This window comes from Streptomyces sp. R35 (genome assembly GCF_041053035.1).
GTDB lineage: Bacteria > Actinomycetota > Actinomycetes > Streptomycetales > Streptomycetaceae > Streptomyces > Streptomyces lutosisoli.
In genome coordinates this window covers 957,327-1,012,654 of sequence record NZ_CP163440.1, presented here as the reverse complement: position 1 = coordinate 1,012,654, position 55,328 = coordinate 957,327, and the positions used below count along the sequence as shown (strand labels likewise).

The following is a 55,328-nucleotide window of genomic DNA, read 5'->3' as shown; positions in this document are numbered from 1 at the left end:
TCTTCGACGGCGTCTCCGGCTTCCGGCGGACCGACGAGGAGACCCCCGACGGCCTGCCCCGCTGGGTGGCGGAGTCCCTGCCGAAGGCCAACGGCCCGCTGCTGGCCGACTGGGCCGGCCGGCTCGCCGAGCTGACGGTGATCGCCCCCAAGGCGTCTCTGCCGTCCCCGGCCTACCTGGCCGCCACCACCTTCGAGCCCGAGCTGGCGGCGTCGGGCGGCCCCGCCTCGGCCCGCGAACTCGGCGAGGCCCTGGCGGAGATCATCCACGCGGAGATCGAACTGCTGGTCTCCCGGGGCGTGCGCCTGATCCAGCTGAACAACCCGCTGCTCCTCGGCCACATCGCCGCGGACCCGGCCGCACCCGGCGCGCTGTCCTTCGAGGACGCGCTGGCCGTGGAGGCTTTGGCGGTACGCCTGGACGAGCGCCCCGAGGGTGTCCGGATCGGCGTCTCTCCCGGCTGGCAGGCGCCCGCCGCGGTGGACCGGGCCCGGGCCGAGCGCCTGTACGGCGAGGTAGCGGCGGACCGCTGGATCCTGCCGTACGACAAGGGAACCGAGGCTGAACTCGACCTGCTCAGGGCGCTGCCGGAGGACCGGGACGCGTGCCTGGGCGTCGTGGACGCGACCGCGCCCGAACTCGAGGACCTCGACACGGTGATGGCCCGTATCGACGCCGGCGCCGAGATCAAGGACATCGAGGACATGGCCCTCGCGCCGTCCCGCGGCTTCGCCGACTCGGCCGCCCGGCCGCTGCTCGGCGCCGAGGACCAGCGGCGCAAGCTGGTCCTGGTCGAGACCCTCGCCCGCTACTGCTGGGGCAACGAGTTCTGACCCCTGGTCAGCGAGGGGCCGGGAAGCGCATCCGCGCTTCCCGGCGGGGCCTCAGAGGACCTCTGCGAAGGTCACGGTCCGCTCCGTCAGGATCGGCAGCACGCACCCCAGGATGAGCTCGGCGAAGTGGTCCGCAGCCTTGTGCGCCTCGAAGCCGGCACGGTCGGTGTACTGCTCGTAGAGCATGAACGAGCCCGGCTGGTCGACCTCCGCGTGCACCTCGTAGGCGAGGTTCGCGCGCTCGGTCGGCGTGAGGTCGCGCATCTTCAGCAGCGCGGCGCGTACGGTCGCCTCGTCGGCGGGTGCGCACCGGTAGTGGGCGACGACAGCGAATGCCATGTGTTTCCTCCGGATGAGTGTGCGGTGATACCCGCCGATTCCAGCATGAATCCCCTGATGGGCGACCTGCGCGGAGCGAAAGCTATGTCTGCCGCCGCGGGGCTGGTCGCCTGGCCCCCCTGTCGTGTGTTGTCGTTCCGACCCCTGGCCGTCCCGTCCGATCCGGTCCGATCCGGCCCACGGCCGTCCATCTGGTTCACCGCGGCCCCGCACCGCGGCAGACGAGAGAAGTGATCTTCATGCGAACCCTGGAAACGCTCTCCGGCGGAGAGTGGGTGGCGACCGGCGAGTGGATCGACGTCCACGACCCCTCCGACCTGCGCATTCCCGTCGCCCGAGTCCCCGCGCTGAGCGCCGCCGACGTCACCCGCGCCTACGACCACGCCGAGCAGGGCTTCGCCGTCTGGAAGCGCACCAGCCCCTTCGAGCGTGCCCGGATCATGACCGAAGCGGCCCGGCTGCTGCGCGAGCGCGTCGAGCAGATCGCCGAGGACGTGGCCACCGAGATGGGCAAGACCCGCGCCGAGGCGACGGGCGAGACCATCAAGGCCGCCGACTTCCTGGAGTACTACGCGGGCATCGCCCGCCAGGGCTACGGCACGCTCGTGCACGACGTACGCCCGGACACCCGCACCCACCACCAGCGCGAACCCCTCGGTATCGTCCTCGCGATCACCCCGTGGAACGACCCGCTGATCACCCCGGCCCGCAAGCTGGCGCCCTGCCTCGCGGCCGGCAACGCGGCCATACTCAAGCCGGCCACCGACACCCCGCAGGCCGCCCTGCACTTCGCCCGCGCCCTGCACGACGCGGGCCTGCCGGCCGGCGTCCTCAACGTGGTCACCGGCCGCGGCTCACAGATCTCCGAGCCACTGCTCTCCGACCCGCGCCTGGCCGCGCTCACCTTCACCGGCAGCAACGAGGTCGGCGAGAGCCTGCGCGCCCGACTCGCCCACAGCAACGTCCGCTTCCAGGGCGAACTCGGCGGCAAGAACGCCACCGTCGTCCTCGCCGACGCCGACCTGGGCGCCGCCGCCAAGGCCGTCGTCGCCGCGGGCTTCGCGCAGGCCGGGCAGCGCTGCACCGCCACCAGCCGGGTCATCGTCGAACGGTCCGTGTACGAGGAGTTCACCGCTCTGCTGCTCGCCGAGGCCGCCGCGCTGCGCGTCGGTCCGGGCCTCGCCGAGGGCACCACGATGGGGCCACTGGTCAGCGCCAAGCAGCGCGACAGCGTCGTGTCCGACATCGAGCGCGCCGTCAAGCAGGGTGCGACGGTCCTCGCCGGCGGCGACCAGCCGGCGGACGAGGCCCTCAGCCACGGCTGTTACGTCAATCCCACGGTGCTCGGTGACGTGACCCCGGATCTGGACATCTGGCGCGAGGAGGTGTTCGGACCGGTCGTGGCCCTGCGCCCGGTGGACTCCTTCGAGGAGGCGGTCGAGGCGGTCAACGACTCCGTCTTCGGTCTCGCCGCCGCCGTGTTCACCCAGAACCTGGGCGCCGCGTACCGCTTCGCCGACGAGGCCGAGTGCGGCCAGATCGCCGTGAACACCACCACCTCCGGCTGGGACGTCCACCACCCCTTCGGTGGCTTCCGCGACTCCGGGTCGCCGTTCAAGGAGCAGGGCGAGGAGGCCCTGCGCTTTTATACCCGCGTCAAGACTGTCGCCATCCACTTCGGTGCCTGACGCTCTTGAGATCTGACGTCAGGAAGCAAAGGAGGAAGCCGATGGCTGACGAGACGATCGGCATCGTCGGGGCCGGCATCGTGGGTCTGGCCACGGCCCGCGAGATCGCCCTGCGCCGCCCCGGCACCCGTGTCGTGGTGCTGGAGAAGGAGCAGGAGGTCGCCGTCCACCAGACCGGGCACAACTCGGGCGTGGTGCACGCCGGGATCTACTACGCGCCGGGCAGCCTCAAGGCCGACCTGTGCGTACGGGGCGTATCCGTCCTGCGCGAGTACTGCCAGGACCGGGGACTGCCGTACGAGGAGATCGGCAAGCTCGTCGTGGCGGTGCGCCAGGACGAACTGGGCCGGATGGAGAGCCTCTACGAGCGGGCCCGGAACAACCACGTACCCGATCTGCGGAAGATCTCCAAGGAGGAGATCAAGGAGCTCGAACCCCACGCCGGCGGCATCGCGGCCCTGCACTCCCCGCGCACCGCGATCACCGACTACCCGGCGATCGCCCGGGAGTTCGCCAAGGACATAGAGGCCTCGGGCGGCGAGGTGAGACTCGGCTTTCCGGTCACCTCCATCACCAATGTCCCGGGCGGCATCGAGGTGGGCTCAGGGCAGGAGAGGGTCCGGGTCGACCGGCTGATCCTCTGCGCGGGCCTCCACTCGGACTCCGTCGCCAAGCTTGCCCAGGACAAGAAGGAGCCGAAGATCATCCCCTTCCGGGGTGAGTACATGCTCCTCAGGCCGGAGCGGACGGACCTGGTGCGCGGGCTCATCTACCCGGTCCCGGACCCGCGTTACCCCTTCCTCGGTGTGCACTTCACCCCGCGCGTCGACGGCTCGGTGGAGGTCGGCCCCAACGCCGTCCTGGCACTCGCCAGGGAGGGCTACAGACTCGGCAGCGTCTCGCTCAAGGACCTCGCCGGGCTCGCCGCCTACCCCGGCGTGTGGAAGATGGCCGCCCAGCACTGGAAAACGGGCATCAAGGAATACCGCGGCTCACTGTCCAGGGCGGCCTTCATGAAGGACGCCAAGCTGTACGTCCCTGGCGTCGGTGTCGCGGACGTGGTCCGCGGCGGGGCCGGTGTACGCGCCCAGGCGCTGGACCCGGACGGCACGCTCGTGGACGACTTCCGCATCCACCGGACGGGCCGGATCACCGCCGTCCGCAACGCGCCCTCGCCGGCCGCCACGGCCTCCATGGCGATCGCCGAGCACATCGTCGACGCCGTCTTCGGCGACGCCCGCGCAACCTGAAAATGCCCTGCGTGCAGCGCACTTCCGCGCAAGTACTGCTTGCATCCCCAGGACTCGGCAAGGCCTCACGACCCGCCTAGCGTTCCTTCCGCACCACCTCACCACCCCCTTCGGCAGAAAGAGTTGAAGACATGTTCGTTGTCGACACCCAGATCCACATCTGGAAGGAAGAGACCCCGGACCGCCCCTGGGTCCCGGGCGCGCGGGAGCGCATCCGCCTCAACGGTCACCGCGAGGAGGCGTTCTCCTACGAGGAGGCCCTGGAGCTGATGGACGAGGCCGGCATCAACCGGGCGCTGATCCTGCCCCCCTCCTGGGAGGGCAACCGCATCGACTACGCGCTGGAGGCGTGCGAGGCGCACCCGGACCGCTTCGGCATCATGGCCCGCGTCCCGCAGGACAACGAGGTCGAGGGCACCGCGATGCTCAAGGACTTCGCGCAGAACCCCTACATCAAGGGAACCCGGCTGACCTTCCACCGGCCGCAGGACCGCAACTGGATGATCGACGGCACCAACGACTGGTACTGGCCGGTCGCCGAGGAGCTCGCCGTCCCGACCATGGTGCACGCCCCGATCTGGAAGCGTGAGCTCGGCCAGATCGCCGCCAAGCACCCCGGCCTGAAGATCATCATCGACCACATGGGCATCATGGCCCGCTGCGTCGACGACGCGATCGGCTACTGGGTCGCGGAGACCGCCGACCTGGCCAAGCACCCCAACATCTACGTCAAGGTCTCGGCCCTCCCCGGCTACTCGACGCAGCCCTTCCCGAACAAGAACATCGAGCAGTACGTGCGCGAGATGGTCGACAAGATGGGCCCGGAGCGCTGCTTCTACGGCACCGACATCACCCGCCTGCTCGGCCACGGCATCACGTACACCGACACCGTCGAGCAGTTCACCAAGCACTACGACTTCACGCCCGAAGAGCTTGAGTGGATCATGGGCCGCGGCATCAGCGAGGTCCTCGACTGGCCGATCGAGGGCTGAGGAAGCAAGAGAGATGACGGACACCAAGAACACTCCAGGCGTCGACGGCGGTGACGCCGTCGTCTCCGCCTTCAACGCCGTCGGCGCCGACTACATCTTCTGCTCATCGGGGTCCGAATGGGCCCCGGTCTGGGAGTCCCTGGCCCGGCGCCACCGTGACGGTGAGCCCGCGCCGGAGTACCTGGACCTCACCCACGAGACGGTGGCGGTCGGCATGGCCACCGGCTACGGGCTCGTCACCCGCCGCCCGCAGGGCGTGCTCCTGCACGCGGCCCCCGGCCTGCTCCAGGGTTCGATGGCGGTGCACGGCGCGCTCCTGGCCGGCGTTCCGATGGTGGTCACCTCCTCGGAGTCGACCACGTACGGCGACGGTCCGGGGCAGGACCCGGGCGGCCAGTGGTACCGCAACCTGTCGATCGTGGGCGGCCCGCACCAGATCGCCCAGCCGTTCACCAAGTGGTCCACCGAGGCCGCCAGCGTCCACACCCTGCCCACGATGATCACGCGGGCGGCGGAACTGGCCTGGCGGGCGCCCGCGGGCCCGGCGTACCTGAACATCCCGCTGGAGATCCTCCTGGAGGAGTGGGACGGCCGCCAGGCCAAGCCCATCGTGCCGCCGGGCTCCACGCACAGCTCGCCCGAAGAGGTCGACCCGGTCGCCCAGATGATCCGCGAGGCGAAGAACCCCGTGATCGTCACGGAGACGGCCGGCCGTGAGGCAGGCGGCTTCGAGGCTCTCGTCGCCTTCGCCGAGGCGTGGAACATCCCGGTCGTCGAGCCCGACTCGGCGGTGTGCGGCAACTTCCCGCGCACCCACCCGCTGCACGCGGGCAGCGACATCGGCCCGTGGATGGACGAGGCGGACCTCATCCTCCTCGTCAACTGCCGCGCGCCGTTCTACCCGCCGTCGCGCCGCCCGTCGAAGGCACAGATCGTCGTCATCGACGAGGTGCCGCAGCGCCCGCATGTCGTCTATCAAGTTCTGTTCGCGGACAGGTACTTGGAGGGCAACGTCGCCAACACCCTGCGCCAGCTCGCCAAGCGTGCCAAGGATCTCGACGTGGCCGCCGTCACTGCGCGGCGCGCGGCGCAGGAGGAGCGGCACGCCGACGAGCAGGCCGCGATCGCCGCGGCCGAGGCGAAGGCGGCGCAGGCCGAGGGCATCGACCCGGTGCTCGTCGCCGCGACGCTGCGCAAGCTGCTCGACGGGCAGGACGCGATCGTCGTCGACGAGACCATCACGCACAGCCGTGTCGTCAAGCGCCATGCGCTGACCTCCGACCCCGACTCGTACTTCTATGTGCAGGGCGGGCTCGGGCAGGGCATCGCGGTCGCGCTCGGCGTCAAACTCGCCGCCGGGGACCGGCCCGTGGTGCTCACGATCGGCGACGGCGCGTTCACGTACAACCCGGTGATCCAGTCGTACGACGCCGCCAACGCGTACGGGCTGCCGGTGCTGATCGTGGTCTTCAACAACCGCGTCTACAAGTCGATGAACCTCAACCACCGCAGGTTCTACCCCAACGGCGCGGCGGCCGACACCGGCGAGTGGCTCGGCACCGACCTGCACCGGCTGCCCCGACTCGCGCAGTTCGCCGAGCCGTTCGGCATGCACACCGAGACCGTCGACGCGCCGGACGCGCTCGCCCCCGCCCTGGAGCGCGCGCTCAAGGCTGTGGCGGAGGGCACCACCGCCGTCGTCGACGTTCTCGTCACCCGCTGACCCAGGAGGCTCCCGCCACCATGTCCGACACCCCAACCCCCAAGCCGGGCAAGGTCCTTGTCCCCGCCGAGGACCTGCGCACCTTTGCCGCCGCTCTCCTGGAGAAGGGCGGTCTCAGCCCCGAGCACGCGGCCACCACCGCCGATGTGTTCGTCTGGGCCGCGCTGCGCGGCGTCGACTCCCACGGCATCGCGCGCGTTCCCGCCTACCTGGAGCTGCTCGCCAAGGGCGTGGCCAACGCCAAGCCCGAGATCAAGGTCGAGTCGGGCGCGTCCGCGGTCGCCGTCCTCGACGCCGACCGCGCGCCCGGCCCGGTCGCCCTCAGCGCCGCCGCCGCAGAGGCGGTGACCCGGGCCAAGGCGGCCGGTATCGCCGCCGTGGGGGTGCGCCGCACCGTCCACACCGGCGCCATCGGCTACTACGTGTCGAAGATCGCCGAGCAGGGTCTGGTCGGCATCGCCTTCGTCGCCGGGATGCCCAACATGGGCTACACCGGAGTCAAGGGCGCCGCCGTGGCCACCAGCCCGCTCGCCATCGCCGTACCCGCCGAGGCGCACGCCCCGCTGCTCCTCGACATGGCCACCGCCACCATCGCCCTGGGCAAGATCCGCCAGGCCAAGGCGAGCGGCACCCCGCTGCCCGAGGGCGCCGCCGCCACCGAGGACGGCACCCCCACCACCGACCCGGAGAAGGCGGTCATGCCGCTGCCGCTGGGCGGCGCCAAGGGGTCCGGCATGTCGCTCGCCTTCGAGCTGCTCACCAGCGTGCTGGTCGGAGCACCGATCTTCGCGGGCTTCCACTCCGACGATCCCCAGGGCCGCAAGCACCGCCAGAACGCCCTGCTCATCGCGATCGACCCGGCGGCCTTCGGCGACGCGGACGGCTTCACCGCGGCCGTCGACGGCACGCTGAGCACCCTCAAGGGACTTACGCCGGCGGACGGCGCGGAGGGCGTGTTCTACCCCGGTGAGCGCAGCGCCTCCGTGGCCGTGCAGCGGTCCGAGAAGGGGGTGCCCGTGGCGCCGAAGGTGTGGCGTGAACTGACGGAGAGCGCGGGCAGGTTCGGCATCACGCCGCCCGAAGCCCAGTAGGGGGACCGGCACAGACTCCACGAAGGGGGATGGAGGGGCAGACGGCCGGGGCGTCCGATGTGCGGCGGGCGCCCAGGCCGCCTCGTCCGTTCCGGCAGGCCCAGCCGCTGCGGCGGCCTTGAGGGAGCCCGTACGCTCAACCGGCGTCGGGCTCCTAGGAGTTGACGGCCTGCCGCACATGCCGCGCGATCAGGGCGTAGACCTCCCGGGCCTTCACGTCGTCCTTGCCGTCGTAGCCGTGATCGGCCTGGGGCACGTCGTGGTGTTCGACGAGGGCCCCGGCCCGCTGAAGGCGCTCGGAGTACCGCTCGCCCTCCGCCTTGAGGAGGTCGAACTCCGCCGTGATCACCAGGGCCGGGGCGATGCCCTTGAGATCGGCGGTGTCCGACGGATGGGCGGGCGACACCAGCCGGTCGGCGCGCTCGCGCGGGTCCGGCACGTACGAGGTGTCGAAGACCTCCGCCATCCATGGGCGCAGCAGCGGCTTGGCGATGGCGGCGTGCTTGTCCTTGGCGCTCGTCACTAGGTCGAGCGGCGGGTAATGGAGAACCTGGAGCGCGATCGAGGGCCCGCCCTCCTCAAGAGCCTGACGGGCCACGGCCGCGGCGAGACCGCCGCCGGCGCTCTGTCCGCCCATCGAGAGCCGGCTGCCGTCCCAGCCGTGCTCGCCGCCGTGCCCGGCGATCCACCGGACGACCTCGAACGCCTGTCGCGGCGGGGCGGGAAACGGGTGTTGCGGGGCAACGACGTAGTCCACGTTGAGCACGGCCACCCCCGCCTCCGCGGCGAGGCAACGGCACAGCGGGTCGTCGAGCTCCGTCAGGGGCAGGACGTAGCCGCCGCCGTGGAAGTTGACGTGCACCGGCGGAGGCGGACCCTCGCTCTTGGGCAGGTACACCACGACACGCGCCGGTCCGAACGAGGTCGGCACCGTCAACTCGCGTACGGTGCGCGGGAATTCGGGGAGACGGTCATGCGAAGCGGCCGCGGAACCACGGCCGCTCGGGCGCCGGTCAGCCATCAGGGCAAGACGCTGCATCGATTTGGCGGCGAAGGAGGCCACCGCGGGCCGGGCGAGGAGAGACATACGGTTCCGTTCGTCGAGCCGCGTCCGTCAATCAACAGGATTCCTGGCAATTGGTTGGCCGATGCTAGCACGGGCGGTCGAATCTTCTTAGGTGCGTAGGGAGTCGCCTTGAATACCGTGACCGAGGACGGCGCTGCCGCCACTCCGGACACCAGGCCGGTGTCGATCCGGACAAGGTCCCTTCAGTGCGGCTTCGGAGGACTTCTCGTCCGCCGCGTATGCGATCGCTCCACTGGGTCTCCTCGAACACTGGCGCCGCGAGCACGACGTCAAGGCGGACTTCGCCCGACCTCCTTTGAAGGCCCTGTCGCCCGAGCAGCGCGCCTCCTGGGGTGGCCCCGACTCACGCGAGTTCTTCCCCGCGGCCAAGGACACCCACCTCGCGGTGGAGCGGGAGAACGGCAACCTGCTCTACATCCTCGTCAGGCCCGGTGGCACGCTGATCCGGCACCGAGTACGAGCCGCACAAGGCACCCGCGGCCCGCGGCCCGCCGCCCGGCGCACCCTCACCGAGGCGGGCCTCGCCGACCTGGTAGACCTCCGGGTCGGCGACGCCCCAGACACGCTGAGCCGCGACCCCGCCTCGCCCCGGTCGGCTACTGGAAATCGCAGCCGGGATTGGCCGCGTCCTCGGAGAAGGGCGCGCCGTGGGGCAGGACGTAGAGGACGTCCAGGACCAGCGGGGTGGTGCCGAGGTTGCGTCCGATGTGGACGTGATCGGGACCGGGAGGCTCGGTGAGGGAGTCGCCGGCCTGGTAGCGGCCGTCGAGTGCACAGGTCGAGTCGAAGTGGCTCAGGGTGCCCTGCTTGACGTACGCGTACAGGGTTCCGTCGTGGTAGTGCCAGCCGGTCGCCTGGCCGGGCGGGACGGTGATCTCCCGGAGCGTGTAGTCGGTGCCGCCGACGGTGGTCTGCGCGATGATCCTGCCGCTGACCCCCGGTCCGGGAGGAGTCGCGTGGGCGGGGACGGCGACGAGCGACAGGCAGAGGGCCGCGGTGGTGGCCAGCCCGGAGCGGAGCAGCGCGCGCATACGTGAAGTCCCTTCAGCGGACGACGAGTCGGCGTTCTCCGTGGAGTGTGACGTAACCGAACCCAGGGATTCCCGGACTTGGTCACATCGACACCATCGGCGCCAGTGGAACATGGGGCCGTATCGGTGTGGCGGATGAAGCATGTCGGCAACATGCCGAACAAAATTGTTGACAATCTTGTTGGTCTAGATTTACGTTCGACAGGCACTCACTCAGGGAGGGCGCAATGCAGAAGGAAGCCCGTCCAGGCACCGGAGAGCAGGCCAAGCAGCACGCACTGGTGCGGCTTCGGCAGGCGATCCTGCAAGGCGAGATGGCACCGGCCCAGCGGCTGGTGGAGAACGAACTCGCCGAGCAGTTCGATGTCACTCGGGCCAGCGTCCGGGCGGCGCTGATCGAGCTGGAATCGGAGGGACTGGTCGAGCGGATCCGCAACCGCGGATCGCGGGTGCGGGTGGTGACGGTCGAGGAAGCGGTGGCCATCACCGAGTGCCGCATGGCCCTCGAAGGACTGTGCGCGGCCAAGGCGGCCGTCGCGGCCAGCGATGAACAGCTCGCGGAGCTGAGCGACTTGGGCAAGGCGATGTCCAAGGCGGTCGCCGACGGTGAGCCGGTGACGTACTCCGAGCTCAATCACGAAGTGCACGCCCGGATCAGGGAGTTCTCCGGTCAGCAGGTGGCCGTGGAGCTCCTGGAGCGCCTCAACGCTCAACTGGTGCGCCACCGTTTCCAGTTGGCCCTGCGGCCGGGGCGTGCCCAGCAGTCCCTGAGTGAACACCTGGACATGATCGAAGCGATCAAGTCCAGGGACCCGCAGGCGGCCGAAGCGGCCGTCCGCGTCCACCTCGGCAGTGTGATCGACGCGCTGCGCGACTGACGTACCGCGCGGCTGACGCGCTGTGCGACGGGCGAGGCCGAGGCGGGCGCGCATCTGTCCACCAAGGAGATTTCTGCAATGACGCACGGCAAAGCGCCCGCCACCCCACGATCGACGCTGGTCGTCACCGCGCATGCCGGGGACTTCGTGTGGAGGGCCGGGGGAGCCATCGCCCTGGCCGCCTCCCGCGGTGAGAAGGTCACCATCGCGTGCCTGACCTTCGGCGAGCGCGGCGAGTCGGCCAAGGCGTGGCGCGAGGGCAAGAAGCTCGAGGAGATCAAGGCGATACGCCGCGAGGAGGCCGAGAAGGCCGCCTCCACCCTCGGCGCCGAGGTGCGCTTCTTCGACGCCGGCGACTACCCGCTGATCGCCACCGCCGAGCTGACCGACCAGCTGGTGGCCGTCTACCGCGAGACCCAGCCGGACGTCGTCCTCACCCACCCGGTCGAGGACCCCTACAACGGTGACCACCCGGCCGCCAACCGGATGGCGCTGGAGGCCCGCGTCCTCGCCCAGGCCATCGGCTACCCCGGCCCGGGCGAGATCATCGGTGCCCCGCCGGTCTTCTACTTCGAGCCGCACCAGCCCGAGATGAGCGGCTTCAAGCCCGAGGTGCTCCTCGACATCACCGAGGTCTGGGAGACCAAGCGCAAGGCCATGGAGTGCCTCGGCGCCCAGCAGCACCTGTGGGACTACTACACCGACCTCGCCGTCCGCCGCGGTGTCCAGCTCAAGCGCAACGCCGGTCCGAACCTGGGCCTGGCCCACAAGACCATGGCCGAGGCGTACATGCGTCCCTACCCGCAGATCGCGAAGGAGCTGGCATGAGCGGCGTGATCATCACCAACCCGCCGAAAGCGGACGCGAAGGACGTCGAGGCGATCGGCGGATACGGCACCGCCACCGTCCACGAGGCGATGGGCCGCACCGGCCTGCTCGGCACCCACCTCCGCCCGGTCCAGCAGGGCACGCGCGTCGCGGGCACCGCGGTCACCGTGCTCTCGTGGCCGGGCGACAACCTCATGATCCACGCGGCCGTCGAGCAGTGCGGCGAGGGCGACATCCTGGTCGTCACCACCACCTCGGCCTCCACCGACGGCATGTTCGGCGAGCTGTTCGCCACCGCGCTCCAGCAGCGCGGCGTGCGCGGCGTGATCATCAACGCGGGCATCCGGGACACCGCCGAGCTGCGCGAGATGGGCTTCCCGGGCTGGTCGGCCGCGGTCAGCCCGCAGGGCACGGTCAAGGCGACCGGCGGCTCGATCAACGTTCCGGTGGCCATCGGCGGCCAGATCGTCCGCCCCGGCGACGTGATCCTCGCCGATGACGACGGTGTGGTGTGCGTGCCCCGCGAGACCGCCCGCCAGACGGCCGAGGCGTCCGAGGCCCGCGAGGCCAAGGAGGCCGGAGCCCGCGCCGCCTTCATCGAGGGCCAGCTGGGCCTTGACCGCTACGGACTGCGCGAGACCCTCGTACGACTCGGTGTGACGTACCAGTCCTACGACGAGTACGTGCGGGACGGAGCTCAGCCGTGAGCGGGCCCGAGGAGGTGCGCTGCATGCTGATGCGCGGCGGCACCTCCAAGGGCGCCTACTTCCTGGCCGAGGACCTGCCCGCCGACACCGCCGAACGCGACGACCTGCTGCTGCGTGTCATGGGCAGCCCCGACCCGCGGCAGATCGACGGCCTGGGCGGGGCGCACCCCCTGACCAGCAAGGTGGCCGTGGTCTCCGCCTCGGCCCACCCCGAGGCGGACGTCGACTATCTCTTCCTCCAGGTCGTCGTCGACAGGGCGGAGGTGTCGGACCGTCAGAACTGCGGCAACATCCTCGCCGGGATCGGCCCGTTCGCCGTTGAACGCGGACTGGTCGCCCCGGGCGACGGGCAGACGTCCGTACGGATCCGGATGGTCAACACCGGTGACTTCGCGGTCGCGAGCTTCCCCACCGAGGGCGGACGCGTCGTGTACACCGGCTCCGCCGAGATCTCCGGAGTGCCGGGGACCGCGGCGCCGGTCGTGATCGAGTTCCCGCAGGGGAGCAGTCCGCTGCTGCCCACCGGCCACGCCCGCGACCTTGTCGCGGACACCCCCGTGACCTGCGTGGACAACGGCATGCCGACCGTCCTGATCGCGGCCTCCTCCCTCGATGTCACGGGCTATGAGGCGCCCAAGGACCTTGAGGAGAACCTGACCCTCGCCGACCGGCTCCGGGAGATCCGGCTGGACGCGGGCAAGCTGATGGGCCTCGGTGACGTCGAGAACGCCACCGTGCCCAAGCTCACCCTGCTGGCGCCGCCGCGCGGCGACGGCGCCGTCATGACCCGCACCTTCATTCCGGTGCGTTGCCACACCTCCATCGGAGTCCTCGGCGCCGCGAGCGTCGCCGCCGGGCTACGGGTGGAGGGCGGCGTCGGACAGGCCATGGCACGCCTGCCCGAGAGGGGGGACCGGCTGCGCATCGAGCACCCCACGGGGTTCCTCGACATCGAGGCCGGTATCGAGTACGGCCCTGACGGGGCCCCGGCGGCCCGGCGCACCGCCGTCGTACGCACCGCCCGAAAGATCTTCGACGGCACGGTCTTCCCCCGGCCGGCCGGAGCCGCACATCACCTTTAAGGAGGCCTCATGGCCCCGCCGCTTGGCGACATCGCCCACATCGGGCACGTCGAACTGCTCACCCCCGACCTGGACGCCAGTGTCCGGTTCTTCACGGAGTACCTCGGCCTGACCGAGAACGGCCGCTCCGGAGACTCGGTCTATCTGCGGACCTGGGACGACTACGAGCATCACAGTCTGACCCTCACCGCCCATACGACATCGGGCATCCGCCGCACCGCCCTGCGCGCCTCCAGCGAGGAAGCCCTCCAGCGACGGGTCAAGGAGATCGAGAGCGCCGGTGGCCAGGGCCGCTGGGTCGAGGACGAGCCCGGTATCGGGCCGCTCTACGTCACCACCGACCCCGACGGCCATGAGATCGCCCTGTACTGGGAGAGCGAGTGGTACCAGGCACCGGAGCATCTGAAGCCGGGCCTGAAGAACCAGCCGCAGGCCAAGCCCGGTCACGGGGTGGGCGTGCGCCGCTTGGACCACGTCAACTTCCTCGCCTCCGACGTCGCACCCAACGGCGACTTCATCCGCGACGCGCTGGGGGCTCGCCCCACCGAGCAGATCCAGCTCAACACCGGCAAGATCGCCGCCCAGTGGCTGACCTTCAGCAGCAAGTCGTACGACATCGTCTACACCGAGGACTGGACGGGTTCGAACGGACGCCTGCACCACATCGCGTTCGCCACGGACACGCGCGAGGACATCCTGCGCGCCGCCGACCTCGCCATCGACACCGGCGTGTTCATCGAGACCGGCCCGCACAAGCACGCCATCCAGCAGACGTTCTTCCTGTACGTCTATGAGCCGGGCGGCAACCGTATCGAGCTGTGCAACCCGCTCACCCGCCTTGTCCTGGCCCCCGACTGGCCGCTGGTCACCTGGACCGAGGACGAGCGGAAGAAGGGCCAGGCCTGGGGTCTGAAGACCATCGAGTCCTTCCACACCCACGGCACGCCGCCGGTCTGCTGACTGGCTGAGCCTTGTCCGCTGATGGCCATCTGGTCATGTGAGCGAATAAAACAAGCCATCGCGGAAGCGTGGGCGGCACTGCGCATTGTGCCGCCCGCGCCTGTTTCACCTGTTCTTCAGCTGCTTGCGGCACCGTCAGGACGGTGGCCGGATCGTTTCTAAGATTGTTGACAAAATCGTTGACACTCCCGGAACGAATCCTTAGCGTCTGGGGCACAATCGGGTCAGCCGCACGAGCCGCGTCGACCCGCCTCACCGATCCCCCTTCCAGGGCCAACGCTTCCTGGACGAGAGGAAACAACGATGTCCTCCTCCCTCGCCCTGCCCGCTCGCGGCGGCAGAATGGCCGCGCTTGTCGTCGGCCTCTGCTGGCTGGTCGTCCTCTTCGACGGCCTCGACATGTTCATCTACGGCTCCGTGCTCCCGCACATGATGGAGACCAAGGCCCTCGGCATCGACCCCGGCAAGGCCGGCGACGTCGGTTCCTACGCCACCTTCGGCATGCTGATAGGCGCCCTGTCCTCCGGCACCGTCAGCGACTGGGTGGGCCGCAAGAAGACGATCATCGTGTCGACCGCGGTGTTCTCCCTGGCCTCCGCCGTCTGTGCCTCCGCCTCCAGCCTCGGCATGTTCAGCTTCGGCCGGTTCCTGGCGGGCCTCGGTCTCGGCGGCCTGCTGCCGAGCGCCATCACCATGGTCACCGAGTACGCCCCCCGCGGCCGCCGCGCCCTGATCGTCGGCTCCCTGATGACCGCGCACCAGGCGGGCGGCATCGTCGCCGGCTTCGTGGCGCTGTGGACCGGCGACTGGCGCGTCTCCTTCTGGATCTGCGTGATCCCGCTGTTCATCGGTGTCCCGCTGGCCGCCAAGTTCCTGCCCGAGTCGATGGCCTTCCTCCAGGCCAAGGGCCGCACCGCGGACGCCCAGGCGCTCGCCGACCGCTACGGCGTCGAGCTGGCCGCCCGTGACAAGGAGCGCCCGGCCGCGACCGAACGCTTCAGCGCGCTCACCGCCCTCTTCCGCGGTGGCCAGTGGGTCCAGACCCTGCTCTTCTGGCTGGCCTCCTTCGGCGGCCTCCTGCTGGTCTACGGCGTCTCCCAGTGGCTGCCTTCGCTGATGAAGGCCAACGGTTACGACCTCGGCTCCTCGATCGGCTTCGTCATCGTCATCAACCTCGGCGGCATCGTCGGCATGCTGATCGGCGGCCGGCTCACCGACAAGTTCGGCGGCTCGCGCATCTCCGCGATCTGGTTCGGCGCCACCGCCATCGGCATCTACTCCCTCAGCATCAAGATGGCGCTGCCGCTCACCTACACCGTCGTCTTCCTGACCGGCATGTTCCTCTTCAGCGCCCAGGCGATGATCTACGCCACCGTGGCGCACCGCTCGGACGACGACAACCGCGCCACCGCGGTCGGCTGGACCTCGGGCATGGGCCGCTTCGGTGCCGTCTTCGGCCCGTGGCTCGGCGGCCAGCTGCTCGCCACCGGCTCGACCACCGCGGGCTTCACGGCCTTCGCCGTCGCCGGCGTGTTCGCCATGGTGATGGTCAGCCTGACCGGCCTGCGCCGCGTCCACTCGGCGGCGCCGCAGAGCACCACGCAGCAGCAGCTGACGCCCACCGGCTGATCCGGAGGGGCGAGGGACACGCGCCTGGGTGGGGCCTGAGGGGGCCCGGCCCGGGCGCGTGCGTGTATACGGCCGGTGCGCGTGCGCGTACCGGCCTCTGAATTTCTCGGCAGCGGATCGGCGCCCACGGCGCAATCGCACCCGAACCGCAGCGCGAGGCGGTGCCGGCCGTCGGCTGACACACCCGCCCCACCACGAAGAGCCGGCCCTCGGACTGGGTGTCTCAGATCAGACTGAGCTGTTCTCCCGGAGCCTGCGGCAGGAGGGCGTTTCGCAACGCGGAGATGGTTGCTCGCCAAGGGCCGTGCTCGCCGCTTTCATCCCAGAGTTCCATGAGCTCGGACGGCTCGGCGACGACTCGGTCGAGGGCGTGGACGGCGAGCTCACGCAGGTCGGCGGGTAGCTCGGGGATGGGCAAGTCCGGCCCGTAGACGGTGGTGATGGGATCGCCTCCGGGGCACTGTGCGGCGACCAGGGCCGCCGCGGCGACTGCCTCCACGGAGATGTCCTGGTCGAGGTAGCCGTGGGTGTCGACCGTGCGGACCAGCGCCGCGCGAATGATGCCTTCCCGCTCGCCTTCGGGTGCCTCGTCGAGGGTGTAGGAGAAGTCCGCGGCCGTGTCGTTGTCGAAGGGTTCGACGTCCCAGGTTCCCATGATCTCTCCCGCTCGTGTGATGTCCGGGCATCGTGTCAGCAGGCAGTGACAACGGCGCACGATCCTGTGCCCCCCGACGTCAGTCGCGTCAACTGCCGCCCAGGAGCCGGGAAATCTCCCGGCACGTCTCCCGCAGCGGCGGCAGCAGCTCGTCCGCCAGCCGGGACGGAGGGAACTCCATGGCGGGTACGGCCACATTGGCCGCGGCCACCATCGCGCCGGAGGCGTCCCGGACGGGCGCGGCCACCGAGCGCAGCCCGTACGCGAGTTCCTCGTCCTGAAGTGCCCAGTCCTGCTTGCGGATCTCGGTCAGGGCGAACCGCAGCTCGGCCTCCGACCTGACGGCGTGGGGTCCCGCCGCCCCGGCGAAGGACGCGTCCGTCAGGCGCCGGTCGAGTTCGGCGTCGTCGAGGCCGCTGAGCAGCACCTTGCCGATCGAGGTACGGACCGCCGGAAGGCGTGAGCCGACCTGGATGTTGGCGGTCACCAGGTCGGTGTTGCGCAGCCGGATCAGGTACAGCACGCGGTCGTCCGACAGAGTGCCCAGGTTGACCGTCTGCCCCGTCGCCTCGGCGAGCCTGCGCAACGGGGCGTCGGCCAGCTGCACGAGATCGAGGCCGCGCAGGGCGGAGAAGCCGAGGGTGAGCACCTTGGACGCCGGTCGGTAGGCGCCGTCCGGCAGTTGCTCCAGGAACCCCTCGCCCACCAGCGTGGCGGCCATGCGGAACGCGGTCGGCAGCGGCACTCCGGTCACGGCGGCCATGTCCGAGAGCTTCATGGACGGGCGCTGTTCCGAGAACAGTCCGAGGAGACGAAGTCCCTTGGCCAGCGCCTCCACTTGGTAACCGCGCTTCGGTGGCGTGGACTGGTCGGCGGGAGCGGGCGGCGATTCGCTGCGGGTCTCTTTGCGCGGGGGCACGACGGACGGCTCGCTTTCTGCACAGGGTTCAGCAAGGTTCGGCTGGCACTTTCATTCCATGGAAGCAGGTATCACATGAGGTTCGTCAGTGGAAAGGGCGCCCGATGACCGACCGGCTGGCCGGAATGACTCCGGATGAACTCACGGACGAGCAAGCTGAGGTCTATCGCGCCATCGCGGGTGGTCCCCGGGCCGCCGGACCGCAGGCGTTCGCGCTCGTCGACGAGAACGGGTGCCTGCGGGGCCCCTTCAACGCCATGCTGCTGAGTCCCCCGGTCGGTCTGCGCGTGCAGGCCGTCGGTGCCGCGGTTCGCTACCACTCCGTGCTGAGCGACCGCGTCCGGGAGCTGGCCATTCTCGCGGTGGCGGCCCATTGGGGCAGCGGCTTCGAGCGGGAGGCCCACGAGGCGGTGGGGCGCGCCTGCGGTCTGACCGACGAGGAGATGGCGGCCGTGCGCGCCGGTGGATTGCCCGAACTCGCCGACGCCGGCGAGGGCGTGGCACTGCGCGCCGCGACCGCACTGGCGGCTTCGGGTGCGCTGACGGACGAGGAGTACGACGCAGCGGTGACGGCACTGGGGGAGCGCGGCCTCTTCGAACTGACGGTGCTCGTCGGCTACTACGCGATGCTCGCCCTCCAACTGCGCGTCTTCGCTGGTGAACGGCCTGAATCCGGCCTCGAGGAGGCCGCCGCGTCCCGGCATCCGGCGAGCCCTTGACGGGCCGTCAGGGTGTCTCAATACTCAACCGAGTTCATGGAGTGAAGTGAGGTTTCATTCAGTGAAAGTAGAGGGAGAGGGAGGCAGGCCCTGATGAAGCTGGTCACCGCTGACGATGGACGCCCGAGCAGACTGGAGGCCGGGGGCCACGGAACTCCCGTACGGCAGAAGGCGGACCGGTGAGGCTCGCTGTCGTCGCGGACCGGGCCGTCCTGCTGCGCGGCGGCCGGGCCGCGGACGTCGCCACCGCCTCGAAGCACCGGCTGCCGTCCGACCCGATGGCCCTGCTGGAGAAACCCGATGGCCCTGCTGGAGAAGTGGCCGGCGTTGCGCGACTGGGCGGCCGGCCTCCACGAAGACGCGTACGACATGGCCGTGGACCCGGCTTCCCTCCAGGCGCCCGTGCCGCGGCCCCGGCAGGTGTTCGCCGTCGCGCTCAACTACCCTCCGCACGCAGCCGAAGCGGGGTTCACGCCACCCGAGGAGCCCCTGGTCTTCACCAAGTTCCCGACCTGCGTCACCGGCCCGCGCACCACCGTCGCCCTGCCTCCCGGCAAGGTGGACTGGGAGGTCGAACTCGTCGCGGTGATCGGCAGGGAGACCCACCGGGTGAGTCAGGAACAGGCCTGGGGCGCTGTGGCCGGGCTCACCGTCGGCCAGGACCTTTCGGAGCGTGTCAGTCAACTCCAGGGAAAACCGGCCCAGTTCAGCCTCGGCAAGTCCTTCCCCGGCTTCGGGCCCACCGCTCCCGTGCTGGTCACCCCGGACGAACTCGACGACCCCGACGACCTGGAGATCACCGGCTTCGTCAACGGTGAAGCGGTCCAGCACGACCGCACCAAGTCCATGACTTTTCCGGTCCCGGACCTGGTGGCCCGCCTCTCCGCCGTCGTACGTCTCCTCCCCGGCGACCTGATCTTCACCGGCACTCCGGCCGGAGTCGGCAACCGTCGCACCCCGCCCCGCTATCTCACCGAGGGCGACGAACTCGTCAGCCGGATCGGCGGCATCGGGGAACTGTGCCAGCACTTCACGGGACCCGCGGCCTGAACGGTGTCATGGGGCGTGCCGCAGTGCCCCGAGATCGAGAACACAGAGCTTTGGGCCACCGGTTCACTGTGGGTTACCTCATATGCGTTGCCCCAGTCGTCCCAGGATGCTGGAGTGACCCCATGGATCACGTTGCGGTACTGGCTCTGTTCGATCGGGACATGCGGGAAGGAGCGCGGCCGGACGCCCCGGATGCCCGGGTCGAGCGCGTCGGCAAGGTGGTGCGCCAGCTCGGCGCCGAGCGGGGCTGGAACGGGGTGATCTGGTCGGACCTGGACGAGGCCGGCGCGGACGCGGCGATCGCCGATCAGGTCAGGTACTTCTCCGATCTCGGGCGAGAGTTCGAATGGAAGCTGTACGGGCACGACAAGCCGGAGGACCTCGGGCACCGGCTGCGGACCGCCGGGTTCACCGCCGAGCCCGAGGAGACGCTGATGGTCGCCGAGCTGGGCGATCTGGCACTCGACGCGGAGCCGCCCGAGGGTGTACGGCTGCTTCCCGTCACCGACCGCGCGGGTGTCGACCTCGTGGCCGAGGTCCATGAACAGGCCTTCGGCACCGACGGCACGCGCCTGCGCCACCAGCTGCTGGCCCAGCTCACCGGCGACGCGGACACGGTCGTCGCCGTCGTGGCCCTCGCCGGTGACGCCCCGGTCAGCGCGGCCCGGATGGAACTCCTGCCGGGCACCCGGTTCGCGGGACTGTGGGGCGGTGGCACGGTCGAGGCCTGGCGCGGCCGGGGCATCTACCGCGCACTGGTCGCCCACCGCGCCCGCGTCGCCGCCGAGCGCGGCTACCGCTACGTCCAGGTCGACGCCTCCAGCCAGAGCCGCCCCATCCTCGCCCGCCTGGGCTTCCAGCCGCTGACCACGACGACGCCCTACGTGTATACGCGGTGACGCCCGGCCCGTATGTCCGACGGTGCTCGCCCCTGCGCGGGCAGTGACGCCCGGAAAGATTTTCAGGACCGATGTCACATCCCGGCCCGCTCGATCCGTCGCATCGGCATGACGACGAACCAGAGCATCCTCCTGGCCGGCGCGAGCGGAGTTCTCGGCCGGCACATCACCCGGGCCCTGACCGACGCGGGCCACCAGGTCACCGGCCTCGGCCGGGGCCCCGCCAACGGGGTCCAGGCCGACCTGATGGACCGCGACGCGCTGCTGCGTGCCGTCGACGGGCGGCACTTCGACACGGTCGTCCTCGCCGCCACCGCCCTGCGCAAGGCGCCCCTGCGCCACCGCGACATGCACGAGACCAACGCGCTGCGCATCGACGGCACCGCCCACCTCATCGAGGCCGCGCGGGCCACCGGCGCACGGCGACTCGTCGCCGAGTCGATGGTCTTCGGGTACGGATACGGCGACCACGGCGACCATGCCATCACCGAGGACGACACCTTCGGCCCGCAGGGCGCCACCGCGCAGCTGGAACAGCACATCGCGGCCATGCGCATCAAGGAACAACTCACCTTCGAGGCAACCGGGTTGGAGGGAATCGCGCTGCGCTTCGGGCTCTTCTACGGCCCCGGCGGCACCGACGCCATTCTGCCCATGCTGCGCAAGCGGCAGCTTCCCGTGGCCGACGACCAGGGACGGGTCCTGCCGTGGATCGACCTCGTCGACGCCGCGAGCGCGGTCGCCGCCGCCGTCGAACAAGGCCGCCCCGGCCAGGCTTACAACATCGTCGACCGCACCCCGCTGGGATTCGCCGCCCATGTCCGCGCCGCGGCCGAGCAGTTCGGACTGCCGAAGCCGATGACCGTACCGCTGTGGCTGCTGAAGCCCATGTCGTACGCACACGTCATGATGCGGACGGCCATGCGGGTGTCCGCGGCGAAGGCGGAGCGGGAACTGGGCTGGACCCCCGCCTACCCGTCCAGTCACGACGGGCTGGCCGCTCTCAATGCGGCCGCCTGACACGCAAACGGGGGCCGAACGGCCCGGAGCCGAGGGCCAATCGGCCCCCTGCGGGCGAGGGGACGGGACGGCATGCTGAGGGTGTGGACGCAAGCCGTCCCAGGGACTGCCTCCCGTCGCGCTCGACTCTCCCGCGCCAGGCGCCCGGTCGAGGCGGCAGGCCCGCCGACCCGAGGGGGAGCCGCGTCGGCGGGCCTGGACCCACACATGGCGTTCGGCACTCCGCATCCGGCACCGCGCATCCGGCTCGCTCAGAGATCGAGCTGGTACTCCACCGCCCCGTGCGTGGGCAGATAGCCGAGCGCGTCGTTGATGGAGCGCATGGGAGCGTTGCTGTCGGCGGTGTCCGTCAGCAGACCGCCGAGTTCGGGATACGTCCGCCGCGCCAGCCGGATCGTCTCCGCCTTCATCCAGAGTCCCAGGCGGTGACCGCGGTGCTCGGGCAGTACACCGGTGCCGTAGTGCTGGCCGTCACCCCGGCCGTCGCCGGGTACGACGAGTTCGGAGAAGCCGGCGATCGAGCCGTCCGCGCGGTCCACCACGGCGACCGTGTGGAGCAACTCCCCGCGCTTCGCGACTGTTTCGGCCGCTGCCAGGACCCGCTCCACGTCCCACACGACGGTCCCGTAGTCGGTGCCCTCCATCGGCATGTCGTCCATGGCGCGCCGCGAGTCGGCGAAGGTCTGCGCCAGCTCGGGTGGCACGGTGCCGTCCCAGTGCGTCAACTCGTAGCCCGGATGCGGTCGTTCGGCGATCCCGGAGATCCGCGCGGAATCCACGTCGGCCAGCGCGAGTCGTGCGTACGTCAGTGCCAGCACCCGGCGGAAGCCGCGCGCCGCGAGGAACAGATCACCGGGGGAGCCGGTCTCGGCCTGCGCGACGAGCGACCGCCGCCCGTCGTCCCGCGCGGCGGAGACGGCCGCGTCCAGCAGAGCGGCACCGACACCCTGCCGCCGCTCGGCAGGGTGTACGGCAACTTCCAGCTCCGCCAGATGATCCTGCCCCTCCTTGGTGAACAACCGCAGAAAGGCGGAGCCCACGGGGGCTCCCTCGGTGCCGGAGGCCAGCCAGGCCAGGCGGCGGCTCGACGGTGTGGGCTCGGGATCGGTCAGCGGTGTGATGCGCGGCGGCAAGGTCTCTCCGTGGCGTCGGGTGTGCGGGGGTGAAGCCCGCAGAACCTAGCCGCACCGGCGCGCCACCCGCAACGGAATTGAGCCCGCGCAGCGACACGCCGGCCCGCATCCGTATCGGCGCCGGGATCCACACCCCGCATGGGCACCCGGATCCGTACCCGCATCGCCACCCGGACGGGATGCCGGTCCGCAACCGCCGTACGCGAACGCCTCCGCTCGGCCCGTCAGCGGCGCACCCTCGCCCGGTCCAGCGCCGCGACGCCCAGCGCCGCCAGGCCGATCTGGATGAGCCACTCGATCCAGTCGACGCCCTTGGTGTCGGCGACGCCGAACGCGGAGGCTATCCCCGAGCCGATGAACGCGGCCACGATGCCGACGCCGATCGTCCACAGGATGCCGATGCGCTGGCGTCCCGGGATGACGAGCCTGCCGAGTACTCCGATGATGATGCCGATGAGGATGGCACTGATGATGCCTGAGATCTCCATCTCCGCCCCTCTTTGTCGGTCCCCCGCAGTTATGTATCTGCCCCCTGGGCGCGGAGGCAGTCCGCTCCGCTCCGCGCGCCCCGGGATGCGCTCCGGCGCCCTCCTGTTCAGCCGCCGTTTCGACATGTACCGTTCAAGAATCTGTCGCGCGGAAGACGGCCAACCACCGTTCTACGCGCGGAGACTTGGCGCCCGCACCGCCTCTCCCCACCCCTCACGGAGGTTCGCCGGATGCTCGGATTCAGAAGATCCCGCCACAGACTCACCACGGCGCTGGCCGTGTTCGGACTGCTCGTCACGGGCGCGGCCGTCCAGGCGGCCACCGCCGCTCCCGCGCACGCGGCGACCACACACCGCGTCCTGTTCGACAACGGCCACGCCGAGACGGCCGGCAACGCCGACTGGATCATCTCCACCAGCCAGCCCGACCCGCTCGGCCAGGACTCCTCCCCGTCCTCCGAGACGGACTGGACCGGCGCGCTCTCCTCCTGGGGCGTAGCCCTGCAGAACACCGGCAACTACAGCCTCAAGACGCTGCCTTCGGGCTCCAGCCTCACCTACGGCGGCTCGGCCGCGACGGACCTGTCGAACTTCGACGAGCTGGTGCTGCCCGAGCCCAACACGCTCTTCACGACCGCCGAGAAGACCGCGATCATGACGTTCGTGCAGAACGGCGGCGGCCTCTTCATGATCTCCGACCACACAGGCGCCGACCGCAACAACGACGGCTATGACGCGGTCGAGATCTTCAACGACCTGATGACCAACAACAGCGTCGACTCCACCGACCCGTTCGGCTTCTCCATCGATTCGCTGAGCATCAGCTCCGACTACCCGAGCGCCATCAGCGACAGCACCAACGCGATCCTGCACGGCTCGTTCGGCACCGTCACCAAGAGCCTGATCGCCAGTGGTACGACGGCCACGCTCAAGCCCGCCGACAACTCGGCCGTCAAGGGCCTGCTCTACCGGACCGGTTACTCCGGCAACACCGGCGCGTTCTTCGCCACCAGCACCTTCGGCAGCGGCAAGGTCGCCTTCTGGGGCGACAGTTCGCCGATCGACGACGGCACCGGCCAGTCCGGCAACACGCTGTACGACGGCTGGAACGACACCGGCGCCACGAACGCCGCGCTCGCCCTGAACGCCACCGACTGGCTCGTCGGCGCGAGCAGCGGAGGCGGTGGCGGAGGCGGTGGCGGCACCTGCACGGCCGCCCAGCTGCTCGCCAACCCCGGTTTCGAGTCCGGCAGTACGTCCTGGACCGCCACCAGTGGCGTCATCACCAACAGCAGCAGCGAGGCCGCCCGCACCGGCTCGTACAAGGCCTGGCTGAACGGCTACGGCTCGGCCAACACAGACACGCTCTCCCAGGCGGTCACCATTCCGTCCGGCTGCTCGGCCACTCTGAGCTTCTACCTCCACGTGGACACGGCCGAGACGACCACCAGCACGGCGTACGACACCCTGAAGGCCCAGGTCGTCAACAGCAGCGGCACGGTGCTGTCGACCCTGGCCACGTACTCGAACCTGAACGCCGCCTCGGGGTACACGCAGCGCACCTTCAGCCTCGGCACCACCTATGCCGGGCAGACGGTCACCATCAAGTTCACCGGCACCGAAGGCTCCACGCTCCAGACGTCGTTCGTCATCGACGACACGGCGCTCAACGTGAGCTGAGCGGGAACTGACCAGGACCTGAGCACGAGCTGAGCGAGAGGGCGGGCCCGGAATCGGGCCCGCCCCGTCCTGCTCCAGGCGCTGACATGCTGTGCGCGCCCGACGTGCTTTACGGGGCCGGAACCGTCTTCTCCGCCGTGTTCCACCCCGAGACCCGCACCCGAGCCGTCGACCCGTGCAGATCGGCCGTCCGGTACGTGGCCGTCAGAGTCGTCGACTCGCCGGGCCACAGACTGACCTGGTTGTCGGACCACTGAACCGGCAGCACCGGCTTGCCCTTCGCGTCCACGAGGTGCGCATCGGTGAGGAGCGACGGTGTCTTCCCGGTCCCGGTGTTCCGTACGGTGACCTTCGTCATAGACATGCCGTCCGGGCCCACGGAGGTCGAAGCCGAAGCCGAAACCGGCACGCGCGCCATGGAGTTGAGCCCCTTGAGGTTCGCGTAGCTCGTCGTCGGCGTGTACCACCATTCGGTGTCGGCCCAGTCGAGCGTGTCGGCCCTCGTCGACAGCCAGTAGACGTTGCGGCTGACCTCCTTGCCCTGGGCGTCGGTGAGGATCAGGCGTGCGAGATACGTCGTCGACAGCCCGCTCACCGAGGACGGCACCGTGAGCGCGGTGCGGCGCGCCCCGTCCCCGCCCAGGCTCACACCGGTCGCCGTCGTGTCGTACCTCTGGCTGCCGTCGGTGTTGAAGAGGGTGACCCGGGCCTTGAGACCGGACGCGGACGCGTGCCGGTTGTTGACCACGACGACCGAGCGGTTGTCGTACGAGTACTGGATGTGCAGCGGCTCATTGGCCTTCTTGGCGCCGAAGTAGGCACCGCCCTGGTCGAGGTAACGGTCCATCAACTGCCAGTGCAGTGACGTCCATCCGCTGTTGAACATCCAGTAGACGACCCCGGTCGAGGGCTTCGAGGAGTCGGTGGCGTTGCGCCCGTACGCCTCGTACTGCGCGCGCACGTTCTCGTACTGGGCGAGCTGCGCCTTGCGTACGTAGTCCGTGAGGCCGGTCGGTGCACCGTAGCGGCCGGTCAGGGCGGCGTCGTAGAGCTTGAGGGTGGCGAAGGTCGAGGACGGCGAGCGGTGGTACTGCTTGACGCCGGGGTTCTTCCAGAGGGTGTCCAGTTCGGCGGGGGACATCATGCGGCGCAGGGTGTCGAGTGTGGGGATGTCGGGGCCCGCGCTGGTCTCGGAGTTGAAGCCGGTGGCGCCGCCCTCGCGCTTGGCGTACCAGTAGTTCGGCGGGACCCAGTCGTACGGGCCGGTCATCTTCATGCCCGAACTGCCGGAAACCGGCGAGGAGCTGTCGGAGGCGGCGGCGACCACGGGCGTCGGCCAGTCGGCCGCCTTCAGCGCGGCGAGGTAGTTCCTCTCGATCGTCGCGTCCGGGGCGAAGTCGCTGCCGATGAGGAACGAGATGACGCTCGGGTGGTCGCGCAGCCGGGCGGCCTCGGCGGCCATCGACGCCTTGGCGACCGGATAGTCGGCGGCGGTCCACCTTTCGCCCGTCTCGTTGCCGTTGACCTGCCCCTCCCATTTGTCGCAGCACTCCCAGCCGGGCAGGGTGAGGATGCCGTACTGGTCGGCGAGATCGAAGAACTCGTCCGGTTCGATGTGCCCTTCCAGACGGATGGTGTTGAGGCCCAGGTCGAGCGCGTACTTCAGCCGGTCCTCGACGTAGGTGCGGTCCCAGCGCAGGAACTCGTCCGGTGACCAGCCGCCGCCCTTGATGAGCAGCCTGCGGCCGTTGATGCTGTACTGCCGGGCGCCGTCGGCGTTGAGCGGGGCCTTCACCTCGCGGATGCCGAAACTCTCGTGCGTGGTGTCCGAGGGGGTACCGGCGACGGAGGCGGTCAGGTCGAGGCCGTACATCGGCTGGCCGCCCATGCCCGCGGGCCACCACACCTTCGGCGACTTCAGGCGCAGGCCGGGGGAGTCGGCCGGTGCGAAGGTGACCGTCTTCGTCTGGTGCGCGGCGAGCGGGACGGTCTTCGTGAAGGACGTCGATCCGACGGTGCCGGAGACCGTGGCCGTGACGGCGGCGCCCGTCTCATTGCGCGCCTGTGCCTTGACCGTCAGGTCCGCCGAGGCGAGCGACGGGACGGCGAGCTTGGTCACCACGTGTGCGTCGCGCAGCGCGACCGGGCCGCCGCGGCGGACGAGGACGTCGCGGACGATGCCCATGTTCTCGTCGGGCGGCGGCTGCAGCCAGTCGATCCAGCCCATGGTGAGCTTCTTGTTCGGGGTGTTGGGCTGGACGCGGAAGGCGACCGTGTTGGTGCCCGCCCGCACCAGCGAGGTGATATCGAGTTCGTGGTGGGTGTAGGAGCCCGCCACATCGGCGGTCTTGGCGACCCGATGGCCGTTGACGTAGACGTCGGCCGCCGAGATCACCCCGCTGAAGTCCAGGTAGCTGCGCTCGGAGGTGTCCGCGACCGTGAAGTCCGAGCGGTACCACCAGGGCACGGTGAAGTCGGCCTTCGGGATCTTCTGCTGGTTGGTCGAGTAGAACGGGTCCGCGTACTTCCCGTTCGCGAGCAGCGCCGCCAGGACCGTGGAGCGGGAGCCCGCCGGATACCAGCCGCGCGCCGGATAGCCGGGGGAGGAGACGGCTGCGGCGGAGTCGGTGACCTTCGCCGTCGACTGGATCGTGTAGCCCGACAGCGCGGTGGTGCTGCCCGGCGCGGAGGTCACCGCGGTGACGCGGGCGCCCGGTGCGGTGAGCGGCGCGGCGATCGGTCCCGTGTCATGGGCTCCGGCCCACGCGCTCGTGGACAGGGTGCACAGGAGGCCCAGGGCTACGGCGGCCGTGGCGCAGCGCCGTCGTGAGGCAGGGCGGTGGAACACGGTGGTCTCCTTGGGAGGTGGGGGAGCATCCGCGCTTCGACACTGCAAGTTAGGAAACTTTACTAACTGGCCCCACAAGCTAGGCGGCTGAGTAAGTCATGTCAATCACCGCAGGCGTGCGCGCCCCACTCCTGAAGCCGGTCGCGGCTCCCGCGGCCGAGGAGCGTCACTGCCGGGGAGTTCGCCCCGTTCAGGAAGCCGACCGTCGCTCGAACACCACATCACGGGCCGTCCCCAGCGCCGTCGCCACCGCACCGAGCAGCACCGCGTCCTCACCCAGCCGGCTGGGCACGATCTTCGGGCGCAGCGGAGTGAGGGCGCGCAGGGTCTCGCGCACCGGACGCAGCAGCAGATCGACGCTGTGGCCCACACCCCCGCCGAGGACCACCAGATCCGGGTCGAGGACCGCGGCCGCCGCGGCCACCGTGTGCGCGATCCGCTCGCCCTCCAGCTGCACCGCCTGGACCGCGGCGGGATGGCCCGCGCGTGCCGCGTCGAAGACGGCCTTCGCGGTGAGCTGGCCGGTCATCCCGAAGTGCCGCGCCGCCTCGACGACGGCCACGCCCGACACCGCGTCCTCCAGGGTCTCCGGCTTCTGCTGCCCCGGCCACGGCAGGAACCCGATCTCCCCGGCCCCGCCGTGCGCCCCCGTGAACAGCCGCCCCTCGCTGACGACACCCATGCCGAGACCGGTGCCGATCATGATGTACGTGAACAGCCGGCTGCCCGCACCGACTCCGTACGTGTACTCGCCCAGCGCCGCGAGGTTGGCGTCGTTGTGCACCTCCAGCGGGATGCCCAGCTCCTCGCGCATCCGGTCGAACAGGCCCGCGCGGCCCCACCCGGGCAGATGCATCGCGTACCGCACCCGGCGCTGCTTCTCGTCGTACACGCCCGGCGTGCCCACCACCGCGTGGGCCACCTCGTCCGCGCCGACACCGGAGTTGGCGACGACCTGGTGGGCCGTGGCGACCACCAGGTCGGCCATGGCGCCGGAGGTGCGCGCCCGGTTGCGTACGTCGGCCCGCGCGACCACCGCGCCGTCGAGATCGGCGACCGCGACGCGCAGCCAACTACGGCCGATGTCGATGCCGAGCGCGTAACCGGCCGCGGGATCGGGGGCATACAGGACGGCGACCCGGCCGCGTTCCGGTGCGTGGGTGCCGACCTCGTGGACCAGCCCGGCCTCCTCCAGGGCCGCGAGCGCGCTGGAGACCGTCGGCTTGGACAGACCCGTCTCGCGGGCGAGCTGGGCGCGTGAGGCGGCGCCGCCGGTGCGCAGCCGGTCGAGCAGCAGCCGCTCGTTGGTGCTGCGCAGCCGCCGGCGGTTCCAGGGCTGTTCGGGCTGCTCTGCGGCGTCGCTGGCGGGCATCGCACCATTCTCACGCATTCATGACACCCTCTTGACGCATCTAGTAAGGCTCCTTAACTTTATCGCCCAGTCAGCCTCGCCGGGCGAGCCAAGGGGAGCCCAGCGCCGGCCGGTCACCCGCCGCCCTTGATCCGCCGCCATTCGTCCGTCGGTCGCCACTGAGGCCGGCCGTCACCACGTACCTCTCCCCGCGTCCCGCTTCAGGAGGACCCATGTCCGGCAGCCCGCCACCCAAGGGCGGTTTCGTCCGCCGCGTCGGCCTGTTCCAGGCCACCGCCATCAACATGAGCCAGATGTGCGGCATCGGACCGTTCGTGACGATCCCGCTGATGGTCGCCGCGTTCGGCGGCCCGCAGGCCGTCATCGGCTTCGTCGCCGGCGCCCTGCTGGCACTCGCCGACGGGCTCATCTGGGCCGAACTGGGCGCGTCGATGCCCGGCTCCGGCGGCAGTTACGTCTATCTGCGCCAGGCATTCCAGTACCGCACCGGACGGCTGATGCCGTTCCTGTTCGTGTGGACGGCCATGCTCTTCATCCCGCTGATCATGTCCACCGGCGTGGTCGGCTTCGTCCAGTATCTGGGCTACCTGGCCCCCGACATGGGCAGGACCACCGGGGACCTCATAGGGCTCGGCATCGTCGCCCTCGTGGTGATCCTGCTGTGGCGCGGCATCGAGCACATCGCCCGCATCACCGCCGTCATGTGGGCCGTCATGATCACCTCGGTCGTCCTGGTGATCCTCGCCGCGGCCACCGACTTCAGCGCCCACCTGGCCTTCACCTACCCGGCGCACGCCTTCGAACTGACCAGCGGTCACTTCTGGCTCGGCTTCGCCGCGGGACTGACCATCGGCATCTACGACTACCTCGGCTACAACACCACCGCGTACATGGGCGCCGAGATCAAGGACCCGGGCCGCACCCTGCCCCGCTCCATCATCTTCTCGATCCTCGGCATCATGGCGATCTATCTGCTGCTGCAGATCGGCACGCTCGGCGTCATCGACTGGCGGCGGATGACCGATCCGGGGGACATCGCCTCGACATCCGTGGCGTCCGCCGTCCTGGAGGAGACCTGGGGCAAGGGCGCCGCCGACACCGTCACGGTCCTCATCCTCATCACCGCGTTCGCCTCGGTCTTCACCGGACTGCTCGGCGGCTCCCGAGTGCCGTACGACGCCGCCCGCGACCGCGTGTTCTTCCGCCCCTACGCCAAGCTGCACCCCAAGCACCGGTTCCCGATGCTGGGCCTCGCGACGATGGGCGTCATCACGGCGATCGGCTTCCTCATCGGCCGCCACACCGACCTTGCCACGCTCATCCAGCTGCTCACCACCGTCATGGTGATCGTCCAGGCGCTGGCCCAGATCGTCGCCCTCTCGGTGCTGCGCAAACGGCAGCCGGGCCTGCGCCGCCCGTACAGGATGTGGCTCTACCCCGTACCGAGCTTCCTCGCGCTCGCGGGCTGGCTGACCATCTACGGATACGCGGACAAGAACTCCCCGGGCCGCCACCCCATCGAATGGTCCCTCGCCTGGCTCGCCCTCGGCTGCGTCGCCTTCGTCATCTGGGCACGCCTGGAGAAGGTGTGGCCCTTCGGGCCCAAGGAGATGAGCGAGGAGTACCTGACCGCGCCGACTCCGGACACGGAGCCCGCCGGGACGTGACGCGGGGGCGCCGCCCTCTTCAGGAACTGGCGGACATCCAGCCGGTGGCGGCCACGACCTCACGCGCGATGTCGGTCACCGCGCGGTCGTCGGTCGCCACCCGCACGGTGTCCGCCGGCGCCCGCTCGTCCAACAGCCGAGCCTTGCGGGCGCTGTTCTCCATCTCCCGCTCCAACTCTGAGCCGATCTCCCGCCCCTTGAGCCGCTCGGCGGTGATCTCGTCGCTGGCGGTCAGCAGCACGCGTACGAGTCGTACGTCTGCTCCCAACGCGCGCTCGAACAGGCCCGTCGACTGGTCCAGCACGCTCACGGTGTTGGTGTAGATCAGGCGCCGGTAGCCCAGCTCGGCGAAGTTCCCCCACACCGCCCGCAGATTTCGCTCGGTCACTGCGGCGCGGTGCGGATCGCCCTCCGGTGCCGGGTGCACGTATCCCATGTAGTCGCCCTCGATCACCGCGTGGGCGACCTCCGCGGCGCGCAGTTGCGCCGAAATCTCCCAGCCCACGGTCGTTTTGCCGACGCCCGCGCGTCCCCCGATGAGCAGGACCTCCGCGCGGGTCACCGGCGGCGCCCTTCGCCCGCGACGTCGTCGCTGTCGAAATGGCTCCAGGTCCGCAGGACGACCACCCGGCCCTTCGCCTCACGAACGACCGGTTCGTCGTCGGTCGGCACGAACCCGGCGGCCTTGGCGACCGCCTGGCTCGCCCCGTTCCCGTCCTCTATGCACAGGACCACCCGCCGCACCGCGGCACGACCCTTCACGAAGTCCACCGCGAGCCGCACCGCGCGGGTCGCGAGCCCCCGGCCCCGGTACGCGGCCCCTACGCCATAGGCGAGTTCGACGTCCCGCTCATCGGCCGCGCTGCGGAACAGCAGGATCTCCCCCTGTGGCACCCCGCCGTCCGTGGTGATGGCCAGCTGCACCACATGCCCCTCGGTACCTTTCTGCGCGGCGGCGGCCAGATACGCCCGCGCGGCCGCGGTGTCGAACGGCGACGCGACCGGCGTCCACCGGTCGATCTCGGGATCGTCGTAGATCGCGACGAGGTCCGCCACGTCGTCGGCGGACCATTCGCGCAGCTGAAGCCCCAGTCCTTCAATGCGCAGCGGCCTGGGAACGTCGAACGTCGGTCGGCTGTCCATCAGTTGATCCTGCCGTGCGGAGCGGCTGCCGGCCAAGAGGTTCTCGCGGGGACGAGGTCCGGGGCGGAGCCGAGGTACGGGCTCGGCTGCTCGGCGCACCGCACCGCCGCGCGGATCTCGGCCGCCGGATCTCCCCGATGGTAGCGCCGCTCCGAAGGCTCGATGCCGTCGAGGAACTCCTGGTAGCGGACGGCGTACGTGAGATGGGCGAGTGGCTCGGCGAGGGCGAGGGCGCGGGCCGGATCGGCGGCCGGGACCCGCGCCTTCCAGGCGTCGGTCCAGGCGCGGGCGGCCTGCGCGCGGCGCGACTCGGGGAGGAAGTCGTGGACGCGCAGTCCGTCCAGGACCGGGTTGCCCCAGTGGGCGTCGGCGAAGTCCACGACCACGGGTGCGCCACCGTCACCGCGCCAGTTGCCGGGATGGAAGTCGCCGTGCACGAGCGTGTCGGGCAGCCCGCACTCGGCGAGGAGGTCCCAGCGGTTCATCAACTCCCTTGCGCGGGCGATCTCTTGAGTGTCCAGCTCCCGCGCGACCGGTCCGTCGAGCAGCTCCTGGAGCTGTGCGGTGAGAACCGGCGTACGCCAGTCCCGGATGCCGGGCAGAGGTGCGGAAGCCAGCGCCGTCTGCGCCGCCACGAGGCGCTCCATGACGGCGGAGACCGTCTCGGACGACGCCTGCCAGCAGTCCTCGCCGGGGATGTGCTCCATCAGCATGCGGTGCTCGCCGGATCCGAGGACGGTCGTGACCAGACCGGGGTCGACCTGCGCGAACGCGCCGACGACTGTGGCCTCGTCGGCCGCGAAGCGCGGTGTCGTCTTGAGCCAGACCGTGCCCCGCGCCGTGGGCAGCCGGAAGAGCCCGGCCAGATTCCATGTACGGCGCTGCTCGACCGGACCGGTCACCGGCCGCCCCGCCGCGGCCAGCGTGTCGGCCGCCCAGGCGAGGAGGTCGCGCAGACCGTCGGCCCGCGCCCACGGCGCACGCAACACCTGGGGACGGTTCAACAGGCCTTGATCGACGGGGAGTCGGTCGAGCAGTCCGGGCACGGGGCGCGCCAACGCCTCGACGTGGTACGTCACATGACCGTCCCGTCCGCCCGCACCGCCGTCGACGTCGACGAGACGCAGGACCAGCACCGGAACGCCGAGCAGCCCCTCCAGATGGCCGATGACCGGTTCCACCTCCGACCACCAGGGGATGTCCACGGGGAAGGGTCCGGCGACACCGAGGAAGTCCTCGCCCGAGGTCACCCATACGCTCACGGTTCGGCTCACGGCGCCAGTGTGAGGGCGACGGCTGTCGACGGCGAGGGAATATCCGGGCCTCCGCCAACTGGGTTGCTCTATAGGACTGACGGCGCTACCGTCCAGTAAGTTGTTGGCGGGACAGCAGGACGCCGACACACGGCACAGGCACAGGGCGCAGATACAGGGCGCACACACAGGACTCACTGGAACCCGCTGGGTGTGAGGAGCCGATGAGCGTGGCCGACACCGGACAAGAGACCTGGCAGACCTCCGCGTGCATCCTCTGCGAGTGCAACTGCGGAATCGAAGTCCAGCTGGACGGGCGGCGCTTGGCCCGGATCCGCGGCGACAAGAGGCACCCCGCCTCGGCCGGCTACACCTGCGAGAAGGCCCTGCGCCTCGACCACTACCAGAACGGCCGCCACCGGCTCACCTCCCCGCTGCGCCGCCGCGCCGACGGGACGTACGAGGAGATCGACTGGGACACCGCGCTCGACGAGATCGCCGAGCGGCTCATGGCCGTGCGGGACGAGCACGGCGGCGACAAGATCTTCTTCTACGGTGCCGGAGGCCAGGGCAACCACCTGGGCGGCCTGCACACCAAGGCGCTCCAGGCGGCCCTCGGCAGCCCGTACTTCTCCAACGCGCTCGCCCAGGAGAAGACCGGAGAGATGTGGGTCGACGCGAAGCTCTACGGAGGCCACACCAAAGGCGACTTCGAGCACGCCGAGGTCGTCGTCTTCCTCGGCAAGAACCCCTGGCAGTCGCACAGCTTCCCGCGGGCCAGGCCGACCCTGCGGGCCCTCGCCAAGGACCCCGGCCGTTCGATGATCGTCCTCGACCCGCGGCGCAGCGAGACCGCCGCCCTCGCCGACTACCACCTCCAGGTACGGCCGGGCACGGACGCGTGGTGCCTGGCCGCCCTGCTCGCCGTCATCGTCCAAGAGGACCTGTGCGACGCCGAGTTCATCGAAGCGCACACGACGGGGACCGCCTCGGTGCTCGACGCGCTGGCCGGCGTACCGGTGACGGAGTACGCCGCCCGCTGCGGAGTGGACGAGGAGCTGCTGCGGTCGGCGGCACGGCGCATCGCGACGGCCGCGAGCGTCACGACGTACGAGGATCTGGGCGTCCAGCAGGCACCCCACAGCACCTTGGTGTCGTATCTGAACAAGCTGCTGTGGATCCTGACGGGGAACTTCGGGCGGCCCGGCACGATGTTCCTGCACTCCGCGTTCGCCGCACTCGCCGGCGGCAGCGGGAAGTCCGGCCGCGGGCGCCGCACCCCGGTCACCGGAGCGAAGATCATCTCGGGTCTGGTGCCGTGCAACTCCATCGCCGAGGAGATTCTCACCGACCACCCCGACCGGTTCCGCGCGATGTGGATCGAGAGCGCCAACCCGGCCCACTCGCTTGCCGATTCACGCGCTTTCGCGGAGGCGCTGGACGCCCTCGACCTGGTGGTCGTCGTCGATGTGGCGCTCACCGAGACCGCCCGGCGCGCCGACTACGTCCTGCCCGCGGCCAGCCAGTTCGAGAAGTGGGAGGCGACCTTCTTCAACACCGAGTTCCCGCACAACGCCTTCCAGCTCCGCCCACCTGTCCTCGACCCGCTGCCCGGCACCCTCCCGGAACCCGAGATCTACGCCCGGCTGCTGCGCCGCCTGGGCGCCGCCGACGAGGGACTCCTGACCAGCCTCACCAAGGCGGCCCACACCTCACGCGCCGCGTTCGGGCAGGCCTTCTTCGCCGCCGTGGGGGAGGACCCGACGCTGTTCGGCCTCGCCCCGTACCTCCTGTACGAGACGCTCGGCACCGCGCTCCCGGAGGGGCGGCGCGCCACGGCGCCGGTGTGGGGACTGGCCCAGCTGTGCGCGATGACGTATCCGGACGCCGTGCGCCGCGCCGGATTCACCGATGGGGACGCCCTCTTCGACGCGATCGCGGGAACGCCCTCCGGGGTCACCTTCACGGTCGACGACTGGGACGACGTATGGACCTATGTGCGCCGCCCCGATCGCCGCTTCACGGTAGAGATCCCCGAACTGATCGAGAAATTGCGGGAGTTGAGTGACCCCGAGAGCCCCGGGAGTTCGCCCACCAGTGCCGCGTACCCGCTGGTCCTCTCGGCGGGCGAGCGCCGCTCCTTCACCGCCAACACCATCTACCGTGACCCGACCTGGCGCCGCCGCGACGCGCAGGGCGCCCTGCGCATCAGCCCCGCCGACGCCGGCCGACTCGGCCTGAGCACCGGGTCCGCGGCCCGCCTGCACACCGAACGCGGCAGTGCCCATGTGGTCGTCGAGGTCACCGACATGATGCGCGAGGGCCATATCTCCCTGCCCAACGGCCTCGGCGTCGACCACCCCGACCACGGCACGGTGGGTGTCGCCCCCAACGACCTCACCTCCCTCCACCACCGTGACTGGCTGGCCGGAACCCCGTGGCACAAGCATGTTCCGGCGCGCTTGGAGGCCCTGGGCCCGCTCCAGACCCTGTCCTAGGCGGGCGGCAGGCGCCGGAGATCAAGTGCGCTGTGGATGGCCGGGCCGGGAGTCTGCTTGGCGCGAGCCGCGAGATCCTCGAAGTACGTCATGGTCAAAGTGCCGTGCCGGGCCCGCTCGTTGTAGATGTAGGGGCTCAATGCCTCCCACATTCTCTGGACGTTGACGCTGTAGGACCCGAGTACGAGATGCTCGTCGACGACCCCGTGGGCGACCAGCTTCCCGACGTCGTCGTAGAACTGTCCGACGCGCCGTATGTGTTCCCTGGGCTCGGGCGGGAGGTTCCGGTAGCCGTCGTGATGGGGGTGCTGCGGACCCAGTTCGGTGCGGATGTACTCGACGGATCGCAGGAAGTCGGGGCTGCGCGTCTCCTTGAACATGTCGATGATGATCGGCAGGACATTGGAGTTGTGTGCCAGTCGCAGCTGTCCGCGCGACATCGCGATCGAGGTGGCCAGGGCGGTGACGGACACCCCGAGGGCCAGCAGGTTCAGCATCAGAGACCCATCCATGCGGTGAGGCTAGCTTCACGGTGCCCGGATTCCTGTGCGTCTTGTGAATCTTGAGGCCGACGGGTCCACTGTGGTGGTGGCATCCTTGACATGCAAGTGAGTGCCTGCATAACGTGGGGCGTGCGATCAGACGACGACTCCGCGATGGACCAGGTCTTCAAGGCGCTGGCCGACGGGACACGAAGGCGGCTCCTCGACCGGCTGCACGAGCACAGCGGTCAGACACTCGGTGAGCTGTGCGAGCGCATCGACATGACACGTCAGTCGGTGACGCAGCATCTCGGCGTGCTGGAGGCCGCCAACCTCGTCAGCACCGTGCGCCGGGGGCGGGAGAAGCTGCACTACCTCAATCCGGTGCCGCTCCACGAGATCCAGGAGCGGTGGATCGACAAGTTCGAGCGCCCGCGGCTGCGCGTGCTCGGCGACCTCAAGCGACGAGCCGAGGAAAGCATGGCCGGCAAACCGAGCTTCGTGTACGTCATCTACATCGAGAGCACGCCCGAGAAGGTCTGGGACGCGCTCACCGACGCCGACCTGACCGCCGTCTACTGGGGCCACCGCAATGTCTCGGACTGGAAGCCCGGTTCCCGCTGGGAACACCGGCGTGCGGATGGCTCGGGCATCGCCGATGTGGTCGGCACCGTCGTGGAGAGCGACCGTCCCACCCGGCTGGTGACGACCTGGGTCGCGCCCGAGGAGGAAGGGCAGGAGGACAAGTACTCCCGGGCCACCTTCGACATCCAGCCGCACGGCGACATCGTCCGGCTCACCGTGACCCATGAGGACCTGGCCCACGACGCCATGCTGCGGGACACGGCCGCCGGCTGGGCCGCGGTGCTGTCCAACCTGAAGTCCTTCATCGAGACCGGCAGCCCGCTGCCGCAGGAGCCGTGGCTGGTGCCGAACCGCTGAACGGCCAAGGAGAGACCGGTCCGCGCGGGGCGGGCCGGCCTCGGTCTTCCTTTTCCTCTTTCTTTTTCTTCAGCTTTCGCCTTCCTTCAGCTATCGCCGCTCTCCTCCGTTTCCTTCTCCTACCTTCCGTGCTGCCGGGTCTACGCCCGGGGGGTGCTCTTCGTCGCCGTGACCGCGCACATCGCCCCCAGCACCACGGCCAGCGCGCCGATGATGATGCTGTTGAGGACGACTCCGGTGTCCGGGCTGGTGCCGACAATCCACGGCGAGATGATCATCCATGTGCCGATCGCGCAGATGGCCCAGCTCAGGCCGTACATCCTCTCCGGCGTGACGGTGAATCCGAGGGCCAGCACGGCAATCGCGATGCCGATGATCAGGTTGTGGGTCACCAGGGCGGGCTGGCTCGTCGAGTAGTGGAGTATCCACGGGGACACGGCGCAGTACAGACCGAGCAGGAACACCGGCCCGTCCACGAGCGCCACATCGCGACCACCGACCATGCGGTCATACCGAGCCCGCATTTCGGATACATCGGGGTGGCTGGTGATGTCACCCCTGGGGTGCGAGACGTTGGCCATGACTCGTCTCCTTCGATCGCTCTCGATCTCCACGGCCCGACCGCGTCTGGTGCGGTATGCGGTAAGCGCCGTGTACATCCATTCTGCGCTTATTTCTTCTTTATGTGTAGATCTGGCGGGTCCGAAGGGGCATGAGTGATGCGCTCCGCCGCTCCGCGGGGCCGAGGAGGGTCGCCTCAGGGGGCGATGAGCAGACGGGCGATGGCGCGCCGGGCCCGCGTGGGCGCCTGCGGATCGCGGTGCAGCTGGATGGCCTGATCGGCCGCCAGGGCTACGCCGTTGAGCTCGAAGACGAGCTGGTCCACGTCCGTGCGCTCCGGGAGCTCGCGGTTGTCGACCGCGGTGTTCAGCTCCGACGAGACGTACGCCGACCACGCGGCGAGCGCTTCCAGCACCGCGTCGCGGACCGGGCCCGGGCGACCGTCGAACTCGGTCGCCACGGAGGTGAGGAAGCAGCCCCCGTGGCCCTCGCCCCCGGCCATGTAGTCGATCCACTCGTCGAAGGCGCGCGCCAGCCGCTCGGTACCGGGCCTGGCGCCCACGGCGCGCGCGGGCACCCGCAGCCGGAACCGCTCGACCGCCGCCTCCAGAACGGCGAGTTGCAGCGCCTCCTTGCTGCCGAAGTGGCCGATCACCCCCGCCTTGCTCATCTCCAGATCGGTCGCGAGCCGGCCGATGGTGAGGCCTTCGAGGCCATCCGTAGAGGCCAGTGCGAGGGCGCTCTCGATGATCCGGTCGCGGGTGGCGGCGGTTTCGGCAACGGACTTGCGCGGGCTCATGGAGTCACTTTAACCTAACGATCGTTCGTAATTAGCATACGATCGTTCGTTATCTAAGGGGCGCACTGTGAAGATCCACCACCTGAACTGCGGTTCCATGCGGACGATCGACACCGAGCAGGTGAGCCTGCCCGCGGTCTGTCACTGCCTGCTCGTCGAGACCGACCGCGACGGACTCGTCCTGGTCGAGAGCGGCATCGGTACGGCCGATGTGGCGCGGCCGGAGGAGAGCCTCGGCGCGGAGTTCCTCGGCCGGGCCCAGCCCGTCCTCGATCTGGGCGAGACCGCGCTGCACCAGGTCGTCGCGCTCGGGTTCCGACCCGAGGACGTCCGGCACATCGTGCTCAGCCACCTCGACCTCGACCACGCGGGAGGCCTCGCCGACTTCCCCTGGGCCAAGGTCCATCTGAGCGAGGCCGAACACCGCGCGGCGATGGCGGCACCCGGCGCCCACCCGGAGGACCGGCTCCGCTACCGCCCGGCCCAGTGGGCGCACCGGCCGCACTGGGTGACGTACGCGCGGCCCCAGGGCGACCCCTGGTTCGGCTTCGACGCGGTCCGCCCGCTGGAGGGCCTGGACGCGGACATCCTGCTCGTTCCGCTGGGCGGCCACACCGCCGGCCACAGCGCGATCGCTGTCGAGGCTCCGGGCCGATGGCTCCTGCACTGCGGCGACGCCTACTACTTCCACCGCGAGATCGATCCCGACCGGCCCCAGGGCCACCCCGGCATGGACGTCCTCCAGCAGATCACCGAGGTGGACAGGCCGCTGCGGCTCGGCAACCATGCCCGTCTGCGGGAACTTGTGCGTCTGCACGGCGACGAGGTCGACGTCTTCAGCGCGCACGACCCTTGGGAACTGGCACGGTTCACGGGCGGAGGCGGGGATGCGGGAACCGAGTGAGGACGAGTTGTCGACGCCGCATGAGGGCGAGCTGTCGACGCTGAACGAGAGTGAGTTGCCGCTGCGGTTGCCCGAGCGGGTCTGGACAACGCCGTACGTCGGCCGACGCTTTCCCGGCTCACGGTCCGTCGCCGAGAAGCCGGGCCTCACCGAGGGTGCCAACTGCCAGTTCTTCGCCTACGAAGTGCTCCGCCACTTCGGCCTGGACATTCCCGCGTGGCGGTCGAGCGACCTGTGGGCCGACACCGAACTCACCGAGCGGGTACGCGTTCCCAGGCCGTTGGACCTTGCCCTCTTCAACGCCGACGACACCGCGTGGGGCGCCCACGTCGGGGTGGCCGCGGGGGAGGGGAAGGTCCTGCACCTGTGCAGGGAGGCGGGCCGTCCGGCCGTCTGGACGCTGGAAGAGTTCACCGCACGGGAGCGCTACCGCACCCTGCTGGGCTTCAAGCGTGTACGGCCCGGACGTGCCTGACGGAAGAGGGCGTCAGCTCATCCCACCGTCGGTGTGGGCGACAGGGAAGCCGAGGCGCCGTCCGCGGGCGGACTGAGCACGACGGTCGGCTCGCCCTGCTGCGGCGCCGGAGGCGTGACGTCCTGCGCGGGCAGATTCGGGTTCTTGGTCTCCTGGAACAGCACCTGATCGAAGTTGACCAGCCCGGTCTTCTCCATCACCGTGATGTGGTCCAGCACGGTGTCATTGGCCTGGTCGGCGAGTTGACGTACCAGCGTGTTCTCGGTCGTGGCCCGGATCTTCGCGATGACCGGGAAGATCTGCCCGTGGGTCACCCGCAGGATGTTGGCGAGGTCGTTGTCGAACTGATTGCCGCTGTCCGCGCTCAAGGTCGCCACGAATCCCTGCTGTTGCGGCGACGGCTTGTTGGGCAGGGTGATACCGAGTTGGGTGGCGACCTTGCGGCAGGTGGCGTCCAGCGCGGCATGGCCCTTGATCAGGTGCTGACCGGCGGTCCTGACCGCCGGGGTGGTGCCCTTCTGCAGGGCCAGCTGCCCGGAGGGGTACTCCCACAGTCCGGCCGCGCGCACCTTGACGACGAAGTCGCGGTCGGCCTCGGTCAACGGGCCCGTCGAGGTGTGGGCGATGACGCGCGTCGGGGAGCTGGCCGTGGTCTGCAACCCGAGCACGGCGGGGTAGGCGAGTGCGGCGATGGTCATGCTCAACGCGCCGGCCACGAAGAGGGTTCCTACGTTCCGAGTGATGCGCATTGAGCCTCCTGGCGGCGCGGCAGCCCAGAGCCGGTCGCTCTGCGCCGCCGCGTGGTGGATCCGGTGCCGATGGATCCGGTACGGGTGGTTCGGACGCCCACCAGTACGGTCGTACGCGCGAGGGAAATCTTTACTCCGGGTAAAATCCGTGGTGCCCGATCGCGCGGCCGGCTGGCGATCAGCGGCTCTCGCCCGCCGAGGAGGCCGGACACCGGCACCGTGTCCAGTGAGGCCGGGGGACCGTCCGGGCGTACACACAACACCGGCCGCCCGCACAGCAGTTCGGCGCTCTCGAAGTTTCCAGCAGATCGACGCCGAACCGGGTGACCGCCGCGATGCGATGTATTCCAGCTGCTCAATTCGTACCGCAGCCGATCGTCGACGCGCTCGTGCCGCGTTCAAGGGTTTCCTTATGACACCTTCGTGAAATTCGGCGGTCCGGGATACGAGACCGGTCGGCCATTCCTTGACGGTCCGGACCGGGGGCTGCGACGATCGGCGACATGAAGACGCGACTGGACCTCACGCGACGACGCCATGTCGACCTCGCGCGTGTCTCCAGCTCCTTCTGTTGTCGCGAAGCCTGACGATCCCGACGGTAGGGTCCCCTTCGCACGGGCCGGTTCGCCCCGGTGCTCTCTCCCCGCACGGCGCACCTCGATGCATTGCCCTGCCCGCCGCACTCAATTCGCCGCCCGCATTCGCTGTGAATTGCCGGTCCTCAATTCGTCATGCCCTCGTTCCGCACGCCGGGAGTTGTCCGTGCCCCCGGCTGAATCCGCGACACATTCCGTACCTCACGAAAGAGGGCTCATGGCCATCGTCCTGTCCGTCTCCGGCAGCCCCTCGGTCTCCTCCCGCACCGCCAAACTGCTGCGCCACCTGGACACCCGACTCGCCGGGCAGGGCCACGAGGTGATCCCGCTCGACGTCCGCACGATCCCCGCCGAGGCACTGCTCGGTGCCGACTTCAAGCACCCCGCCATCGTCGAGGCGACCGAACTCTTCGCCCGCGCCGACGGCGTCGTCATCGGCACCCCGGTCTACAAGGCCGCCTACTCGGGCGTGCTCAAGGCCCTGCTCGATCTGCTCCCGCAGTACGCCCTCGCAGGAAAGACCGTCCTGCCGCTCGTCACCGGAGGCAGCACCGCCCATGTCCTCGCCCTCGACTACGCCCTGCGCCCGGTGCTCAACTCCATGGGTGCGGCGCACATAGTCCAGGGCTGGTTCACCCTCGACAAGGACATCACCACGGGTGAGGACGGGAGCATCACCGTGGCACCGGGCACAGCCGAGGCCCTGACCCAGGTCGTCGACCAGTTCTCGGCCGCCCTGGGGCGTACGCGCCTGCTGGCCGCGGCGGGGTGACCGTGATCGCCGGCACATCGGCCGTCGCGCACTGAGCGGCACCAAGACCCGCCCCGTCACGGCCTCCTGCGACCCCCTGGCCCACCGCCCCCCACGATCGGAGAACGCCGCCGTGTCCCTCACCTTCCACTGGTTCCTGCCCACCAACGGCGACAGCCGGCATGTAGTCGGCGGCGGCCACGGCACCCCTGCCACCGCCTCCGGCCGGGACCGGCCGCCGACCGTCGCCTATCTGAGCCAGATCGCCCGCGCCGCCGAGGACCTGGGCTTCGTCGGTGCGCTCACGCCCACGGGCGCCTGGTGCGAGGACGCCTGGCTGACCACCGCGATGGTCAGCCAGCACACCGAACGGCTGAAGTTCCTGGTCGCCTTCCGCCCGGGCTTCGTCTCGCCCACGCTCGCCGCGCAGATGGCCGCCACCTTCCAACGGCAGACCGGTGGACGACTGCTGCTCAACGTGGTCACCGGCGGTGAGAGCCACGAGCAGCGCGCCTACGGCGACTTCCTCGACAAGGACGCCCGATACCGCCGTACCGGCGAATTCCTCCAGATCGTGCGGGACTTGTGGGACGGCAAGACCGTCGACCTGGCCGGCGAGCACCTCCAGGTCGAGGACGCCAAGCTCGCCAGGGTCCCCGACCCGGTCCCCGAGGTCTACTTCGGCGGTTCCTCGCCCATCGCCGGAGAAGTCGCCGCCCGCCATGTCGACGTCTACCTCACCTGGGGCGAACCGCCCGCACAGGTAGCCGAGAAGATCGCCTGGATCCGGGGGCTGGCGGCGAAGGAGGGGCGTACCCTCCGGTTCGGGATCCGGCTGCACGTCATCACCCGCGACACCTCCGAGCAGGCCTGGGCCGAGGCGCACAAGCTCCTCGACGGCTTCGACCCGGAGACCGTGAAGTCGGTCCAGGCCGGGCTCGCGCGCAGCGAGTCGGAGGGTCAGCAGCGGATGCTCGCGCTGCACGGCGGCGGTCGCGACCGCCTGGAGATCCACCCCAACCTGTGGGCCGGGATCGGCCTGGTCCGCGGCGGCGCGGGCACCGCCCTGGTCGGCAGCCATGACGAGGTCGCCGAGCGCATCAAGGAGTACCACGCCCTCGGCATCGACGAGTTCGTGCTCTCCGGCTATCCGCACCTGGAGGAGGCGTACTGGTTCGGCGAGGGCGTCCTGCCGCGCCTTGCCGCGCAAGGTCTGTGGCAGCACCCGTTCGAGCCCGCGCCCGAATCCGCGGCGCAGGTGCCCTTCACGAGCTGAGCGAGCTGAGAGAGCTGGGCGAGCCGAGCGCACCGAGGTGTGCGCCGCGCACCTCGGCCGTCTGCCCCTGCACCAGTAGGAACATCCCCTCCCGGGCCAGCCGCTGCGCCGGGCTGCCCAGGTCCATGGACCGCCCGCCACCGGCCACGACCGCCGCGGTCGTGGCCGCGCGCATGACGTCGTACGCCCGTGTCCTGGACGCCAGTCGCTCCTCGATCCGCTCGGTCGGTACGGGGTGATCGGCCAGCGCGTACGCCTGCCGTCGCACCTCGTCGAGGCGGGCGCGCAGCACGCGCGCGGTCTCCTTCGCGGCGGGATCGCCGTCCACCGAGTCCAGCAGATCGAGCGCCGACGCCGTGACTCCGAAGACGGCCGGTGAGGCGTTGGTGCTCTTCGGGCGATCGGTGGCCGCCCAGGTCTCGTAGGGGCTGCGCAGGGCGACCGCGTCATCGGGCAGCCACAGACCGTCCAGCTCCAGCGAAACGGTCCGGGAGGCGGTGAGCGCGGCGAGCCGCATCGGAGGGGAAGGGCGCAGACCGGGCTGCTCGCGTGCCTCGGTGAACGCGAACAGCGCCTCGTCCGCGTCCGTCACCCCCGCAAGCAGCATCACGTCGTTGAGCCCCCAGCCCGTGTACCAGGGCACCGTCCCGTCGAAGCGCCAGCCGCCGCGCTCTCGCGTGACCCGGACCGGGATACGGGGATGGGCGCGCAGTTGGGCGTAGGCGACCCCGGAGAGCAGTTCCCCCTTCGCGAGCGGCCCCAACAGCCGTTCCCGCACGGAGTGTTCACTCCTGGCCAGCGTCATCACCGGCGTGTGGTGCTGGGTCTGCACGAACCATGTCGAGCAGCACGCCCCGGCCAGGATCTCCGCGGTCTCCCGGGCTACCGAGGCGGGCGCCGCCGCCCCGCCGTACGCGACCGGCGCGCTCACCCCGAGCAGCCCCGACCGCTTGACCGCCTCGATACTGCTCGCGGGCACGCCCTCCTGGTCCACGCGCTCCGCCTGGGGCGCCAGCACCTCGGCCGCCAGCTGCCGGGCCCGGGCGACGAGCGGATGCGGTGGGGTGGTCATCGAAGGAATCTCCCGCTCTCGTCGTGTGTCGTCGTGGCATGTGTCGATCCGGCGGTCCCGCGTTCGTGTAGTCAGTGAAGACCACCGGGAATGAGAGACCACCGAGGAGGACACCTCATGAAGTACTACCTCTTGAGCGTGATGCAGCCGCAGGGCGAGCCGCCCGCGCCCGAGGTCCTGGAAGAGATCATGCACAACCTCGATGTCTTCCACACGGAGCTGCGCGAAGCCGGTGCCTGGGTGTTCGCCGGAGGACTGCACGGGCCGGAGACGGCCACCGTGCTGCGGGCCAGGGACGGAGACGTCCTGGTCACCGACGGCCCGTACACCGAGAGCAAGGAGTACCTGGGCGGGATCTGCCTGATCAAGGCCCCCGACCTCGACGCGGCGCTCGACTGGGGCCGCAAGGCGACGCTGGCGACCACGCTCCCCATCGAGGTGCGGCCGTTCATGCACGAGGCCGAGGACCGATGACGGCCACCGCCGCGGAGATCGAGGCCGTCTTCCGCGCGGAATACGGCCGCGCGGTCGCCGTCCTCATCCGCTTCCTCGGCGACATCGACCTCGCCGAGGAAGCCGTCCAGGACGCCTTCACCACGGCCGTGCGGAAGTGGCCGGAGACCGGCATACCGCCGAGCCCCGCCGGGTGGATCATCACCACCGCCCGGAACCGGGCCATCGACCGGCTGCGCCGCGAGTCCACGCGAGAGGCCCGGCACGCCGAGGCCGCCCAGCTGTACGCGCAGGACGAACCGCCCGAGGAGGGTCCCGTGCGCGACGACCGGCTCCGCCTGATCTTCACCTGCTGCCACCCCGCACTCGCCCCCCAGGCCCAGGTCGCCCTCACCCTGAGACTCCTCGGCGGCCTGACCACCGGGCAGATCGCCCGCGCCTTCCTGGTCCCCGAGCCCACGATGGCCCAGCGGATCGTGCGGGCCAAGGCCAAGATCCGCGACGCCCGCATCCCGTACCGCATCCCGCGTGACGCCGACCTCCCGGACCGGGTCAAGGGCGTGCTGGCGGTCGTCTACCTCATCTTCAACGAGGGGTACGGCGGCCGCGAGGACCTCTGCGCCGAGGCCCTCCGCCTGGGCCGCCTCCTGGCCGAACTCATGCCGGACGAGCCCGAGGCCCTCGGCCTGCTCGCGCTGATGCTCCTCATCGAGTCCCGCCGGCCCGCCCGCGCGACACCCGACGGCGACCTGGTCCTCCTCCCGGACCAGGACCGCTCCCTGTGGGACCGCGAACCGATCGCCGAGGGCCAGTCACTCGTACGCCAGTGCCTGCGCCGCAACCAGCCCGGCCCGTACCAGATCCAGGCCGCGATCAACGCCGTACACAGCGACGCCCCGACCGCGGCCGCCACGGACTGGGGCCAGATCCTCCAGCTGTACGACCAGCTCATGGCCCTCGCCCCCAGCCCGGTCGTCGCCCTCAACCGCGCCGTCGCGGTAGCCGAGGTCGAGGGGCCGGAGCGGGCTCTCACCCTCGTCGACGCGCTCGACCTGGACGGGTACCACGCCTTCCACGCCGTACGCGCGGATCTGTTGCGGCGCCTTGGCCGCCGCACCGAGGCCGTGAAGGCGTACGAGGCGGCCATCGCGCTCACCGAGAGCACGGCGGAGCGCGCCTACCTCGAACGGGCGCGCGCCGCGCTCGCATCGGCCTGAGTCAGACGCTGAGTGCCTCCCGGACGGACCGTTCGGCGTCCTGTCCGCCCTCGCCGGACGAGGTGACCCGGCCGGCCTCCAGGACGTAGTAGCGCTGCGCCGCCCGCATCGCGAAGCCGACGTGCTGCTCGACCAGGAGCACAGAGAGGCCGCCGCGGGCGGCCAGGGCGAGGATCGTCTCCTCGATCTCGGCGACGACGGAAGGCTGGATGCCCTCGGTGGGCTCGTCGAGAAGGAGAATCCGAGGCTCCGTCACCAGGGCGCGGGCGATGGCGAGTTGCTGGCGCTGACCGCCGGAGAGCAGGCCCGCGCGGCGGGTCGACAGCGCGCGCAGCGCGGGGAACAGGTCCAGCGCCTCGGCGATCGCCTCCTTGCCGCGTTTGCGCCCGTCCGCGACGAGTTGGAGGTTCTCGGCGGTCGTGAGGTGCGGGAAGGCCTGCTGGCCCTGCGGGACGTAGGCCATGCCGCGCGCCACCCGCTCGTGGGGCTTGCGGCGGGTGATGTCCTCGCCGTCGAGGCGGACGGCGCCGCTCTGCGGGCTGAGCAGTCCGACGGCCGCCCGCAGCAGGGTGCTCTTGCCCGCGCCGTTGTGTCCCAGCACGGCGGCCACGCCGTCCTTCGGCACCTCGACCGTGACCCCGTGCAGGACGGTGCTGCGGTGGTAGCCGACGCGGACGTTGTCGATCTCCAGCATCACGCCTCCTGTACGGCGGCCGGGGCCGCGGTGTCGCGTACCTCCTCGGCGGCCGTGTGCCCGAGGTACACCTCCTGCACCTTCGGGTCCGCCTGCACCTCGGCCACCGTCCCCTCGCTCAGCACCTTGCCCGCGTGCAGCACGCTGACGCTGCGTGCGAAGGAGCGCATGAAGTCCATGTCGTGCTCGATGACGACCACCGTGCGCTCCTGGCTGATGAGCTCCAACAGCTCGCCGGTGGCCTGCCGTTCGTCGTGGCTCATGCCCGCGACCGGCTCGTCGAGCAGCAGCAGCCGTACGTCCTGCACGAGCAGCATGCCGATCTCCAGCCACTGCTTCTGGCCGTGTGCGAGTGTCCCGGCCGGGCTGTCGGCGAGGTCCGTCAGACCCACCGTCTCCAGGGCACGCGCGACGGACTCCGGAACGCTTTTGCGGCGGCGCAGCATGGTCAGCGCGCCCCGCCCCGCGCCCGCCGCGATGTCCAGGTTCTGAAGGACCGTCAACTCCTCGAAGACGGTGGCGGTCTGGAAGGTCCGGCCGATCCCCGAGCGGGCGATCCTGTGCACGCTGCGGCCGAGGATGTCCTCGCCCCCGAAGCGCACCGATCCCTCCGCCTTCACCAGGCCGGTGACCGCGTCGACCAGGGTCGTCTTGCCCGCGCCGTTCGGCCCGATGAGGAAGCGCAGGTCGCCGGGGCTGACGTCGAGGTCGACACCGTCGACGGCCGTGAACCCGTCGAAGGTCACGCGCAGCCCGCGTATTTCGAGGCCCGAGAGTTCACTCATGCTGCTTCTCCCACAGGAAGGGCGGGCGTCGGCTCGTCGGTCGCCTTCGGGGTCCGGCGGCGGCGCACGATCCCCACGAGTGAGGCGAGACCGCCTGGCAGGAACCCCAGGGCCACGATGAACAGCAGCCCCTGGAAGTACGTCCAGGCCGCGGGAAACTCCTCCGACAGTGCCGTCTTGGCCCAGGCGACGCCGACCGCGCCGAGCACCGCGCCCACCAGGCTCGCCCGCCCGCCGACCGCGGCGCCGATGACGAGTTCGATGGACGGCACGATCCCGATCAGTGCGGGGGAGATGATGCCGACCGCGGGCACGAACAGCGCGCCCGCGAGCCCGGCCATGCCCGCCGCCACGACGTACGCGACGAGCTTCACGTTCGCCGGGTTGTAGCCGAGGAAGCGCACCCGCTCCTCCGAGTCCCGTACGGCGACCAGGAGTTCGCCATAGCGGCTGTGGATGAGCTGGCGGGCCAGAGCGATCAGCAGGAGCAGGGCCGCGGCGATGACGAAGTACACCATCCGCTGGTTGACCGGGTCGTCGAGGTCGTAGCCGAAGAAGCCCTGGATGTCGGTGAGACCGTTGGTGCCGCCGGTCGTGGCCTGCTGGCCGATCAGCCAGATCGCGAAGGCCGCGGCGAGCGCCTGGCTGAGGATCGCGAAGTACGCGCCCTTGACGCGGCGCCGGAAGATGAACGACCCGAGGATCGCCGCGACGGCCATCGGCAGCAGTACGGTCGCCGCGAGCGCGAAGCCCGGGTTCGCGAACGGCCGCCACCACCACGGCAGTTCGGTGGCGGTGCCGTACAGCTGCATGAAGTCGGGGACCTGGCCGGGACCCGCGTCCGCGATCTTCAGATGCATCGCCATGGCATAGCCGCCGAGCCCGAAGAACACCCCCTGCCCGAGCGTCAGCAGCCCGCCACGGCCCCAGGCCAGACAGATGCCGACCGCGACCATGGCCGTGCACAGGTACTTGGCGAGCAGCCCGAGCCGGAAGTCGGAGAGCGCGAGCGGGGCGACGGCGAAGAGCACGACGGCACCCGCGGCGAAACCGGCCGCCGTACGCGTGGCGGCGAACCGGCCCTTGACGCCGGTGAGTTGCTTCGTCTTCGTGGCGACAGGAGTGGTGGTGGTCATACGAGACTCCTCGTACGCAGCGTGTACAGCCCCTGGGGCCGCCACTGGAGGAACGCGACGATGGCCACGAGGACCAGCACCTTCGCGACGCTGACGGTGGTGGAGTACTCCAGGACGGACTGCAGCACGCCCAGCACGAAGGCGACGATCACACTGCCCTTGAGCTGCCCGATACCGCCGACCACGATCACCAGGAAGGCGTCGATGATGACGTTGGTGCCCATCGTGGGCCCGATCGGACCGACCAGCGTCAGCGCGACCCCGGCGACTCCGGCGAGCCCCGAACCGATGAAGAACGCGGTGCGGTCGACGCGGCCGGTGGAGATGCCGGACACCTCGGCCAGGTCCCGGTTCTGCACGACGGCGCGGATGCGGCGCCCGAGCGGCGTCAGCCGCAGCGTCAGCGACAGTGCCACGACCGCCGCGATCGCCAGCCCCAGAATGAACAGGCGGTTGTTGGCGAAGGTGAGTGGGTCGTCGCCGCCGATGACGGTGATGTTCCCGGTGAGGACGTCAGGCGCACGGGTCTGCACATTCGGCGCGCCGAAGATGTCACGGGCGAGCTGCTGAAGCATCAGCGAAACGCCCCAAGTGACGAGAAGCGTGTCGAGGGGGCGGAGGTACAGGCGGCGAATCAGCAGCCATTCCAGCAGCGCGCCAAGAACGCCCGAGACGAGAAAAGCGACGGGCAGCGCGACGATCAGCGAAATTCCTGCGCTGGAAATGGACTTCTGGAGAACGTAGGTGGTGTAGGCGCCGGCCATGATGAACTCGCCGTGGGCCATGTTGATGACATTCATCTGGCCGAAGGTGAGCGAGAGGCCGAGCGCGATGAGCAGCAGAACGGCACCGATGCTGACACCGGTGAACATCTGCCCGAGGATCACGGTCATGCGGCGGCTCCGGGGAGGCGGGACGCGGGGGCCTCGACGTGTGAGGCCCCCGCGTGACGGGTGATCAGGAGAGGCCGGAGGCCCAGGAGTAGCCCTTCAGGAACGGGTCCGGCTTGATCGGCTTGCCGGAGTCCCAGACCTGCTTGATCAGACCGTCGGAGCCGATCTTGCCGATGCGGGCGGTCTTGTAGATGTGCTGGCTCGCGCCGTCGACGGTGACCTTGCCCTCGGGAGCGTCGAAGGTGATGCCGTCGGAGGCCGCCTTCACCTTCTCGGGGTCGAAGGACTTCGCCTTCTCGACCATCGCCTTCCACAGGTAGACCGAGGTGTACGCGGCCTCCATCGGGTCACTGGTCGGCTTGTCCTGGCCGTACTTGGCCTTGTACGCCTTCACGAACTTGGTGTTCGCCGCGCCCGCGGTCGTCTGGTAGTAGTTCCAGGCCGTCAACTGGCCCGCCAGGTACTGCGATCCGATCGACTTGACCTCCTCCTCGGCGATCGACACCGAGACCACCGGCATGCTCTTGGCGGTCAGGCCCGCGGACTTGTACTCCTTGAAGAAGGCCACGTTCGAGTCGCCGTTGAGGGTGTTGAAGACCGCGTCCGCCTTGGACGCCTTCACCTTGTTGGCGATCGTGCTGAACTCCGTGGAGCCCAGCGGGGCGTAGTCCTCGCCGAGGACCGTCATGCCGTTGGCCTTCGCGTACGCCTTGATCTCCTTGTTGGCGGTGCGCGGGAAGACGTAGTCGCTGCCGACCAGGTAGATCTTCTTCTTGCCCTGGCTCTTGAGGTAGTCGAGGGCCGGGATGATCTGCTGGTTGGTGGTCGCGCCCGTGTAGAAGATGTACGGGGACTCCTCAAGTCCCTCGTACTGCACGGGGTAGAAGAGCAGCGACTTGTTCTTCTCGAAGACCGGCTTGACGGCCTTGCGGCTGGCGGAGGTCCAGCAGCCGAAGGTGGCCGCGACCCGGTCCTCCTTGATCAGCTTCTGCGCCTTCTCCGCGAACGTCGGCCAGTCGGAGGCGCCGTCCTCGCTGATCGGCTTGATCTTCTTGCCGAGCACGCCGCCCGAGGCGTTGATCTCGTCGATCGCCAGCTTCAGCGAGTCGCGTACGGTCACCTCGCTGATCGCCATCGTGCCGGACAGCGAGTTGAGCAGGCCGACCTTGACGGTGTCGCCGCTGACGTCCGCCTGGGCGGCCTTGTCGGACGTACCGCCCTCGTTGGTCTTGGCGCCGCACGCGGAGAGCGCGACGACCGCCGCGAGCGCGGCGGCACCGGCCACCATCCGGCGTCGGAGAATACTGGAACCGCTGGACAAAAGAACCCCCTCGGGCTGTGGAGGAGACAACCTCCTGAAGTGCGGTCCACAGCCTCAAGTCACCCTGTTTCGAAGGTGTTTCGCGATACTTTCCCGGCGGTATCTTCCCGCTCTCATCAAGCTTTCAGGGGACTTTCGCGGGGCAACAAAAAATGCCCGGGGCGGAATTCGTCATCTGAATTCACAATTCGCCCGAGGCATTCTAATTACTTCCTGTGGGAAGTATCTTGGCGGGGGAGTGGCCCTGTCAAGGGCGGGACTCGTGAAGATCGAGCTGCGCGACCACGTCGAAGTCCACGCCGTCCGCCCGTGCCAGATAGATGCGTTGGCGTACGTGACTGCCGCGCAGGTGGAGCAGACCGCGGGGACCCTCGTACGACACCGTCTCGGCCGCCGCCCCGATCGCCGACACGTCGAGGGTCCGCGCGCGGCCGATCAGCGCGGCCAGCAACAGCACGCCCTCGTAACAGGATTCGCCGAGGCTGCCCAGGGCCGGCGCCTCGACGCCGAACCGTCCGGCGTACTGGCCGTGGAAGTCGAGGGTGTCCTGGTTGGCGAGCGAGGCGAAGAACCCGGCGGTGCTGTAGAGGTCCACGGTGGCCGTCGGTCCGCTGGCCATCAGCATGTTCTCGTCCATCAGTGTGCTCAGCCTGAGGCAGCGCGCGTCGAGCCCGGCCGCAGCGAACGCCCGGTTGAAACGCACCGCGTCACTGCCGACGAGCAGCATGATCACGCCGTCCGCGTCCGACCGCTCGATCCGGCGCAGCACCGGCTCGAAGTCGTGCGTACCCAGGGGCAGATAGACCTCCCCCTGGACACTCCCGCCCGAGTCGCGCGCGTAGGCGTGCGCGGCCCGGGCCGTACGCCGGGGCCACACATAGTCGTTGCCCACGACGAACCAGCGGCGCACTCCGCGCTCGTGCGCCAACAAGCCCATGGCGGGCCGCAGTTGATCACGCGGTGTCTCACTGGTGAGGAACACGCCCGCGGTGTGCTCCCCGCCCTCGTACAGGGCGGTGTAGACGTACGGCACCCGGTGCGCGATCCTCGGCGCCAGTGCCTGCCGCACCGAGGAGATGTGCCAGCCCGTGACGCCCTGCACGACTCCCAGGTCCACCAACGCCTCGACGTGGTCGGCGACTTCGCGCGGCGCGCCGCCACCGTCGACGGGCAGCAGCCGCAGCTCCCGACCGAGGACGCCGCCCGCGCGGTTGACCTCCTCGGCGGCCAGCTGCGCGCACAGCTCACAGGTGGGTCCGAAGATCCCGGCCGACCCCTGCATCGGGAAGACGAGTGCCACACTGAGCACGGAGTCGTCTGCCGTGAACCAGTCGGGCGAAGGCGGATCGTGCCGGAACATGGCGTCATGATTTCGGGTCCGCCGGGTGAACTCCAATCTGTCTCATACCATGTACATCCCCCTGGACCGAGGAGCAGGATGCCCACCCCATCTCCGCGTCAGCCCCAGGATCTGATGCAGCTCTTGACGCGGGCCGAGCGGCTGGCCGCGCGCCGGCTGCAGACCGTGCTCGACGAGGACGGCTGCTCGCTCGACGCCTGGCGGGTGCTCGCCCTGCTCTCCGACGGCCAGGGACATCACATGACGGCGGTCGCCGAAGCCGCCTTCCTGCCGCCCGCGACGCTGACCAAGCTCGTCGACCATCTCGTCGACCAGAACCTCGTCCACCGTCGCGTCGACCCGCTCGACCGGCGGCGCATCCTCGCCCACCTCACCCCGCGCGGCCAGACGTACTGGCGGCGCCTCGACCGTGAGGTCCGCGGGCGTCGGCCGATGCTGAGTGACGGCGACGACGAGCTGCTGCGGGCCCTGCTGGGCCGCCTGGTGGACACGCTCGACGGGGCGAGCGCCGAGAACGCTCTCTGAAGCCGCATCATCACGGAAAGTAGTTTCCGTGTGCCCGGAATTTATCTGGCCGCACATAAAGTTGGCATATACATCCAGCTACTCCGACCAGCGAGGCACCGTGAACCTCTCCGCCCCCGAACAGCCCGCCGACGTCGTTTCCCGGCTGCGCGCCACCTTCCGCTCCGGCCGCACCAAGCCCGTCGAATGGCGTACGAACCAGCTGCGCCGCCTGCGTGAGCTGCTCACCTCGCACGGCGAGGACCTCGCCGCCGCCCTCCACGCGGACCTGGGCAAGAGCTCCACCGAGGCGTTCCGCACCGAGATCAACTTCACCGTGCGCGAGATCGACCACACCCTGGAGCACCTCGACGGCTGGCTGCGCCCCGAGTCCGCCCCGGTCCCGGCACACCTCGGCGACGACGCGACGGCCTGGACGCAGTACGACCCCCTGGGCGTCGTCCTGGTCATCGCCCCCTGGAACTATCCGCTGCAGCTCCTGCTCACGCCGATGCTCGGCGCGCTCGCCGCGGGCAACGCCGTGGTCGTCAAGCCCAGCGAGCTGGCCCCCGCCACCTCGGCGGTCGTGGCCCGGCTGCTGCCGCAGTTCCTCGACACCGACGCGGTCGCCGTCGTCGAGGGCGGCATCCCGGAGACCACGGCTCTGCTGGCCGAGCGCTTCGACCACATCTTCTACACCGGCAACGGCGCGGTCGGCCGCATCGTGATGCGCGCCGCCGCCGAGCACCTCACCCCGGTCGCCCTCGAACTGGGCGGCAAGTCCCCGGCGTTCGTCGACCGTGACGCCGACCTGGCCGTCGTCGCGGACCGCCTCGCGCGCGGCAAGTTCCTCAACGCCGGCCAGACCTGCGTCGCACCCGACTACGTCCTCACCGACCCCGCGACCGCTCTCGCCCTGGAGTCCGAGTTCGCCCAGGCCGTCGAGACACTCTTCGGCACCGAGCCGCAGCAGTCCACCGAGTTCGGGCGGATCGTCAACGAGCGGCACTTCGACCGGCTGAGCTCCCTGCTCGACTCCGGCCGGACCGTCACCGGCGGCGACAGCGACCGCGCCACCAAGTACATCGCGCCGACCGTCCTCGCCGACGTCGACCCCAAGTCGCCCGTCATGCAGGAGGAGATCTTCGGCCCGATCCTCCCGATCGTCACGGTGGCGGACCTCGACGAGGCCATCGGCTTCATCAACGACCGCGACAAGCCCCTCGCGCTGTACGTCTTCACCGAGTCGGACACCACCCGGGAGCGGATCGCCGCCGAGACTTCCTCCGGCGGCCTCGGCTTCGGACTGCCGCTCGCCCATCTGACCGTCTCCGACCTGCCGTTCGGCGGGGTCGGCGAGAGCGGCATGGGCAACTACCACGGCCGCTACTCCATCGAGACGTTCAGCCACCGCAAGGCGGTGCTGGAGAAGCCGCTCGGCTGAGCCGAGTGGCCGCCTCCGCGCCGGCTGTTGATGATCCGGTAGCCACCCGTCGTGGCGGCGAAGCGCCGCAGCTGCCACGACGGGTTGGCGTGCCACCGCACCGGAGGCGGACGGAGGTCCCCGGCGGCTTCGGGAAGCGGTTGCTCGCGAAGGTGTTCGACACTAAATCCGCTGCCTACGACCGGAGCGCCCGGCAGACCGTTCACGAAGGAGATGGCGTACGCCGGTGAACTCCACCCGCATGATCCGGAACCCCGTCCTTCCGGGATCGCATCCGGATCCCTCGCTGCTCCGCGTCGGCCAGGACTTCTATCTGGTGACCTCCACCTTCGAGTGGTACCCGGGCGTCCGGCTGCACACGTCGCAAGACCTGGTGAATTGGCGGTCGTTGGGCGGCGCGCTCGACAGCGAGGCGCTGCTGGATCTGACGGGCTGCCCGGACTCGGGCGGTGTGTGGGCCCCGAACCTGAGCTACGCCGACGGCCTGTTCCACCTCGTCTACTCCAACGTGTCCACGTACGCGGGCGGGTTCACCGACTGCCCCAACTACCTGGTGACCGCGCCCTCGATCGAAGGGCCATGGTCCGAGCCGGTCCTGCTGCACTCCCGAGGCTTCGACGCGTCCCTCTTCCATGACGGGCCCGACAGCTGGCTGCTCAACCTGGTCCACGACTGGCGGCCGGACCACGGCGGCTCGGCCGGGCTCGAAGCCACCCGCTACGACCGCACCGCCCGTCGGCTGGTCGGCGAGCCCGTTCCGATCGCGCTGGGACCCCAGGCCGGCTGGATCGAGGGCCCCAACCTCTACCGACGCGGCCCCTGGTACTACCTGGTCACCGCGGACGGCGGCACGGGCTATCTGCACCAGGTCACGGTGTCGCGCTCCCATTCACTGGCCGGGCCGTACGAACGCGACCCGCGCGGCCCCCTGCTCACCGCGCGCGACCACCCCGAACTCCCGCTCCAGAAGGCCGGACACGGCAGTCTCGTACACACCGGATCCGGCCAGTGGTACCTCGCCTACCTGGCAGCCCGGCCCGTCGGCACGCACGGCCCCTGCGTGCTGGGCCGGGAAACCGCCCTGGCCCCCGTGACCTGGACGGACGACGGGTGGCCGCGCGTCGAGACCGGCCTGCCTCAACTGCTCGTACCGGCTCCGGACGCCGCCCCCGCATCGGAGAGCGCACCCCCTGACGACCGGGGACAGGACGAGCGCGCAGGAGACGAGCGCGGATGAGATGAGCAGGGAGGAGGCGCGGACGACTTCGCGCACTCCGAACTCGCCCCGCACTGGTCGACGCTGCGTCGCCCCGCGACCCCCGACTGGCTCTCGCTGACCGAGCGCCCCTCCCATCTGCGGGTACGCGGGGGCCGTTCACCGCAGAGCCTGATCGGCCCGAGCCTGCTGGCCCGCAGGGTGACCGCGGCGCGCTGCTCCTTCGAGGCCGCGAT

General features: G+C 70.0%; 52 protein-coding genes and 2 pseudogenes (2 of these 54 cut by a window edge). 31 read left to right on the top strand and 23 right to left on the bottom strand.

Annotation, left to right across the window (positions count from 1 at the left end):
* On the top strand, positions 1-833 hold the 3' portion of the coding sequence (locus AB5J50_RS05060) for a methionine synthase II (cobalamin-independent)-like protein (RefSeq protein ID WP_369255270.1). The gene continues 208 nt to the left of window position 1, outside the view; 833 of the gene's 1,041 nt are visible here — the last part of the coding sequence; the start codon falls outside the window, past its left edge; the stop codon is at positions 831-833.
* A 51-nt stretch (positions 834-884) separates the two neighbouring features.
* Here AB5J50_RS05060 and AB5J50_RS05055 read toward each other — a convergent pair whose 3' ends face one another.
* Positions 885-1,172: a putative quinol monooxygenase gene (locus tag AB5J50_RS05055; protein WP_369255268.1), complete on the bottom strand. Its 288-nt coding sequence runs from the start codon at positions 1,170-1,172 to the stop codon at positions 885-887.
* A 239-nt stretch (positions 1,173-1,411) separates the two neighbouring features.
* Here AB5J50_RS05055 and AB5J50_RS05050 point away from each other — a divergent pair, with 239 nt between their 5' ends.
* The 5 genes from AB5J50_RS05050 (at position 1,412) to AB5J50_RS05030 (ending at position 7,916) form a co-directional block, all read left to right on the top strand.
* Positions 1,412-2,860: an aldehyde dehydrogenase gene (locus tag AB5J50_RS05050; RefSeq protein WP_369255266.1), complete on the top strand. Its 1,449-nt coding sequence runs from the start codon at positions 1,412-1,414 to the stop codon at positions 2,858-2,860.
* A gap of 41 nt (positions 2,861-2,901) precedes the next feature.
* Positions 2,902-4,110, top strand: a complete 1,209-nt coding sequence (gene lhgO / locus AB5J50_RS05045) for an L-2-hydroxyglutarate oxidase (RefSeq protein ID WP_369255264.1) — start codon at positions 2,902-2,904, stop codon at positions 4,108-4,110.
* A gap of 131 nt (positions 4,111-4,241) precedes the next feature.
* Positions 4,242-5,102, top strand: a complete 861-nt coding sequence (locus AB5J50_RS05040) for an amidohydrolase family protein (RefSeq protein WP_327426390.1) — start codon at positions 4,242-4,244, stop codon at positions 5,100-5,102.
* 13 nt (positions 5,103-5,115) lie between these two features.
* On the top strand, positions 5,116-6,825 hold the full coding sequence (locus tag AB5J50_RS05035) for a thiamine pyrophosphate-dependent enzyme (protein ID WP_369255262.1): 1,710 nt from the start codon (positions 5,116-5,118) through the stop codon (positions 6,823-6,825).
* Positions 6,826-6,845: 20 nt separating this feature from the next.
* A complete protein-coding gene (locus AB5J50_RS05030) occupies positions 6,846-7,916 on the top strand; it encodes an Ldh family oxidoreductase (protein ID WP_369255260.1) in 1,071 nt (356 codons plus the stop codon).
* A gap of 154 nt (positions 7,917-8,070) precedes the next feature.
* On the opposite strand, the gene AB5J50_RS05025 is transcribed toward AB5J50_RS05030, so the two are convergent.
* Positions 8,071-9,003, bottom strand: coding sequence for an alpha/beta hydrolase (locus AB5J50_RS05025; RefSeq protein WP_369255258.1), 933 nt, complete (start codon positions 9,001-9,003; stop codon positions 8,071-8,073).
* Between the two features lie 596 nt (positions 9,004-9,599).
* Positions 9,600-10,034: a cupin domain-containing protein gene (locus AB5J50_RS05020; RefSeq protein WP_369255256.1), complete on the bottom strand. Its 435-nt coding sequence runs from the start codon at positions 10,032-10,034 to the stop codon at positions 9,600-9,602.
* 227 nt (positions 10,035-10,261) lie between these two features.
* Between AB5J50_RS05020 and AB5J50_RS05015 the strand changes: the two genes are divergently transcribed.
* From AB5J50_RS05015 to AB5J50_RS04990, 6 genes are all read left to right on the top strand, one after another.
* Positions 10,262-10,912, top strand: coding sequence for a GntR family transcriptional regulator (locus tag AB5J50_RS05015; RefSeq protein WP_327426382.1), 651 nt, complete (start codon positions 10,262-10,264; stop codon positions 10,910-10,912).
* A 78-nt stretch (positions 10,913-10,990) separates the two neighbouring features.
* The gene (locus tag AB5J50_RS05010) at positions 10,991-11,740 is read left to right on the top strand and encodes a PIG-L deacetylase family protein (protein ID WP_369255253.1); all 750 of its coding nucleotides are present in this window, start codon (positions 10,991-10,993) and stop codon (positions 11,738-11,740) included.
* Positions 11,737-12,447, top strand: a complete 711-nt coding sequence (locus AB5J50_RS05005; RefSeq protein ID WP_369255251.1) for a 4-carboxy-4-hydroxy-2-oxoadipate aldolase/oxaloacetate decarboxylase — start codon at positions 11,737-11,739, stop codon at positions 12,445-12,447. Before AB5J50_RS05010 ends, AB5J50_RS05005 begins: the two co-directional genes overlap by 4 nt.
* A complete protein-coding gene (locus tag AB5J50_RS05000; RefSeq protein WP_369255249.1) occupies positions 12,444-13,529 on the top strand; it encodes a 4-oxalomesaconate tautomerase in 1,086 nt (361 codons plus the stop codon). Before AB5J50_RS05005 ends, AB5J50_RS05000 begins: the two co-directional genes overlap by 4 nt.
* A gap of 9 nt (positions 13,530-13,538) precedes the next feature.
* On the top strand, positions 13,539-14,489 hold the full coding sequence (locus AB5J50_RS04995) for a catechol 2,3-dioxygenase (protein WP_369255247.1): 951 nt from the start codon (positions 13,539-13,541) through the stop codon (positions 14,487-14,489).
* Between the two features lie 303 nt (positions 14,490-14,792).
* A complete protein-coding gene (locus AB5J50_RS04990; RefSeq protein ID WP_327426377.1) occupies positions 14,793-16,118 on the top strand; it encodes an MFS transporter in 1,326 nt (441 codons plus the stop codon).
* A gap of 223 nt (positions 16,119-16,341) precedes the next feature.
* Here AB5J50_RS04990 and AB5J50_RS04985 read toward each other — a convergent pair whose 3' ends face one another.
* Together AB5J50_RS04985 and AB5J50_RS04980 are read right to left on the bottom strand one after the other, a co-directional pair.
* Positions 16,342-16,773 (bottom strand): DUF4259 domain-containing protein, encoded by a 432-nt coding sequence (locus AB5J50_RS04985; protein ID WP_369255245.1) that lies wholly within the window; start codon positions 16,771-16,773, stop codon positions 16,342-16,344.
* An 88-nt stretch (positions 16,774-16,861) separates the two neighbouring features.
* Positions 16,862-17,692, bottom strand: a complete 831-nt coding sequence (locus tag AB5J50_RS04980; RefSeq protein WP_369255243.1) for an IclR family transcriptional regulator — start codon at positions 17,690-17,692, stop codon at positions 16,862-16,864.
* Positions 17,693-17,796: 104 nt separating this feature from the next.
* On the opposite strand from AB5J50_RS04980, the gene AB5J50_RS04975 reads away from it, so the two are divergent.
* From AB5J50_RS04975 to AB5J50_RS04960, 4 genes and pseudogenes are all read left to right on the top strand, one after another.
* Positions 17,797-18,411 carry a carboxymuconolactone decarboxylase family protein gene (locus AB5J50_RS04975; RefSeq protein WP_369255241.1) on the top strand — a complete coding sequence of 205 codons (615 nt, stop codon included), beginning with the start codon at positions 17,797-17,799 and terminating at the stop codon, positions 18,409-18,411.
* Positions 18,412-18,590: 179 nt separating this feature from the next.
* Positions 18,591-19,461 (top strand): annotated as a pseudogene (locus AB5J50_RS04970) (fumarylacetoacetate hydrolase family protein).
* Between the two features lie 122 nt (positions 19,462-19,583).
* Positions 19,584-20,360, top strand: coding sequence for a GNAT family N-acetyltransferase (locus AB5J50_RS04965; RefSeq protein ID WP_369255239.1), 777 nt, complete (start codon positions 19,584-19,586; stop codon positions 20,358-20,360).
* A gap of 108 nt (positions 20,361-20,468) precedes the next feature.
* The gene (locus AB5J50_RS04960; protein ID WP_369255237.1) at positions 20,469-21,380 is read left to right on the top strand and encodes an NAD-dependent epimerase/dehydratase family protein; all 912 of its coding nucleotides are present in this window, start codon (positions 20,469-20,471) and stop codon (positions 21,378-21,380) included.
* 251 nt (positions 21,381-21,631) lie between these two features.
* On the opposite strand, the gene AB5J50_RS04955 is transcribed toward AB5J50_RS04960, so the two are convergent.
* Positions 21,632-22,513 carry an N-acetyltransferase family protein gene (locus AB5J50_RS04955; protein ID WP_369255235.1) on the bottom strand — a complete coding sequence of 294 codons (882 nt, stop codon included), beginning with the start codon at positions 22,511-22,513 and terminating at the stop codon, positions 21,632-21,634.
* A 224-nt stretch (positions 22,514-22,737) separates the two neighbouring features.
* On the bottom strand, positions 22,738-23,001 hold the full coding sequence (locus AB5J50_RS04950) for a GlsB/YeaQ/YmgE family stress response membrane protein (protein ID WP_369255233.1): 264 nt from the start codon (positions 22,999-23,001) through the stop codon (positions 22,738-22,740).
* Positions 23,002-23,232: 231 nt separating this feature from the next.
* Between AB5J50_RS04950 and AB5J50_RS04945 the strand changes: the two genes are divergently transcribed.
* Entirely contained in the window at positions 23,233-24,681 is a 1,449-nt protein-coding gene (locus tag AB5J50_RS04945) for a hydrolase (RefSeq protein WP_327426362.1), read from the top strand.
* A 109-nt stretch (positions 24,682-24,790) separates the two neighbouring features.
* On the opposite strand, the gene AB5J50_RS04940 is transcribed toward AB5J50_RS04945, so the two are convergent.
* Both AB5J50_RS04940 and AB5J50_RS04935 read right to left on the bottom strand, forming a co-directional pair.
* Positions 24,791-27,529 (bottom strand): sugar-binding domain-containing protein, encoded by a 2,739-nt coding sequence (locus AB5J50_RS04940; RefSeq protein WP_369255231.1) that lies wholly within the window; start codon positions 27,527-27,529, stop codon positions 24,791-24,793.
* Between the two features lie 190 nt (positions 27,530-27,719).
* A complete protein-coding gene (locus AB5J50_RS04935) occupies positions 27,720-28,901 on the bottom strand; it encodes an ROK family protein (RefSeq protein WP_369255229.1) in 1,182 nt (393 codons plus the stop codon).
* Between the two features lie 212 nt (positions 28,902-29,113).
* On the opposite strand from AB5J50_RS04935, the gene AB5J50_RS04930 reads away from it, so the two are divergent.
* Positions 29,114-30,568: an APC family permease gene (locus AB5J50_RS04930; RefSeq protein ID WP_369255227.1), complete on the top strand. Its 1,455-nt coding sequence runs from the start codon at positions 29,114-29,116 to the stop codon at positions 30,566-30,568.
* A 19-nt stretch (positions 30,569-30,587) separates the two neighbouring features.
* Here the strand turns inward: AB5J50_RS04930 and AB5J50_RS04925 are convergent, their stop codons facing one another.
* The 3 genes from AB5J50_RS04925 to AB5J50_RS04915 are packed head-to-tail and all read right to left on the bottom strand — an operon-like array spanning position 30,588 to position 32,985.
* Entirely contained in the window at positions 30,588-31,130 is a 543-nt protein-coding gene (locus AB5J50_RS04925) for an AAA family ATPase (RefSeq protein WP_369255225.1), read from the bottom strand.
* On the bottom strand, positions 31,127-31,711 hold the full coding sequence (locus tag AB5J50_RS04920; RefSeq protein ID WP_369255223.1) for a GNAT family N-acetyltransferase: 585 nt from the start codon (positions 31,709-31,711) through the stop codon (positions 31,127-31,129). Before AB5J50_RS04920 ends, AB5J50_RS04925 begins: the two co-directional genes overlap by 4 nt.
* Positions 31,711-32,985 (bottom strand): aminoglycoside phosphotransferase family protein, encoded by a 1,275-nt coding sequence (locus tag AB5J50_RS04915; RefSeq protein WP_369255221.1) that lies wholly within the window; start codon positions 32,983-32,985, stop codon positions 31,711-31,713. Before AB5J50_RS04915 ends, AB5J50_RS04920 begins: the two co-directional genes overlap by 1 nt.
* 203 nt (positions 32,986-33,188) lie before the next feature.
* Between AB5J50_RS04915 and AB5J50_RS04910 the strand changes: the two genes are divergently transcribed.
* Entirely contained in the window at positions 33,189-35,462 is a 2,274-nt protein-coding gene (locus AB5J50_RS04910; protein WP_369255219.1) for a molybdopterin-dependent oxidoreductase, read from the top strand.
* Here AB5J50_RS04910 and AB5J50_RS04905 read toward each other — a convergent pair.
* Positions 35,459-35,974, bottom strand: a complete 516-nt coding sequence (locus tag AB5J50_RS04905; RefSeq protein WP_327426354.1) for a hypothetical protein — start codon at positions 35,972-35,974, stop codon at positions 35,459-35,461. The two genes, AB5J50_RS04910 and AB5J50_RS04905, sit on opposite strands and share 4 nt — an antisense overlap.
* Before the next feature lie 144 nt (positions 35,975-36,118).
* Here AB5J50_RS04905 and AB5J50_RS04900 point away from each other — a divergent pair, with 144 nt between their 5' ends.
* Complete coding sequence (locus AB5J50_RS04900; protein WP_369265309.1) at positions 36,119-36,886, top strand: ArsR/SmtB family transcription factor; 768 nt, start codon at positions 36,119-36,121, stop codon at positions 36,884-36,886.
* Between the two features lie 140 nt (positions 36,887-37,026).
* Here the strand turns inward: AB5J50_RS04900 and AB5J50_RS04895 are convergent, their stop codons facing one another.
* Complete coding sequence (locus AB5J50_RS04895) at positions 37,027-37,467, bottom strand: SPW repeat protein (protein ID WP_369255217.1); 441 nt, start codon at positions 37,465-37,467, stop codon at positions 37,027-37,029.
* Positions 37,468-37,643: 176 nt separating this feature from the next.
* Positions 37,644-38,246, bottom strand: a complete 603-nt coding sequence (locus AB5J50_RS04890) for a TetR/AcrR family transcriptional regulator (protein WP_327426351.1) — start codon at positions 38,244-38,246, stop codon at positions 37,644-37,646.
* Between the two features lie 67 nt (positions 38,247-38,313).
* Between AB5J50_RS04890 and AB5J50_RS04885 the strand changes: the two genes are divergently transcribed.
* Together AB5J50_RS04885 and AB5J50_RS04880 are read left to right on the top strand one after the other, a co-directional pair.
* Positions 38,314-39,150 carry an MBL fold metallo-hydrolase gene (locus AB5J50_RS04885; protein WP_369255215.1) on the top strand — a complete coding sequence of 279 codons (837 nt, stop codon included), beginning with the start codon at positions 38,314-38,316 and terminating at the stop codon, positions 39,148-39,150.
* Positions 39,134-39,625 (top strand): hydrolase, encoded by a 492-nt coding sequence (locus AB5J50_RS04880; RefSeq protein ID WP_369255213.1) that lies wholly within the window; start codon positions 39,134-39,136, stop codon positions 39,623-39,625. Before AB5J50_RS04885 ends, AB5J50_RS04880 begins: the two co-directional genes overlap by 17 nt.
* 17 nt (positions 39,626-39,642) lie before the next feature.
* On the opposite strand, the gene AB5J50_RS04875 is transcribed toward AB5J50_RS04880, so the two are convergent.
* Positions 39,643-40,374 (bottom strand): DUF4142 domain-containing protein, encoded by a 732-nt coding sequence (locus AB5J50_RS04875; protein ID WP_369255211.1) that lies wholly within the window; start codon positions 40,372-40,374, stop codon positions 39,643-39,645.
* A 503-nt stretch (positions 40,375-40,877) separates the two neighbouring features.
* Here AB5J50_RS04875 and AB5J50_RS04870 point away from each other — a divergent pair.
* From AB5J50_RS04870 to AB5J50_RS04860, 3 genes are all read left to right on the top strand, one after another.
* Positions 40,878-40,961: a putative leader peptide gene (locus AB5J50_RS04870; RefSeq protein ID WP_369265308.1), complete on the top strand. Its 84-nt coding sequence runs from the start codon at positions 40,878-40,880 to the stop codon at positions 40,959-40,961.
* A gap of 226 nt (positions 40,962-41,187) precedes the next feature.
* Entirely contained in the window at positions 41,188-41,742 is a 555-nt protein-coding gene (gene ssuE, locus AB5J50_RS04865) for an NADPH-dependent FMN reductase (RefSeq protein WP_369255209.1), read from the top strand.
* A gap of 112 nt (positions 41,743-41,854) precedes the next feature.
* Entirely contained in the window at positions 41,855-42,997 is a 1,143-nt protein-coding gene (locus tag AB5J50_RS04860; RefSeq protein ID WP_369255207.1) for an LLM class flavin-dependent oxidoreductase, read from the top strand.
* On the opposite strand, the gene AB5J50_RS04855 is transcribed toward AB5J50_RS04860, so the two are convergent.
* On the bottom strand, positions 42,987-44,069 hold the full coding sequence (locus AB5J50_RS04855) for an acyl-CoA dehydrogenase family protein (protein WP_369255205.1): 1,083 nt from the start codon (positions 44,067-44,069) through the stop codon (positions 42,987-42,989). The genes AB5J50_RS04860 and AB5J50_RS04855 overlap by 11 nt on opposite strands.
* Positions 44,070-44,186: 117 nt before the next feature.
* Here AB5J50_RS04855 and AB5J50_RS04850 point away from each other — a divergent pair, with 117 nt between their 5' ends.
* Complete coding sequence (locus tag AB5J50_RS04850) at positions 44,187-44,543, top strand: YciI family protein (protein ID WP_369255203.1); 357 nt, start codon at positions 44,187-44,189, stop codon at positions 44,541-44,543.
* A complete protein-coding gene (locus AB5J50_RS04845; protein WP_369255201.1) occupies positions 44,540-45,739 on the top strand; it encodes an RNA polymerase sigma factor in 1,200 nt (399 codons plus the stop codon). Before AB5J50_RS04850 ends, AB5J50_RS04845 begins: the two co-directional genes overlap by 4 nt.
* Before the next feature lies 1 nt (position 45,740).
* On the opposite strand, the gene urtE is transcribed toward AB5J50_RS04845, so the two are convergent.
* From urtE to AB5J50_RS04815, 6 genes are all read right to left on the bottom strand, one after another.
* Positions 45,741-46,433: an urea ABC transporter ATP-binding subunit UrtE gene (gene urtE / locus AB5J50_RS04840; RefSeq protein WP_369255199.1), complete on the bottom strand. Its 693-nt coding sequence runs from the start codon at positions 46,431-46,433 to the stop codon at positions 45,741-45,743.
* Complete coding sequence (gene urtD / locus AB5J50_RS04835) at positions 46,433-47,218, bottom strand: urea ABC transporter ATP-binding protein UrtD (protein ID WP_369255197.1); 786 nt, start codon at positions 47,216-47,218, stop codon at positions 46,433-46,435. Before urtD ends, urtE begins: the two co-directional genes overlap by 1 nt.
* Positions 47,215-48,354 (bottom strand): urea ABC transporter permease subunit UrtC, encoded by a 1,140-nt coding sequence (gene urtC, locus AB5J50_RS04830; RefSeq protein ID WP_369255195.1) that lies wholly within the window; start codon positions 48,352-48,354, stop codon positions 47,215-47,217. Before urtC ends, urtD begins: the two co-directional genes overlap by 4 nt.
* Entirely contained in the window at positions 48,351-49,247 is an 897-nt protein-coding gene (gene urtB, locus AB5J50_RS04825) for an urea ABC transporter permease subunit UrtB (RefSeq protein ID WP_369255193.1), read from the bottom strand. Before urtB ends, urtC begins: the two co-directional genes overlap by 4 nt.
* A gap of 64 nt (positions 49,248-49,311) precedes the next feature.
* Positions 49,312-50,535 carry an urea ABC transporter substrate-binding protein gene (gene urtA / locus AB5J50_RS04820; protein WP_369255191.1) on the bottom strand — a complete coding sequence of 408 codons (1,224 nt, stop codon included), beginning with the start codon at positions 50,533-50,535 and terminating at the stop codon, positions 49,312-49,314.
* Between the two features lie 280 nt (positions 50,536-50,815).
* Positions 50,816-51,928, bottom strand: a complete 1,113-nt coding sequence (locus tag AB5J50_RS04815; protein ID WP_369255189.1) for a substrate-binding domain-containing protein — start codon at positions 51,926-51,928, stop codon at positions 50,816-50,818.
* Between the two features lie 78 nt (positions 51,929-52,006).
* On the opposite strand from AB5J50_RS04815, the gene AB5J50_RS04810 reads away from it, so the two are divergent.
* The 4 genes and pseudogenes from AB5J50_RS04810 to AB5J50_RS04795 form a co-directional block, all read left to right on the top strand.
* A complete protein-coding gene (locus AB5J50_RS04810; protein WP_369255187.1) occupies positions 52,007-52,453 on the top strand; it encodes a MarR family winged helix-turn-helix transcriptional regulator in 447 nt (148 codons plus the stop codon).
* A 100-nt stretch (positions 52,454-52,553) separates the two neighbouring features.
* The gene (locus tag AB5J50_RS04805) at positions 52,554-53,876 is read left to right on the top strand and encodes an aldehyde dehydrogenase family protein (protein ID WP_369255186.1); all 1,323 of its coding nucleotides are present in this window, start codon (positions 52,554-52,556) and stop codon (positions 53,874-53,876) included.
* Positions 53,877-54,102: 226 nt separating this feature from the next.
* Entirely contained in the window at positions 54,103-55,113 is a 1,011-nt protein-coding gene (locus tag AB5J50_RS04800) for a family 43 glycosylhydrolase (RefSeq protein WP_369255184.1), read from the top strand.
* Between the two features lie 33 nt (positions 55,114-55,146).
* Positions 55,147-55,328 (top strand): annotated as a pseudogene (locus AB5J50_RS04795) (glycoside hydrolase 43 family protein); its annotated part runs 433 nt beyond the window's last position; the annotation flags it as partial.

What these genes read in the sequence shown, in the direction of transcription:
- AB5J50_RS04945 (WP_327426362.1), top strand. Translation starts at nt 23,233, where the DNA reads ATGCTCGGATTCAGAAGATCCCGCCACAGACTCACCACGGCGCTGGCC.
- AB5J50_RS05005 (WP_369255251.1), top strand. Translation starts at nt 11,737, where the DNA reads ATGAGCGGCGTGATCATCACCAACCCGCCGAAAGCGGACGCGAAGGAC.
- AB5J50_RS04995 (WP_369255247.1), top strand. Translation starts at nt 13,539, where the DNA reads ATGGCCCCGCCGCTTGGCGACATCGCCCACATCGGGCACGTCGAACTG.
- AB5J50_RS04900 (WP_369265309.1), top strand. Translation starts at nt 36,119, where the DNA reads ATGGACCAGGTCTTCAAGGCGCTGGCCGACGGGACACGAAGGCGGCTC.
- AB5J50_RS04910 (WP_369255219.1), top strand. Translation starts at nt 33,189, where the DNA reads ATGAGCGTGGCCGACACCGGACAAGAGACCTGGCAGACCTCCGCGTGC.
- AB5J50_RS04870 (WP_369265308.1), top strand. Translation starts at nt 40,878, where the DNA reads ATGAAGACGCGACTGGACCTCACGCGACGACGCCATGTCGACCTCGCG.
- AB5J50_RS04920 (WP_369255223.1), bottom strand. Translation starts at nt 31,711, where the DNA reads ATGGACAGCCGACCGACGTTCGACGTTCCCAGGCCGCTGCGCATTGAA.
- AB5J50_RS04905 (WP_327426354.1), bottom strand. Translation starts at nt 35,974, where the DNA reads ATGGATGGGTCTCTGATGCTGAACCTGCTGGCCCTCGGGGTGTCCGTC.
- AB5J50_RS05015 (WP_327426382.1), top strand. Translation starts at nt 10,262, where the DNA reads ATGCAGAAGGAAGCCCGTCCAGGCACCGGAGAGCAGGCCAAGCAGCAC.
- urtB (WP_369255193.1), bottom strand. Translation starts at nt 49,247, where the DNA reads ATGACCGTGATCCTCGGGCAGATGTTCACCGGTGTCAGCATCGGTGCC.
- urtE (WP_369255199.1), bottom strand. Translation starts at nt 46,433, where the DNA reads ATGCTGGAGATCGACAACGTCCGCGTCGGCTACCACCGCAGCACCGTC.
- AB5J50_RS05055 (WP_369255268.1), bottom strand. Translation starts at nt 1,172, where the DNA reads ATGGCATTCGCTGTCGTCGCCCACTACCGGTGCGCACCCGCCGACGAG.
- urtC (WP_369255195.1), bottom strand. Translation starts at nt 48,354, where the DNA reads ATGACCACCACCACTCCTGTCGCCACGAAGACGAAGCAACTCACCGGC.
- AB5J50_RS04895 (WP_369255217.1), bottom strand. Translation starts at nt 37,467, where the DNA reads ATGGCCAACGTCTCGCACCCCAGGGGTGACATCACCAGCCACCCCGAT.
- AB5J50_RS04935 (WP_369255229.1), bottom strand. Translation starts at nt 28,901, where the DNA reads ATGCCCGCCAGCGACGCCGCAGAGCAGCCCGAACAGCCCTGGAACCGC.
- AB5J50_RS04810 (WP_369255187.1), top strand. Translation starts at nt 52,007, where the DNA reads ATGCCCACCCCATCTCCGCGTCAGCCCCAGGATCTGATGCAGCTCTTG.
- AB5J50_RS05010 (WP_369255253.1), top strand. Translation starts at nt 10,991, where the DNA reads ATGACGCACGGCAAAGCGCCCGCCACCCCACGATCGACGCTGGTCGTC.
- AB5J50_RS04850 (WP_369255203.1), top strand. Translation starts at nt 44,187, where the DNA reads ATGAAGTACTACCTCTTGAGCGTGATGCAGCCGCAGGGCGAGCCGCCC.
- AB5J50_RS04930 (WP_369255227.1), top strand. Translation starts at nt 29,114, where the DNA reads ATGTCCGGCAGCCCGCCACCCAAGGGCGGTTTCGTCCGCCGCGTCGGC.
- AB5J50_RS05025 (WP_369255258.1), bottom strand. Translation starts at nt 9,003, where the DNA reads ATGTCTCTCCTCGCCCGGCCCGCGGTGGCCTCCTTCGCCGCCAAATCG.
- AB5J50_RS04875 (WP_369255211.1), bottom strand. Translation starts at nt 40,374, where the DNA reads ATGCGCATCACTCGGAACGTAGGAACCCTCTTCGTGGCCGGCGCGTTG.
- AB5J50_RS04960 (WP_369255237.1), top strand. Translation starts at nt 20,469, where the DNA reads ATGACGACGAACCAGAGCATCCTCCTGGCCGGCGCGAGCGGAGTTCTC.
- AB5J50_RS04985 (WP_369255245.1), bottom strand. Translation starts at nt 16,773, where the DNA reads ATGGGAACCTGGGACGTCGAACCCTTCGACAACGACACGGCCGCGGAC.
- AB5J50_RS04975 (WP_369255241.1), top strand. Translation starts at nt 17,797, where the DNA reads ATGACCGACCGGCTGGCCGGAATGACTCCGGATGAACTCACGGACGAG.
- AB5J50_RS04890 (WP_327426351.1), bottom strand. Translation starts at nt 38,246, where the DNA reads ATGAGCCCGCGCAAGTCCGTTGCCGAAACCGCCGCCACCCGCGACCGG.
- lhgO (WP_369255264.1), top strand. Translation starts at nt 2,902, where the DNA reads ATGGCTGACGAGACGATCGGCATCGTCGGGGCCGGCATCGTGGGTCTG.
- AB5J50_RS05040 (WP_327426390.1), top strand. Translation starts at nt 4,242, where the DNA reads ATGTTCGTTGTCGACACCCAGATCCACATCTGGAAGGAAGAGACCCCG.
- AB5J50_RS05050 (WP_369255266.1), top strand. Translation starts at nt 1,412, where the DNA reads ATGCGAACCCTGGAAACGCTCTCCGGCGGAGAGTGGGTGGCGACCGGC.
- AB5J50_RS05035 (WP_369255262.1), top strand. Translation starts at nt 5,116, where the DNA reads ATGACGGACACCAAGAACACTCCAGGCGTCGACGGCGGTGACGCCGTC.
- urtA (WP_369255191.1), bottom strand. Translation starts at nt 50,535, where the DNA reads ATGGTGGCCGGTGCCGCCGCGCTCGCGGCGGTCGTCGCGCTCTCCGCG.
- AB5J50_RS04815 (WP_369255189.1), bottom strand. Translation starts at nt 51,928, where the DNA reads ATGTTCCGGCACGATCCGCCTTCGCCCGACTGGTTCACGGCAGACGAC.
- ssuE (WP_369255209.1), top strand. Translation starts at nt 41,188, where the DNA reads ATGGCCATCGTCCTGTCCGTCTCCGGCAGCCCCTCGGTCTCCTCCCGC.
- urtD (WP_369255197.1), bottom strand. Translation starts at nt 47,218, where the DNA reads ATGAGTGAACTCTCGGGCCTCGAAATACGCGGGCTGCGCGTGACCTTC.
- AB5J50_RS04855 (WP_369255205.1), bottom strand. Translation starts at nt 44,069, where the DNA reads ATGACCACCCCACCGCATCCGCTCGTCGCCCGGGCCCGGCAGCTGGCG.
- AB5J50_RS04965 (WP_369255239.1), top strand. Translation starts at nt 19,584, where the DNA reads ATGGATCACGTTGCGGTACTGGCTCTGTTCGATCGGGACATGCGGGAA.
- AB5J50_RS04880 (WP_369255213.1), top strand. Translation starts at nt 39,134, where the DNA reads ATGCGGGAACCGAGTGAGGACGAGTTGTCGACGCCGCATGAGGGCGAG.
- AB5J50_RS04845 (WP_369255201.1), top strand. Translation starts at nt 44,540, where the DNA reads ATGACGGCCACCGCCGCGGAGATCGAGGCCGTCTTCCGCGCGGAATAC.
- AB5J50_RS05030 (WP_369255260.1), top strand. Translation starts at nt 6,846, where the DNA reads ATGTCCGACACCCCAACCCCCAAGCCGGGCAAGGTCCTTGTCCCCGCC.
- AB5J50_RS05020 (WP_369255256.1), bottom strand. Translation starts at nt 10,034, where the DNA reads ATGCGCGCGCTGCTCCGCTCCGGGCTGGCCACCACCGCGGCCCTCTGC.
- AB5J50_RS04950 (WP_369255233.1), bottom strand. Translation starts at nt 23,001, where the DNA reads ATGGAGATCTCAGGCATCATCAGTGCCATCCTCATCGGCATCATCATC.
- AB5J50_RS04990 (WP_327426377.1), top strand. Translation starts at nt 14,793, where the DNA reads ATGTCCTCCTCCCTCGCCCTGCCCGCTCGCGGCGGCAGAATGGCCGCG.